55 protein-coding genes and 1 other annotated feature are annotated in these 41,835 nt (G+C 45.1%); of the genes, 53 read left to right on the forward strand and 2 right to left on the reverse strand.

The window, feature by feature from the left end; all coding sequences use genetic code 11:
* The first annotated feature begins 407 nt into the window (after positions 1–407).
* The 53 genes from rpmG (at position 408) to EV213_RS18640 (ending at position 40,135) form a co-directional block, all read left to right on the forward strand.
* Entirely contained in the window at positions 408–554 is a 147-nt protein-coding gene (gene rpmG / locus EV213_RS18380; protein WP_133582034.1) for a 50S ribosomal protein L33, read from the forward strand.
* A 70-nt stretch (positions 555–624) separates the two neighbouring features.
* Positions 625–810, forward strand: a complete 186-nt coding sequence (gene secE, locus EV213_RS18385) for a preprotein translocase subunit SecE (RefSeq protein WP_133582035.1) — start codon at positions 625–627, stop codon at positions 808–810.
* Between the two features lie 149 nt (positions 811–959).
* On the forward strand, positions 960–1,493 hold the full coding sequence (nusG, locus tag EV213_RS18390) for a transcription termination/antitermination protein NusG (RefSeq protein ID WP_133582036.1): 534 nt from the start codon (positions 960–962) through the stop codon (positions 1,491–1,493).
* A gap of 126 nt (positions 1,494–1,619) precedes the next feature.
* Entirely contained in the window at positions 1,620–2,045 is a 426-nt protein-coding gene (rplK, locus tag EV213_RS18395; protein ID WP_133582037.1) for a 50S ribosomal protein L11, read from the forward strand.
* A 97-nt stretch (positions 2,046–2,142) separates the two neighbouring features.
* On the forward strand, positions 2,143–2,838 hold the full coding sequence (rplA, locus tag EV213_RS18400; protein WP_133582038.1) for a 50S ribosomal protein L1: 696 nt from the start codon (positions 2,143–2,145) through the stop codon (positions 2,836–2,838).
* A 30-nt stretch (positions 2,839–2,868) separates the two neighbouring features.
* Positions 2,869–3,024, forward strand: a sequence feature (ribosomal protein L10 leader region).
* A 34-nt stretch (positions 3,025–3,058) separates the two neighbouring features.
* The gene (gene rplJ, locus EV213_RS18405) at positions 3,059–3,559 is read left to right on the forward strand and encodes a 50S ribosomal protein L10 (RefSeq protein WP_133582039.1); all 501 of its coding nucleotides are present in this window, start codon (positions 3,059–3,061) and stop codon (positions 3,557–3,559) included.
* A gap of 36 nt (positions 3,560–3,595) precedes the next feature.
* Positions 3,596–3,961, forward strand: a complete 366-nt coding sequence (gene rplL / locus EV213_RS18410; RefSeq protein ID WP_133582040.1) for a 50S ribosomal protein L7/L12 — start codon at positions 3,596–3,598, stop codon at positions 3,959–3,961.
* Positions 3,962–4,067: 106 nt separating this feature from the next.
* A complete protein-coding gene (locus EV213_RS18415) occupies positions 4,068–4,673 on the forward strand; it encodes a class I SAM-dependent methyltransferase (RefSeq protein ID WP_133582041.1) in 606 nt (201 codons plus the stop codon).
* 372 nt (positions 4,674–5,045) lie between these two features.
* Positions 5,046–8,582 (forward strand): DNA-directed RNA polymerase subunit beta, encoded by a 3,537-nt coding sequence (rpoB, locus tag EV213_RS18420; RefSeq protein ID WP_133582042.1) that lies wholly within the window; start codon positions 5,046–5,048, stop codon positions 8,580–8,582.
* A 39-nt stretch (positions 8,583–8,621) separates the two neighbouring features.
* Positions 8,622–12,245, forward strand: coding sequence for a DNA-directed RNA polymerase subunit beta' (gene rpoC / locus EV213_RS18425; protein ID WP_133582043.1), 3,624 nt, complete (start codon positions 8,622–8,624; stop codon positions 12,243–12,245).
* Positions 12,246–12,328: 83 nt separating this feature from the next.
* Positions 12,329–12,577 (forward strand): 50S ribosomal protein L7ae-like protein, encoded by a 249-nt coding sequence (locus tag EV213_RS18430; protein ID WP_133582044.1) that lies wholly within the window; start codon positions 12,329–12,331, stop codon positions 12,575–12,577.
* Between the two features lie 122 nt (positions 12,578–12,699).
* Positions 12,700–13,119, forward strand: a complete 420-nt coding sequence (gene rpsL / locus EV213_RS18435; protein WP_133582045.1) for a 30S ribosomal protein S12 — start codon at positions 12,700–12,702, stop codon at positions 13,117–13,119.
* Positions 13,120–13,171: 52 nt separating this feature from the next.
* Positions 13,172–13,642, forward strand: coding sequence for a 30S ribosomal protein S7 (gene rpsG / locus EV213_RS18440; protein WP_133582046.1), 471 nt, complete (start codon positions 13,172–13,174; stop codon positions 13,640–13,642).
* A gap of 42 nt (positions 13,643–13,684) precedes the next feature.
* The gene (fusA, locus tag EV213_RS18445) at positions 13,685–15,763 is read left to right on the forward strand and encodes an elongation factor G (RefSeq protein WP_133582047.1); all 2,079 of its coding nucleotides are present in this window, start codon (positions 13,685–13,687) and stop codon (positions 15,761–15,763) included.
* 124 nt (positions 15,764–15,887) lie between these two features.
* Positions 15,888–17,075, forward strand: a complete 1,188-nt coding sequence (tuf, locus tag EV213_RS18450; RefSeq protein WP_133582048.1) for an elongation factor Tu — start codon at positions 15,888–15,890, stop codon at positions 17,073–17,075.
* Between the two features lie 558 nt (positions 17,076–17,633).
* On the forward strand, positions 17,634–17,942 hold the full coding sequence (rpsJ, locus tag EV213_RS18455; RefSeq protein ID WP_133582049.1) for a 30S ribosomal protein S10: 309 nt from the start codon (positions 17,634–17,636) through the stop codon (positions 17,940–17,942).
* A gap of 32 nt (positions 17,943–17,974) precedes the next feature.
* Positions 17,975–18,604, forward strand: a complete 630-nt coding sequence (rplC, locus tag EV213_RS18460; protein ID WP_133582050.1) for a 50S ribosomal protein L3 — start codon at positions 17,975–17,977, stop codon at positions 18,602–18,604.
* A gap of 26 nt (positions 18,605–18,630) precedes the next feature.
* A complete protein-coding gene (rplD, locus tag EV213_RS18465) occupies positions 18,631–19,251 on the forward strand; it encodes a 50S ribosomal protein L4 (protein WP_133582051.1) in 621 nt (206 codons plus the stop codon).
* Entirely contained in the window at positions 19,251–19,538 is a 288-nt protein-coding gene (gene rplW / locus EV213_RS18470) for a 50S ribosomal protein L23 (protein ID WP_133582052.1), read from the forward strand. Before rplD ends, rplW begins: the two co-directional genes overlap by 1 nt.
* A 22-nt stretch (positions 19,539–19,560) precedes the next feature.
* On the forward strand, positions 19,561–20,391 hold the full coding sequence (gene rplB, locus EV213_RS18475; protein WP_133582053.1) for a 50S ribosomal protein L2: 831 nt from the start codon (positions 19,561–19,563) through the stop codon (positions 20,389–20,391).
* A 57-nt stretch (positions 20,392–20,448) separates the two neighbouring features.
* The gene (gene rpsS / locus EV213_RS18480; protein WP_133582054.1) at positions 20,449–20,730 is read left to right on the forward strand and encodes a 30S ribosomal protein S19; all 282 of its coding nucleotides are present in this window, start codon (positions 20,449–20,451) and stop codon (positions 20,728–20,730) included.
* 16 nt (positions 20,731–20,746) lie between these two features.
* The gene (gene rplV, locus EV213_RS18485; protein ID WP_133582055.1) at positions 20,747–21,088 is read left to right on the forward strand and encodes a 50S ribosomal protein L22; all 342 of its coding nucleotides are present in this window, start codon (positions 20,747–20,749) and stop codon (positions 21,086–21,088) included.
* A 3-nt stretch (positions 21,089–21,091) separates the two neighbouring features.
* Positions 21,092–21,739: a 30S ribosomal protein S3 gene (gene rpsC / locus EV213_RS18490; protein WP_133582056.1), complete on the forward strand. Its 648-nt coding sequence runs from the start codon at positions 21,092–21,094 to the stop codon at positions 21,737–21,739.
* Positions 21,740–21,742: 3 nt separating this feature from the next.
* Positions 21,743–22,177 (forward strand): 50S ribosomal protein L16, encoded by a 435-nt coding sequence (gene rplP, locus EV213_RS18495; protein WP_133582057.1) that lies wholly within the window; start codon positions 21,743–21,745, stop codon positions 22,175–22,177.
* Positions 22,167–22,370, forward strand: a complete 204-nt coding sequence (gene rpmC / locus EV213_RS18500) for a 50S ribosomal protein L29 (protein ID WP_133582058.1) — start codon at positions 22,167–22,169, stop codon at positions 22,368–22,370. Before rplP ends, rpmC begins: the two co-directional genes overlap by 11 nt.
* Before the next feature lie 23 nt (positions 22,371–22,393).
* Complete coding sequence (rpsQ, locus tag EV213_RS18505) at positions 22,394–22,657, forward strand: 30S ribosomal protein S17 (RefSeq protein ID WP_133582059.1); 264 nt, start codon at positions 22,394–22,396, stop codon at positions 22,655–22,657.
* 38 nt (positions 22,658–22,695) lie between these two features.
* Positions 22,696–23,064 carry a 50S ribosomal protein L14 gene (rplN, locus tag EV213_RS18510; RefSeq protein WP_133582060.1) on the forward strand — a complete coding sequence of 123 codons (369 nt, stop codon included), beginning with the start codon at positions 22,696–22,698 and terminating at the stop codon, positions 23,062–23,064.
* A 34-nt stretch (positions 23,065–23,098) separates the two neighbouring features.
* On the forward strand, positions 23,099–23,410 hold the full coding sequence (rplX, locus tag EV213_RS18515; protein ID WP_133582061.1) for a 50S ribosomal protein L24: 312 nt from the start codon (positions 23,099–23,101) through the stop codon (positions 23,408–23,410).
* Between the two features lie 22 nt (positions 23,411–23,432).
* A complete protein-coding gene (gene rplE / locus EV213_RS18520) occupies positions 23,433–23,972 on the forward strand; it encodes a 50S ribosomal protein L5 (RefSeq protein WP_133582062.1) in 540 nt (179 codons plus the stop codon).
* 18 nt (positions 23,973–23,990) lie between these two features.
* A complete protein-coding gene (locus EV213_RS18525; protein WP_133582063.1) occupies positions 23,991–24,176 on the forward strand; it encodes a type Z 30S ribosomal protein S14 in 186 nt (61 codons plus the stop codon).
* 32 nt (positions 24,177–24,208) lie between these two features.
* Positions 24,209–24,607 carry a 30S ribosomal protein S8 gene (gene rpsH / locus EV213_RS18530; RefSeq protein WP_133582064.1) on the forward strand — a complete coding sequence of 133 codons (399 nt, stop codon included), beginning with the start codon at positions 24,209–24,211 and terminating at the stop codon, positions 24,605–24,607.
* Between the two features lie 30 nt (positions 24,608–24,637).
* Positions 24,638–25,177, forward strand: coding sequence for a 50S ribosomal protein L6 (rplF, locus tag EV213_RS18535; protein WP_133582065.1), 540 nt, complete (start codon positions 24,638–24,640; stop codon positions 25,175–25,177).
* 30 nt (positions 25,178–25,207) lie between these two features.
* Positions 25,208–25,573, forward strand: coding sequence for a 50S ribosomal protein L18 (gene rplR / locus EV213_RS18540; RefSeq protein ID WP_133582066.1), 366 nt, complete (start codon positions 25,208–25,210; stop codon positions 25,571–25,573).
* 20 nt (positions 25,574–25,593) lie between these two features.
* Entirely contained in the window at positions 25,594–26,097 is a 504-nt protein-coding gene (rpsE, locus tag EV213_RS18545) for a 30S ribosomal protein S5 (RefSeq protein ID WP_133582067.1), read from the forward strand.
* A 14-nt stretch (positions 26,098–26,111) separates the two neighbouring features.
* Positions 26,112–26,294, forward strand: coding sequence for a 50S ribosomal protein L30 (gene rpmD / locus EV213_RS18550; RefSeq protein WP_133582068.1), 183 nt, complete (start codon positions 26,112–26,114; stop codon positions 26,292–26,294).
* Between the two features lie 31 nt (positions 26,295–26,325).
* On the forward strand, positions 26,326–26,766 hold the full coding sequence (gene rplO, locus EV213_RS18555; RefSeq protein ID WP_133582069.1) for a 50S ribosomal protein L15: 441 nt from the start codon (positions 26,326–26,328) through the stop codon (positions 26,764–26,766).
* Complete coding sequence (secY, locus tag EV213_RS18560; RefSeq protein WP_133582070.1) at positions 26,766–28,052, forward strand: preprotein translocase subunit SecY; 1,287 nt, start codon at positions 26,766–26,768, stop codon at positions 28,050–28,052. The genes rplO and secY overlap by 1 nt, the downstream gene beginning before the upstream one ends.
* 42 nt (positions 28,053–28,094) lie before the next feature.
* Positions 28,095–28,748: an adenylate kinase gene (locus EV213_RS18565; protein WP_133582071.1), complete on the forward strand. Its 654-nt coding sequence runs from the start codon at positions 28,095–28,097 to the stop codon at positions 28,746–28,748.
* Positions 28,745–29,491, forward strand: coding sequence for a type I methionyl aminopeptidase (gene map / locus EV213_RS18570; RefSeq protein ID WP_133582072.1), 747 nt, complete (start codon positions 28,745–28,747; stop codon positions 29,489–29,491). Before EV213_RS18565 ends, map begins: the two co-directional genes overlap by 4 nt.
* Positions 29,492–29,500: 9 nt before the next feature.
* Positions 29,501–29,800 (forward strand): KOW domain-containing RNA-binding protein, encoded by a 300-nt coding sequence (locus EV213_RS18575; RefSeq protein ID WP_341770359.1) that lies wholly within the window; start codon positions 29,501–29,503, stop codon positions 29,798–29,800.
* 18 nt (positions 29,801–29,818) lie between these two features.
* Positions 29,819–30,037 (forward strand): translation initiation factor IF-1, encoded by a 219-nt coding sequence (infA, locus tag EV213_RS18580; protein ID WP_133582073.1) that lies wholly within the window; start codon positions 29,819–29,821, stop codon positions 30,035–30,037.
* 28 nt (positions 30,038–30,065) lie between these two features.
* Positions 30,066–30,179 carry a 50S ribosomal protein L36 gene (gene rpmJ / locus EV213_RS18585; RefSeq protein WP_133582074.1) on the forward strand — a complete coding sequence of 38 codons (114 nt, stop codon included), beginning with the start codon at positions 30,066–30,068 and terminating at the stop codon, positions 30,177–30,179.
* A 21-nt stretch (positions 30,180–30,200) separates the two neighbouring features.
* Positions 30,201–30,566 (forward strand): 30S ribosomal protein S13, encoded by a 366-nt coding sequence (gene rpsM / locus EV213_RS18590; protein ID WP_133582075.1) that lies wholly within the window; start codon positions 30,201–30,203, stop codon positions 30,564–30,566.
* A gap of 16 nt (positions 30,567–30,582) precedes the next feature.
* The gene (rpsK, locus tag EV213_RS18595; RefSeq protein WP_133582076.1) at positions 30,583–30,972 is read left to right on the forward strand and encodes a 30S ribosomal protein S11; all 390 of its coding nucleotides are present in this window, start codon (positions 30,583–30,585) and stop codon (positions 30,970–30,972) included.
* A gap of 172 nt (positions 30,973–31,144) precedes the next feature.
* Complete coding sequence (locus EV213_RS18600; protein WP_133582077.1) at positions 31,145–32,089, forward strand: DNA-directed RNA polymerase subunit alpha; 945 nt, start codon at positions 31,145–31,147, stop codon at positions 32,087–32,089.
* A gap of 32 nt (positions 32,090–32,121) precedes the next feature.
* Positions 32,122–32,487, forward strand: a complete 366-nt coding sequence (rplQ, locus tag EV213_RS18605; RefSeq protein WP_133582078.1) for a 50S ribosomal protein L17 — start codon at positions 32,122–32,124, stop codon at positions 32,485–32,487.
* Between the two features lie 112 nt (positions 32,488–32,599).
* Positions 32,600–33,430: an ATP-binding cassette domain-containing protein gene (locus tag EV213_RS18610; protein ID WP_133582079.1), complete on the forward strand. Its 831-nt coding sequence runs from the start codon at positions 32,600–32,602 to the stop codon at positions 33,428–33,430.
* Positions 33,406–34,266 carry an ATP-binding cassette domain-containing protein gene (locus tag EV213_RS18615; RefSeq protein WP_133582080.1) on the forward strand — a complete coding sequence of 287 codons (861 nt, stop codon included), beginning with the start codon at positions 33,406–33,408 and terminating at the stop codon, positions 34,264–34,266. The genes EV213_RS18610 and EV213_RS18615 overlap by 25 nt, the downstream gene beginning before the upstream one ends.
* Positions 34,263–35,054 carry an energy-coupling factor transporter transmembrane component T family protein gene (locus EV213_RS18620; RefSeq protein WP_133582081.1) on the forward strand — a complete coding sequence of 264 codons (792 nt, stop codon included), beginning with the start codon at positions 34,263–34,265 and terminating at the stop codon, positions 35,052–35,054. Before EV213_RS18615 ends, EV213_RS18620 begins: the two co-directional genes overlap by 4 nt.
* 1 nt (position 35,055) lies before the next feature.
* Positions 35,056–35,805 carry a tRNA pseudouridine(38-40) synthase TruA gene (truA, locus tag EV213_RS18625; protein ID WP_133582082.1) on the forward strand — a complete coding sequence of 250 codons (750 nt, stop codon included), beginning with the start codon at positions 35,056–35,058 and terminating at the stop codon, positions 35,803–35,805.
* A 160-nt stretch (positions 35,806–35,965) separates the two neighbouring features.
* Positions 35,966–36,403 carry a 50S ribosomal protein L13 gene (rplM, locus tag EV213_RS18630; RefSeq protein WP_133582083.1) on the forward strand — a complete coding sequence of 146 codons (438 nt, stop codon included), beginning with the start codon at positions 35,966–35,968 and terminating at the stop codon, positions 36,401–36,403.
* 14 nt (positions 36,404–36,417) lie between these two features.
* Positions 36,418–36,810, forward strand: coding sequence for a 30S ribosomal protein S9 (gene rpsI, locus EV213_RS18635; RefSeq protein WP_133582084.1), 393 nt, complete (start codon positions 36,418–36,420; stop codon positions 36,808–36,810).
* A 628-nt stretch (positions 36,811–37,438) separates the two neighbouring features.
* On the forward strand, positions 37,439–40,135 hold the full coding sequence (locus EV213_RS18640; RefSeq protein ID WP_133582085.1) for an S-layer homology domain-containing protein: 2,697 nt from the start codon (positions 37,439–37,441) through the stop codon (positions 40,133–40,135).
* 72 nt (positions 40,136–40,207) lie between these two features.
* Here EV213_RS18640 and EV213_RS18645 read toward each other — a convergent pair whose 3' ends face one another.
* Both EV213_RS18645 and EV213_RS21005 read right to left on the reverse strand, forming a co-directional pair.
* Entirely contained in the window at positions 40,208–40,804 is a 597-nt protein-coding gene (locus tag EV213_RS18645) for a copper amine oxidase N-terminal domain-containing protein (RefSeq protein ID WP_243740267.1), read from the reverse strand.
* Positions 40,805–41,228: 424 nt separating this feature from the next.
* The coding region (locus tag EV213_RS21005; RefSeq protein ID WP_208112784.1) for a hypothetical protein at positions 41,229–41,835 on the reverse strand (607 nt) is incomplete at its 5' end.

Genomic DNA, 41,835 nt, shown 5'->3' on the forward strand with positions numbered 1-41,835 from the left:
AATGAGCACCGCTCAAGGCAAAGGAACAAAGAAAGCGAGCGTTTGCCAACAAATGTACTCAGGCTGAATGAAAACGTTTGTCTTATCTAAGCGCAAAAGCTTGAGAGGAGCGGAGTTGCCACAAGGGCAATGAGCACCGCTCAAGGCAAAGGAACAAAGAAAGCGAGCGTTTGCCAACAAATGTACTCAGGCTGAATGAAAACGTTTGTCTTATCTAAGCGCAAAGACTTGAGAGGAGCGGAGTTGCCATAAGGGCAATGAGCACCGCTCAAGGCGAAGCAACAAAGAAAGCAAGCGTTTGCCATCAGCCTGATCGTGTTGACATGCTTAACAAGCTTATGATACAGTTTTAACGTTGTGTAAAATGCTGGCACGCTTTATGTGCCAAGCAAGTGATGTGACGATATATGCGAAAAAAGGTTGTATTGGCCTGTGCGATTTGTCAGGCGCGAAACTATACAACGACGAAAAATACATTGAGCGGCGCGCGCCTGGAAATTCAAAAGTTTTGCAAGCGATGCAATGCGTATACAACTCACCGTGAAACCCTTTAGGGATCGGCTAAGGTTTTATATGCGCCTTCATTTCAGAACTCGTCGTCTTCAATTCGTTGGAGGTTTATGAATGGGAAAAATAACAAGCTTCTTGCGCGATGTTGTGAAAGAAATGAAAAAAGTGAGCTGGCCGAAAAAGAAAGAGCTTTTTCGATACACAGTGACTGTTTTAGCCACCGTCGCCTTTATGACTGTTTTCTTTGCAGTAGCTGATTATGGAATTAGCGCCGTTATTGATCTTATCATCGGTGAATAACCTAGTTCACCTGTGCAATAATGGTAGATATGAGGATACACTAAAAAACCCGAGCCTTCGGGTTTTTTACACTATATGGACAATGGAGTGAAGCCGAAATCGGCCCGACACTCATTAAGGGAGGGACAGACGGCTTAGGCCGCGCAAACATGGAGAAGAACTGGTATGTCGTTCACACCTATTCCGGTTATGAGAACAAAGTGAAAGCGAATTTAGAAAAACGCGTTGAATCAATGGGCATGCAGGACAAAATCTTCCGCGTTGTTGTCCCGGAAGAAGAAGAAACAGAGATTAAAAACGGGAAGCGGAAAGTATCAAAGAAGAAGGTCTTCCCAGGCTATGTTCTTGCTGAGATCGTTATGACAGATGATTCTTGGTACGTCGTTCGGAACACTCCGGGTGTGACGGGCTTCGTAGGATCAGCAGGTTCTGGCTCAAAGCCAACACCGTTGCTACCTGAAGAAGTTGAACAGATTCTTAAGCGAATGGGGATGGAGGAAGCGCGAACGGGTATTGATTTTGCTGTGAAAGAAACCGTGCGCGTCATGGAAGGACCATTCGCTGACTTTACAGGAACTGTTGAAGAAATTGACAATGATCGTCAAAAAATCAAAGTTCACGTGAATATGTTCGGACGAGAGACGCCGGTGGAGCTTGATTTTGAACAGATCGCTAAAGTTTGATTGAGGCTTTCTGGTAAAATGTCTTGCGTCTGCAAGATGAAAATGCTAATATATTAATGTTTGATTCATGAGTGGGAGGGCAAAACGCCCAATGACCACATCACGGAACTTAAGGAGGTGTGTCCCGTGGCTAAAAAATTGGCCAAAGTAGTGAAGTTGCAAATTCCAGCGGGGAAAGCAAACCCTGCACCACCAGTCGGACCAGCATTGGGTCAGGCAGGTGTAAACATCATGGGCTTCTGTAAAGAATTTAACGCAAGAACCCAGGATCAAGCAGGTTTGATCATTCCAGTTGAGATTAGCGTTTTTGAAGACCGTTCATTCACGTTTATTACTAAAACTCCGCCAGCAGCTGTTTTGTTGAAAAAGGCAGTTGGCATTGAGTCAGGCTCTGGTGAACCGAACCGCAACAAAGTCGGCACTGTTAAGCGTGCGCAAGTTCGCGAAATCGCTGAAACAAAGATGCCTGACCTAAATGCTGCTGATGTTGAATCGGCAATGCGTATGATCGAAGGCACTGCACGCAGCATGGGTCTCGTTGTCGAAGACTAAGCACAGGCACAAGAGGTTGCGAAATGCTTGAGCTTTCGCAACCTTTTTCAAGTGGGAGGTCCCAACCGCTACAACCACATGAAGGAGGATGAATAATATGCCGAAAAGAGGCAAGAAATTTCAGGAGGCTGCGAAACTTGTAAATTCACAAGAAGCGTATGCCCTCACAGACGCGATTGAGCTTTTGAAAAAAGCGTCGTTCGCAAAGTTTGATGAAACTGTAGAAGTGGCTTTCCGTCTCGGAATCGATGTAAAGAAAGCCGACCAACAAATCCGTGGCGCAACCGTTTTGCCACACGGTACAGGTAAAACTCAACGCGTATTGGTATTCGCGAAGGGTGAAAAAGCAAAAGAAGCAGAAGAAGCTGGCGCTGACTATGTTGGCGAAGGTGATTACATCAATAAAATCAACCAAGGTTGGTTCGATTTTGATGTTATCGTTGCAACACCTGACATGATGGGTGAAGTAGGGAAGCTCGGACGTGTACTTGGTCCAAAAGGCTTGATGCCAAACCCAAAAACAGGTACTGTATCATTTGATGTAACGAAAGCTGTTAAAGATATTAAAGCTGGGAAAGTTGAATACCGCGCTGATAAGACAGGCAATGTGCATGTTCCGATCGGTAAAGTATCCTTCGATTCTGTAAAGCTTCAAGAAAACCTAACGGCAATCGCTGATGTGTTGGTGAAAGCGAAGCCTGCAGCATCAAAAGGCACTTACATGAAGAATGCATCTGTTACATCATCAATGGGACCAGGAATTAAATTGGATGTTGCTTCAATCGTAAGTTGACCTCATTGCCCATCTAGGGTATAATGATCAAGGTTTACTAACTTATTGCCGTAGACAGCAGGGGCCCGTATAGGCTTAATCATCCTGCCGAGGTGGAATGCATATGAATTGATTCGTTTCTGAACTGAGACGATGAACGATATGCCCCCCGTGTGTCTTCGCGCCGGGGGCTTTTTTTATGGAGAGCCCTCACGGAAATGATTTTACAGGAGGTGTGCACATGAGCAAGGTGATCGAGCAGAAAAAACAAGTCGTTACTGATATTGCAGACAAACTTCGTGACAACAAAGCAACCGTGTTTGTTGATTACCGTGGTTTGAACGTTTCTCAAGTAACAGAGCTTCGTAAACAGCTTCGCGAAGCTGGCGTTGAGTTTAAAGTGTATAAAAACACGATGACTCGCCGTGCAGTCGAGCAGGCCGAAATCTCTGGTTTGGACGAAGAGCTTGTTGGACCAACCGCTGTTGCGTTTAGTGCTGAAGATGTCGTTGCTCCAGCAAAAGTTTTAAACAACTTTGCTAAAACGAACGAAGCGCTAAAAATCAAAATCGGTCTTATTGAAGGCAATGTCACGTCTGCGGATGATTTGAAGGCTTTGGCCGAACTCCCATCCCGCGATGGACTTCTTTCTATGTTGCTTAGTGTCCTACAAGCGCCAATGCGCAATATGGCTCTTGCGACAAAAGCTGTGGCTGAACAAAAAGAAGAACAGGGTGCGTAACGCAACCCACTATAATCCCTTAAGGAGGAACATTTCATGAGTAAAGAAACGATCATCGAGCAGATCAAAGAAATGACTGTTCTAGAATTAAACGACCTTGTTAAAGCTATCGAAGAAGAGTTTGGTGTAACTGCAGCAGCTCCAGTTGCTGCTGGTGGCGGTGCTGCTGGTGGCGCTGCTGAAGAAGAGCAAACTGAATTCGACCTTATCCTTACAGAAGCAGGCGCTTCTAAAATCAAAGTTATCAAAGTGGTTCGCGAAATCACTGGTCTTGGCTTGAAAGAAGCGAAAGAGCTTGTTGATAACGCTCCTAAAGCTTTGAAAGAAGGCATCGAGCAAGCAGAAGCAGATGAGCTTAAAGCGAAACTTGAAGAAGTAGGCGCAAAAGTAGAAGTTAAGTAATTGAAGATAGATAAGAAAACCCGCCGGAATCTGCGGGTTTTTCTTATCTAATCTGAAGAACATTAAGCCTAGAGCTTGGCAGCGTGTTTTGGAAGGGGACAAATCAATGAGTGATCATTACTATAGTCGCCGACCAACTGTACCAAGTGACCCAAAAAGCCTGAATGTCCACTTGAACGGAAGAGCCTACCAGTTTCAATCTGATCGCGGCGTGTTCTCAAAGCAAGGCATTGATTTTGGCACGCGGTTGTTAATTGAGACATTTGTGATGCCAGACGTGCAAGGGGCAGTTGCGGATATTGGCTGTGGGTATGGTCCGATTGGGACGGTTGTTGCCGCTGAACATCCGGAGCGAAACGTTTGGATGACCGATGTGAATGAACGCGCTGTAGAGCTTGCGGTGAAAAATGCCGGGGCACATCAAGTTGAAAATGTGACGGTCGTTCAAGGGAACCTTTTGGAAGCGATCCAGCAGCCTTGCGCAGCTATCCTTTCTAATCCACCCATTCGAGCTGGGAAAAAGGTAGTCCATACGCTGTTTGAACAAGCGTACGAATCGCTGGTCGCTGGTGGCGAACTTTGGATCGTTATGCAAAAGAAGCAAGGGGCTCCTTCAGCACAAGACAAACTTGCCTCTCTTTATCAAGATGTGCAAGTCGTAGCGCAAGACAAAGGCTACAAAATTATCGTAGCTAAAAAAATTGACTGCTAAAGATGCTTGTGGTAGTATTATATAATGCCAATCAGTCTTTTTATGTCTTGTTTTAAAAAAAGAATGCATTCTATTTTTTAGCGAGTATAAAAGAATACGATTCTGGAAAGACTGCAAAAATTAGATACGTGAATGAATAGGGGAGGTTTTCTTTTGAAACCCTTTTTCTTTTTGTTTGCACTTCGCATCATATTTGGTGCGATGGTCGTTTTGTAGGAGTGAAAAGGGCACGAGATAATTGAGTCTTTTGTTTGCCTTAGTGTAGCACGTCTTTCTGGTTGCAATGCAACAAAAAAAGGTCAGTCGATTTTTGCTGGATGAACGTTTGCCTGCAAAGATCAATCAAATAGCATGTTCTGAGGGGTGAATTAGTTGACAGGTCAAACAGTGCAGTTTGGACGCCACCGCCAACGCAGAAGCTATGCGCGCATCAGCGAAGTGCTGGATCTGCCGAATCTCATTGAAATTCAAACAGCATCCTATCAATGGTTTCTTGATGAGGGTCTCAAAGAAATGTTTAAAGACATTTCGCCGATCGAGGATTTCACCGGCAATCTATCCCTTGAGTTCATAGACTACAGTCTTGGCGAACCGAAATATCCTGTGGAAGAATCAAAAGAACGAGATGTCACCTATTGTGCGCCTTTGCGCGTGAAAGTTCGCCTGTTAAATAAGGAAACAGGTGAGGTCAAGGAACAAGATGTGTTCATGGGAGATTTCCCACTAATGACCGACACAGGGACATTTGTCATTAATGGAGCAGAGCGAGTTATCGTTTCGCAGCTTGTTCGTTCGCCGAGTGTCTATTATAACAAGAAGATTGACAAGAACGGCAAGCAGGGGTACACAGCTACTGTGATACCAAACCGAGGAGCATGGCTCGAGTATGAGACGGATGCCAAAGATGTCATCTATGTCCGTATTGACCGTACACGTAAATTGCCGGTAACCGTGCTGTTACGTGCGTTAGGGTTTGGGTCTGATCAAGAAATCATCGACTTGCTTGGAGATAATGAGTATATCCGCAATACGCTTGAAAAGGACAATACTGAAACCGCAGAGAAGGCATTGCTAGAGATTTATGAGCGCCTTCGTCCTGGCGAACCGCCAACGGTCGAGAATGCGAAGAACCTATTGCAAACAAGATTTTTTGATCCGAAACGTTACGACCTTGCTAGTGTAGGGCGTTATAAAATTAACAAAAAGCTTCACATTAAAAACCGCCTGTTTAACCAACGGCTTGCAGAAACACTTGCAGACCCGGAGACAGGAGAAGTAATCGCAGAAAAAGGTGATCTTCTCGATCGTCGACTTCTCGATAAAATCACACCATACATTGAATCAAATGTAGGCTTTAGAAAGTTCCATCCATCTGGCGGTGTGCTAAATAATGACATTACGATTCAATCAATTAAAATATATGCCCCTCAGGATGGAGACGAGGAGCAGATTTTAAATGTGCTTGGCAATGGATCAATTGAAGAGCATGTAAAAAACATTATGCCTTCGGACATTATTGCATCGATCAGTCATTTCTTTAACCTACTGTTTAATGTAGGTGGCACAGATGATATTGATCATCTAGGAAATCGTCGTTTGCGTTCTGTTGGTGAGCTTTTGCAAAACCAATTCCGCATCGGTTTATCACGTATGGAGCGTGTCGTTCGTGAACGGATGTCTATTCAAGACACCAATGCGATCACACCACAGGCGTTGATTAATATCCGCCCAGTTATTGCGTCAATTAAAGAGTTTTTCGGAAGCTCGCAGTTGTCTCAATTTATGGATCAGACGAATCCGTTGGCAGAGCTTACACACAAACGCCGACTATCTGCCCTAGGACCAGGTGGTTTGACACGTGATCGTGCGGGTGTAGAGGTTCGTGACGTTCACTACTCTCACTATGGGCGTATGTGTCCAATCGAAACCCCAGAGGGACCGAACATTGGGTTGATTAACTCGTTGTCCAGTTTCGCCAAGGTGAACAAATTCGGTTTCATTGAGACACCATACCGACGTGTCGATCCGGAAACGGGCAAGGTGACCTCGCGAATTGATTATCTAACTGCTGACGAAGAGGACAACTACGTCGTTGCACAGGCAAATGCACGTCTGAATGACGATGGCTCGTTTGTCGATGACAATATTGTTTGTCGTTTCCGAGGGGAAAACAATCTTGTTAGTCGAGACCGTGTTGACTATATGGACGTTTCTCCTAAACAAGTTGTTTCGGCGGCTACAGCATGTATCCCATTTTTGGAGAACGATGACTCAAACCGTGCCCTCATGGGAGCAAACATGCAACGTCAGGCCGTTCCATTGTTAACACCTGATGCCCCAGTTGTTGGTACAGGTATGGAGTATGTGTCCGGGAAAGACTCCGGTGCAGCGGTCATTTCTCGTTACGATGGTATTGTTGAAAAGGTTGAAGCCAAACAAGTTTGGGTTCGACGCACGGAAGACGTGAATGGTCAGCTCGTTAAAGGCGACCTTGATAAATACCGTTTGGCTAAATTCATTCGTTCCAACCAAGGAACATGTTATAACCAGCGTCCGATCGTCGCGGAAGGCGATCATGTGACAAAAGGAGAAATTCTCGCAGATGGTCCGTCAATGGACTTTGGAGAGCTAGCCCTTGGTCAAAACATCCTCGTTGCCTTTATGACATGGGATGGGTACAACTATGAGGATGCCATTATAATGAGTGAGCGTCTCGTAAAAGATGATGTGTATACATCGATTCACATTGAGGAGTACGAATCAGAAGCGCGGGATACAAAGCTTGGCCCTGAAGAGATTACGAGGGACATCCCGAATGTTGGTGAGGACGCACTCCGTAACCTTGATGATCGAGGTATCATTCGTATAGGTGCAGAAGTGCACGACAATGATTTGCTTGTTGGTAAGGTCACGCCTAAAGGTGTAACGGAGTTAACTGCTGAAGAGCGCTTACTTCATGCCATCTTTGGTGAAAAAGCACGTGAGGTTCGAGATACGTCATTACGTGTGCCACATGGCGCAGGCGGAATCGTGCTTGATGTGAAGATCTTTAATCGTGAAGACGGCGACGAACTGCCTCCAGGTGTAAATCAGCTTGTCCGCGCGTATATCGTTCAGAAGAGAAAGATCTCAGAAGGCGATAAAATGGCCGGACGTCACGGAAACAAAGGTGTCATTTCAAAGATCCTTCCAGAGGAAGATATGCCATTCTTGCCTGACGGTACTCCTGTCGACATTATGTTAAACCCACTCGGCGTACCATCGCGTATGAACATCGGTCAGGTTCTTGAGATGCATCTTGGAATGGCAGCTAGACAGCTTGGCATACGCATTGCATCACCAGTCTTTGACGGAGCACGCGAGGAAGATGTGTGGGAGACTTTAGAAGAAGCAGGCATGCCGCGTGATGCAAAATCTGTACTGTACGATGGCCGTACCGGTGATCCGTTTGATAACCGTGTGTCTGTAGGTATTATGTACATGATCAAACTTGCACACATGGTTGATGATAAGTTGCACGCCCGTTCGACAGGCCCTTACTCTCTCGTTACACAACAGCCGCTCGGAGGAAAAGCACAATTCGGCGGACAGCGTTTTGGAGAGATGGAAGTATGGGCATTGGAAGCCTATGGTGCTGCCTACATGCTTCAGGAGATTCTAACCGTGAAATCAGATGACGTGGTTGGACGTGTAAGAACCTATGAAGCTATTGTAAAAGGTGAGAATGTGCCTGAACCGGGCATCCCTGAATCTTTCAAAGTATTAATTAAAGAACTTCAAAGCCTTGGCATGGACGTAAAGATGCTTTCTGCTGATGAACAAGAAATTAATTTGCAGGATGTTGAAGATGACGAGGATGGCTCAGCTGACAAGTTAAACTTAGATACGGAACCAAGCCAGGAAGTATAAATGGTAAAAAGTTGAAGATCACAGAGGGAGGTAGGCCCCTTGTTAGATGTCAATAACTTCGAATTTATGAAAATCGGATTGGCCTCACCCGATAAAATTCGCTCTTGGTCCCACGGAGAAGTTAAAAAGCCAGAAACAATTAACTATAGAACGTTAAAACCAGAAAAAGACGGCTTGTTTTGTGAACGTATATTTGGCCCGCAAAAGGATTACGAGTGTCATTGCGGCAAATATAAACGTATCCGTTACAAAGGGGTTGTTTGTGACCGCTGTGGAGTAAAGGTCACAAAGGCTAAAGTCCGTAGAGAACGTATGGGGCACATAGAGCTTGCTGCCCCTGTTTCTCACATCTGGTATTTCAAAGGCATTCCGAGCCGTATGGGTCTTGTGCTTGACATGTCACCACGTGCACTAGAAGAAGTCATTTATTTTGCTTCTTATGTGGTGACGGACACAGGCGATTCACCGCTTGAAAAGAAACAACTCCTTTCAGAGAAGGAATACCGTAACTATCGCGAGAAATACGGAAAAGGATTCCATGCGCAAATGGGTGCGGAAGCCATTAAAAAGATCCTTCAAGACATTGATTTGGATAAAGATGTAGCTGGGTTGAAGGAAGAGCTAAAAACCGCTCAAGGACAACGTCGTACACGTGCGATCAAACGTCTGGAAGTACTTGAAGCTTTCCGTCATTCTGGCAATAAGCCCGCTTGGATGATTCTAGATGTTCTTCCGGTCATTCCACCAGAGCTACGCCCAATGGTACAGCTTGACGGTGGTCGATTTGCTACATCAGATTTGAATGATTTGTACCGTCGTGTGATTAACAGAAACAATCGCTTGAAGCGACTTCTAGACCTTGGTGCACCAAGCATTATTGTTCAGAATGAAAAACGTATGCTTCAAGAGGCTGTGGATGCATTAATTGATAACGGACGTCGAGGGCGCCCAGTAACAGGTCCAGGGAACCGTCCATTGAAGTCACTTTCACACATGTTAAAAGGGAAGCAAGGTCGCTTCCGTCAAAACTTGCTCGGAAAACGTGTTGATTACTCTGGTCGTTCGGTAATCGTCGTAGGTCCGAACTTGAAAATGTATCAATGTGGTCTTCCAAAGGAAATGGCGCTTGAGCTCTTCAAGCCATTTGTGATGAGAGAGCTTGTTGAACGAGGACTTGCACATAACATTAAAAGTGCGAAGCGAAAAATAGAGCGTGTACAACCAGAGGTTTGGGATGTGCTTGAAGAAGTCATTCGTGAGCATCCAGTGCTCTTGAACAGAGCGCCAACACTTCACAGACTAGGCATTCAAGCGTTTGAACCAATGCTTGTGGAAGGGCGCGCGATCCGGTTGCATCCTCTCGTATGTACGGCATACAACGCCGATTTTGACGGGGACCAAATGGCGGTTCACGTACCGTTATCAGCTGAAGCACAGGCAGAAGCGAGAATTCTAATGCTTGCGGCACAAAACATCTTGAATCCAAAGGATGGAAAGCCTGTTGTTACACCGTCTCAGGATATGGTTCTTGGGAACTACTATCTCACCCTTGAAAGAAAAGGGGCGATTGGTGAAGGCATGTGCTTTAAAAATTCTGATGAGGCGTTGGTTGCATACCAAAACGGTTATGTTCACCTTCACACACGTGTGGCTGTTGCTGCTTCATCGCTACAGAAAGCCAGCTTTACTGATGAACAAAATGAAATGTACTTGGTCACGACTCCTGGGAAATTGATTTTTAATGAAATTCTCCCGGACTCCTTTCCGTACATCAATGAACCAACGCATTACAATCTTGAGAAAGAAACACCAGCAAAGTATTTCATTTCTCAAGGAACTGATTTGAAAACGGAAATTGCCAATAGAGAGTTGATTAAGCCATTCAGCAAAGGCATTCTAGGTGATGTGATCGCAGAAGTCTTCAAACGCTTCAAAATCACTGAAACCTCTAAAATGCTTGACCGGATGAAAGACCTTGGTTTCCGCTATTCAACAAAAGCAGGAATCACTGTTGGGATTGCGGACATTGTTGTACTTCCAGAGAAGCAGGAAATTCTGAAAGCTTCTGAGTTGAAGATCGACAATGTGATTAAGCAGTTCAGACGTGGTTTAATAACGGAAGAAGAACGTTATGATCGTGTCATCTCCATTTGGGGAGCGGCAAAAGATCAAATCCAAAATAAGCTGATGGCGTCACTTGACCGACGTAACCCGATCTTTATGATGAGCGATTCAGGTGCCCGTGGTAACGCATCAAACTTCACACAGCTTGCAGGGATGCGTGGATTAATGGCCAACCCGGCTGGTCGTATTATTGAGTTGCCGATTCGCTCAAGCTTCCGTGAAGGTCTTACCGTTCTCGAGTACTTTATCTCCACACACGGTGCGCGTAAAGGACTTGCGGATACAGCTTTGAAAACGGCCGATTCAGGGTATTTGACAAGACGACTTGTTGACGTTGCACAGGATGTTATCATTCGTGAAGACGACTGTAATACGGATAAAGGTCTCTTGGTTGCTGCCCTTAAGGATGGCAACGAACTGATTGAACCGTTGATTGAGCGTTTGATTGGTCGCGTAGCCTTCAAGACGATCCGTCACCCGGAAACGAATGACATCATCATCGGGCGCAATGAATTGATTACTGAAGAAATCGGTAAACAAATTGTTGAATCTGGTATCGAAGAAGTGACGATTCGTTCCGCATTCACATGTGATACGCGACACGGCGTATGTAAAAAATGTTACGGTCGAAACTTGGCAACAGGCTCTGATGTAGAGGTAGGCGAAGCAGTTGGTATCATTGCTGCCCAATCTATCGGGGAGCCAGGAACTCAGCTTACGATGCGTACATTCCACACAGGTGGGGTTGCAGGAGACGATATCACACAAGGTTTACCGAGGATTCAAGAGCTTTTCGAAGCGCGTAATCCGAAAGGTCAGGCCGTGATTTCAGAGATCCATGGTAAGGTTACTGCTATTAGTGAAGTGAAAGATAAGCAGGAAATTACCGTTCAAGGTGATGCAGAAGCACGGAATTACACATCTCCTTATGGCGCCCGCCTTAAAGTCGCAGAAGGTGACGAGATTTATGCGGGTCAAGAGTTAACAGAAGGGTCCATCGATCCGAAGGAACTCTTGAAAGTCAAAGGTGTCGAAGGTGTGCAAGCCTATCTGCTACGTGAAGTTCAAAAGGTATATCGTATGCAGGGTGTTGAAATTGGCGATAAGCACGTTGAAGTAATGGTTCGTCAGATGATGCGTAAGGTTTGGGTCATCGACGGCGGTCATACAGAACTGTTGCCAGGATCATTGCTCGACATTCACCAGTTCCGAGATGCAAACAGAGATGTACTTTTGCGTAAGGAACAGCCAGCGATTGCTAGACCATTGTTGCTAGGGATTACGAAAGCGTCACTTGAAACAGATTCCTTCCTTTCTGCTGCCTCCTTCCAGGAGACAACGAGAGTGCTTACCGACGCAGCGATTAAAGGAAAGCGCGATGAACTTCTCGGCCTGAAAGAGAATGTCATCATCGGGAAGCTTGTTCCTGCCGGTACAGGGATGACGCGTTACAGACGTTCCGTTCCAAAAACAACGGTTGAAGCGATGGCAAAAGAAGAAGAAAACAAGATTCAAGAGACCGTTACACAAGAATCCTAAATCACTGTTGACATTGTGATTCTTTGGGTGATATGATAGGCAAGGTGCTTCAATAACCTGTGCGCTTTGGAGGATGTTTTTGAATGTCTTATGAAAAAGTAAAGCAGGCCAAGCGAACGTCGATTGGAACGAAGCAGACTTTGAAAGCAATACAAAACGGCGACGCTTTGGAAGTCGTCATCGCTGATGATGCAGATCCTTATGTGGTCGAACCCATCCGGCGATTGGCAATTGAAAAACAGCTCTCCGTCTGCACAGTAGATTCAATGAAACGACTCGGTAAAGTGTGCGGCATTGATGTCGGCGCTACTGCCGTGGCGATAAAAAGGTGAACCATTTGCGTTTTTGCAGGAGATTGCAAAACATCTCCTGCAAAGGCGTTGTTTTTCGCTCATAATGAATCACCTGGCTGTGTGGGTTTGAAAATACGAATTATGGAAAGGGGGATACCGTCGTGCCAACGATTAACCAATTAGTACGTAAAGGGCGCTACAGCAAGTCGAAAACATCTGACTCTCCAGCATTGAACAGAGGTTTGAACAGCTTGAAAAAGGTTCAAACCAACTATTCAGCTCCTCAAAAAAGAGGCGTATGCACAAGAGTAGGGACAATGACTCCGAAAAAGCCAAACTCAGCACTTCGTAAATACGCTCGTGTACGTTTGTCTAACGGGAATGAGGTTACAGCTTACATTCCTGGTGTTGGTCATAACCTTCAAGAGCATAGTGTTGTTTTGATTCGCGGCGGACGTGTGAAAGACTTACCAGGTGTACGTTATCACATCGTTCGTGGTGCGCTTGATACAGCTGGTGTAGATGGACGCCGTCAAGGACGTTCTAAATACGGAGCTAAAAGACCTAAGCAAGCTAATTAATACAAGCATTAAAAAGAGTTTAAAATGACATGAATGGAAGGAGGTTTGCATTATGCCTCGTAAAGGTCCAGTGCAACGTCGCGATGTCGCGGCAGACCCAATTTATAATTCAAAGCTTGTAACACGTTTGATCAACAAAGTAATGGTCGACGGTAAAAAAGGGAAAGCGCAAACCATTCTTTATGGTGCGTTTGATCTTGTAAAAGAGAAAACAGGCAACGAACCAATGGAAGTGTTTGAAGAAGCGTTGAAAAACATCCAACCAGTGCTTGAAGTAAAAGCACGTCGTGTGGGTGGTTCGAACTACCAAGTACCAGTTGAAGTACGTCCTGAGCGTCGTACGACTCTTGGTTTGCGTTGGTTGGTAAACTATTCTCGTCTTCGTGGTGAGAAAACAATGGAAGAGCGTCTTGCTTATGAAATTATGGACGCAGCCAACAACACTGGTGCAGCTGTTAAAAAGCGTGAAGATACGCATAAAATGGCTGAATCGAACAAAGCGTTTGCTCATTACCGCTGGTAGAATCAATCAAAAAAACCTCCTACAAGGAAGGAGAAGAATGTTATGGCCAGAGAGTTCTCTCTACAGAAAACTCGTAATATCGGCATCATGGCACACATCGATGCTGGAAAGACGACGACCACTGAACGCATTCTTTTCTACACAGGTCGCATTCATAAGATTGGCGAAACACACGAAGGCGCTTCTCAAATGGACTGGATGGAGCAGGAGCAAGAACGTGGGATTACGATCACTTCTGCTGCAACAACAGCTGCTTGGAAAGAGCACCGTGTAAACATCATCGATACGCCGGGACACGTAGACTTCACAGTTGAAGTTGAACGTTCATTGCGTGTACTTGATGGTGCGGTTGCCGTTCTAGATGCACAATCCGGTGTAGAACCACAAACGGAAACAGTATGGCGTCAAGCGACAACATACGGTGTTCCACGTATCGTGTTCATCAACAAAATGGACAAAATTGGTGCAGATTTCTTGTACTCTACAGGTACACTTCATGAGCGTCTCCAAGCAAATGCTCATCCAATTCAGTTGCCAATCGGCTCTGAGGATGCATTTGAAGGAATCATCGACCTAGTTGAGATGAAATCTTACATCTATGAAGATGATCTCGGGACACGTTCTGATGCGAAAGACATCCCTGATGAGTACAAAGAACAAGCAGAAGAATATCGTAGCAAGCTTGTTGAAGCGGTAGCTGAACTTGATGAAGCTATGATGGAGCGCTATCTTGAAGGGGAAGAAATTTCTATTCCTGAATTGAAAGCGGCTATCCGTAAAGCGACAATCAATGTTGAGTTTTACCCAGTTGTCTGTGGTTCTGCCTTTAAAAACAAAGGTGTTCAGTTGGTACTCGATGCGGTAATCGATTATCTTCCAGCTCCAATGGATGTTCCTCCTATTAAAGGCTTCATTCCAGGATCTGAAGAAGAGGTTACTCGTTCACCTGACGATAATGGTCCTTTCTCTGCACTTGCTTTTAAAGTGGCGACAGACCCTTACGTTGGTAAATTGACGTTCTTCCGTGTGTACTCTGGAACACTTGAGTCTGGAACATACATCAAGAACTCAACAAAAGACAAAAGAGAACGTGTTGGTCGTATTCTACAAATGCACGCGAACTCTCGTGAAGAGATCTCAACGGTTTATTCCGGAGACATCGCAGCGGCTGTTGGTCTAAAAGACACAACGACAGGCGATACGCTTTGTGGAGAAAAAGACCTCGTCATCTTAGAGTCAATGCAGTTCCCAGAACCTGTTATTGATGTAGCGATCGAGCCGAAATCAAAAGCAGACCAAGACAAAATGTCTATCGCGCTTCAGAAATTGGCTGAAGAAGATCCTACCTTCAGAACAGAAACAAACACAGAAACTGGCCAAACGATCATCTCTGGTATGGGTGAGCTTCACCTTGATATCATCGTTGACCGTATGCGTCGTGAGTTCAAAGTAGAGGCGACTGTTGGTGCTCCACAAGTATCTTACAGAGAAACCTTCCGTGCGGCTGCCGAAGTCGAAGGAAAGTTTGTCCGTCAGTCTGGTGGGCGCGGTCAGTACGGTCACGTTTGGATTCGTTTCGAACCGCTTGAAGAAGGCGGCGGGTTTGAGTTTGAAAACAAAGTTGTTGGTGGTACAGTTCCACGTGAATACATCCCTGCGGTTCAAGCTGGGTTGGAAAGCTCGTTGGATAATGGACCGCTTGCAGGCTACCCAATGGTAGACTTGAAGGCAACATTGTATGATGGCTCTTATCATGATGTGGATTCCAATGAGATGGCGTTTAAAATTGCTGCATCAATGGCATTGAAAAACGCGAAATCAAAATGTAGTCCAGTTCTTCTTGAACCATTGATGAAAGTAGAAATCATCGTACCTGAGGAATACCTTGGGGACATTATGGGTGATGTAACTGCTCGTCGCGGTCGCGTAGACGGTATGGCAGCAAGAGGAAATGCACAAGTGATCCGTGCGTTTGTACCACTCGCTGAGATGTTCGGTTATGCAACTGCCTTGCGTTCAAATACACAAGGTCGTGGCGTATACACAATGCACTTTGATCATTACGAAGAAGTGCCAAAATCTATCGCAGAAGAAATCATCAAAAAAAATAGCGGTGAGTAATTGATTTTCACGCCGTCATCCAGTATAACTGTATTGACAGCTTAATGGGATCAGGGGTCGTCTTACAGACGAAACCTCTGACCACATAATAAAACTCTCTTAGTTGAATAAGGAGGAAATTCGAATGGGTAAAGAAAAATTCGACCGTTCCAAACAGCATTGTAACATTGGAACAATCGGTCACGTTGACCATGGTAAAACAACACTTACAGCAGCAATTACATTCTGCCTTCACAAAAGATCTGGTAAAGGTACTGCAATGGCCTATGACCAAATTGACGGTGCTCCAGAAGAGCGCGAGCGTGGAATCACAATTTCTACAGCTCACGTAGAGTATGAAACTGAATCGCGCCACTATGCGCACGTTGATTGCCCAGGACACGCTGACTATGTGAAGAACATGATCACTGGTGCAGCACAAATGGACGGCGGTATCCTTGTGGTATCTGCAGCTGATGGCCCAATGCCACAAACGCGTGAGCACATCTTGCTCTCTCGTAACGTAGGTGTACCTGCACTTGTTGTCTTCTTGAACAAATGCGACATGGTAGACGATGAAGAACTTCTTGAGCTTGTTGAAATGGAAGTTCGCGATCTGCTTTCTGAGTATGACTTCCCTGGTGACGATGTACCTGTTATCAAAGGTTCTGCTCTACGTGCTCTTGAAGGAGATGCACAATGGGAAGAACGCATCTTCGAATTGATGGATGCTGTTGATGAGTACATCCCAACTCCAGAGCGTGACACTGACAAGCCTTTCATGATGCCTGTTGAGGACGTGTTCTCGATCACTGGTCGTGGAACTGTTGCTACAGGTCGTGTAGAACGTGGTGAAGTACGCGTTGGTGACGAAATTGAAGTTCTAGGTATTAAAGACGCACGAAAAACAACTGTTACAGGCGTAGAAATGTTCCGTAAGCTTCTTGACTATGCAGAAGCTGGCGACAACATTGGCGCACTTCTTCGTGGTGTAGCACGTGAAGACATCGAGCGTGGTCAAGTACTTGCTAAACCAGGTACAATCACTCCACATACAAACTTCAAAGCTGAAGTGTATGTTCTTTCAAAAGAAGAGGGTGGCCGTCATACGCCATTCTTCACAAATTATCGTCCTCAGTTCTACTTCCGTACAACGGACGTAACTGGTGTCGTTGACCTTCCTGAAGGCGTAGAGATGGTTATGCCTGGGGACAACATCGAAATGACTGTTGAATTGATCTCTCCAATCGCGATTGAAGACGGTACTCGTTTCTCAATCCGTGAGGGTGGACGTACTGTAGGATCCGGCGTTGTTTCTTCTATCACGAAATAAGGTACAGCATCGGTTTAAAAAAGAAGTGGCCCTTTGGGTCGCTTCTTTTTTGCATGTAGAGACGGTGCACTAGGGAAGTGGCTAAAAGAGCACTAAAGAGTTCGTCATTGTATGGATCACAGCCGCACTCCTCATTTAAAATCGCGAGTCTATATGTCCATCACGCCTTTTTCTTCCTATAGAGGCATGTAGCCATAGTGTTAAAAAGGCATGATGGCTGTTACAATGAAATTTCACGTGTTGTTTCAACTGCTGCCACCCAAAATCGATCATTTTTACGTGCATTCACATGAGGACTTTTCATTCTACGATGTACATTATATCCGCTACTCAAAATATCTTATGAAATTATGGATTTGCGCTTGAAATTAGGCGGGGACATCTGTATAATAGAACAAGTGTGCATCCCCCTTGCTTTGGGCAAGGTTCGGAACACACGGATACGTTGCGATGATGCGAAAGGTTGCTGTTCCATCAAGCCCCTTTGCCATGGCGAGGTGGAGGAAATTTTCGCGGAGAACTGTCTATAACCAATATGGGCGTAAAGGAGGGAATAAAATGGCAAAAGAAAAAATTCGCATTCGACTAAAGGCTTACGATCACAGGATCCTCGATCAATCTGCTGAGAAAATCGTAGAAACTGCGAAACGTTCAGGAGCTAATGTGTCAGGTCCAATTCCGTTGCCAACGGAGAAATCTATTTACACAATCTTGCGTGCTGTGCACAAATACAAAGATTCTCGTGAGCAATTTGAAATGCGTACGCATAAACGTTTGATCGATATCATCAGCCCGACACCACAAACGGTTGATTCGCTCATGCGTTTGGATCTGCCATCTGGCGTCGATATCGAAATCAAACTCTAATACACATTTTACAAAAACAGGAGGTGTAAATCATGTCAAAAGGAATCTTGGGTAAAAAAGTCGGAATGACTCAGATCTTTGCTGAGAATGGAGACCTTATCCCAGTCACTGTGATTGAGGCGTCAGGAAACGTCGTTCTTCAAAAGAAAACTGAAGAAAGTGATGGATACACTGCTCTACAGATTGGCTTTGCTGACAAAAAACCAGTGCGCCAAAACAAGCCTTCAAAAGGTCATGCAGAAAAAGCCAACACAGTACCTAAGCGTTTTGTACGTGAATTTAAAAACATTGATGCTGAAAATGTTGAGCTAGGTCAAGAAATCTCTGTGGATTCTTTTGAAGCAGGAGAGCTAGTGGACGTTACAGGTACATCTAAAGGGAAAGGTTTCGCAGGTTCTATTAAGCGTCATAACCAATCTCGCGGACCAATGTCTCACGGTTCACGTTACCATCGTCGTCCTGGTTCAATGGGTCCTATTGATCCAATGCACGTTTTGAAAGGGAAAAACCTTCCTGGACAAATGGGTGGAGAAACGGTAACCGTTCAAAACCTTGAAATCATTCGTGTAGACAAAGAGCGTAACTTGTTATTGGTTAAAGGGAATGTACCTGGTGCAAGAAAAGGGTACGTCAAAATTACAAGCGCGGTTAAATCGAACTAAAGCCCGACGGAAAGGAGGAAACTTTCATGCCGAAAGTAGAGCTATATAAACAAGACGGTTCTAAAGCTGGAGATTTCGATCTTCCAGAAGCGATTTTTGGAATTGAACCGAATCAACATGTATTACATGACACAGTTGTTATGCAACAAGCGTCTCGTCGTCAAGGAACCCATTCGGTTAAGAACCGTTCAGCGGTTAGAGGCGGCGGAAGAAAACCATGGCGTCAAAAAGGCACAGGTCGTGCGCGTCAAGGATCAATTCGTTCTCCACAATGGGTAGGAGGCGGTGTGGTTTTTGGCCCAACACCAAGAAGCTACAGCTTCAAAATGCCTAAAAAAGTACGTCGTTTAGCAATTCGTTCAGCTTTGTCTGCGCGCGTTCTAGACAATGACACAATTGTCCTTGAATCCCTCGTGATGGATTCACCGAAAACAAAAGAAATGGCTGCTGTTTTAACTGGTCTATCAGCTGTAAATGCGCTTATTGTTACTGCCGATGTGGATGATGCAGTTTTCTTGTCTGCACGTAATCTTCAAGGCGTATCTGTATGCAAAGCATCTCAGCTAAGCGTTCTGGATGTTCTTCACCATCACAAAATCGTATTTACAAAAGATGCGGTGGCCAAGGTAGAGGAGGTGCTCGGATAATGAATGCAAGGGATGTCATTAAACGCCCGGTAATCACCGAGCAGTCAACGGACTTGCTAGCGGATAAGAAATACACGTTTGATGTCGATGTTAGAGCAAACAAAACAGAAATCAAACAAGCGGTTGAAACGATCTTTTCTGTAAAGGTTGACAAAGTGAACACGTTAAACCGTAAAGGAAAGTTTAAGCGTATGGGCCGTCATGGCGGATATACTGCTAGAAAGAAAAGAGCCATTGTAACGTTGACTTCTGAAAGCAAAGAAATCGACTTTTTCGACGGAGAATAAACAAGCAAAGGAGGGACCCTAAATGGCAATTAAAAAGTATAAGCCAACATCAAACGGCCGACGTCACATGTCTGGTAGTGATTTCGCGGAAATCACAACAAACAAACCGGAAAGAAGCCTTGTTGAGGCACTTCCGAGAAAAGCCGGCCGTAACAACCAGGGACGCATTACTGTTCGTCACCAAGGTGGCGGACACAAAAGAAAATATCGTATCATCGATTTCAAACGGAACAAAGATGGTATACCAGGGCGCGTTGCTACTATCGAATACGACCCGAATCGTACTGCGAACATCGCATTGATTCACTATGCGGATGGGGAAAAACGTTACATCTTGGCGCCTAAAGGAATTAAAGTAGGCACAGAGATCACGTCTGGACCTGATGCGGATATCAAAGTAGGAAATACTCTTCCACTAACGAACATTCCAGTTGGTACAGTGATTCATAACATTGAGCTAAAGCCTGGTCATGGCGGCCAATTGGTTCGCGCAGCGGGTGCTGAAGCACAATTGTTAGGAAAAGAAGGCAAATACGTACTTGTGCGTTTGCGTTCTGGAGAAACTCGTATGATTTTGGCAACATGCCGTGCAACGGTTGGCCAAGTTGGTAACCTTGAACATGAGCTTATCAACATTGGTAAAGCCGGACGTTCTCGCTGGCTTGGTAAGCGCCCAACGGTTCGTGGTTCTGTTATGAACCCGAATGATCACCCACACGGTGGTGGTGAAGGACGCGCGCCAATCGGTCGTAAATCGCCAATGTCTCCATGGGGCAAACCAACCCTTGGTTACAAAACGCGTAAAAAGAACAACCCAACGGATAAATATATCGTACGTCGACGCAAGAAATAAGTGGTCGGACTTTCCGGCCTCCTACATTTTTCCTAAAGGAAGGGAGGTTGCGCAGCTATGGGACGCAGCTTGAAAAAAGGACCTTTTGCAGACGATCATTTGTTAAAGAAAATCGAAGCAGCTGGTGACGGAGAAAGCAACAAGAAGTTAATTAAAACTTGGTCACGTCGCTCTACAATTTTTCCACAGTTTATTGGACACACAATTGCCGTGTATGACGGACGCAAACACGTGCCAGTCTATGTGACCGAAGATATGGTTGGCCACAAACTTGGAGAATTCGCTCCAACACGCACATATCGTGGCCACGATAATGACGACAAAAAAACACGCCGTTAAGAGAGGAGGCCCTTGAATGGAAGCAAAAGCTATTGCGAAAACCATTCGCATTGCACCGCGCAAAGTTCGCCTCGTGGTTGACTTAATTCGCGGCAAAAGCGCTGGTGAAGCCGTGGCGATTTTACGCCACACAAATAAAGCAGCATCCCCTGTTGTTGAGAAACTGTTAAATTCAGCAGTTGCTAACGCAGAGCACAATTATGAAATGGATACAGAAAGCCTATTCATTTCAAAGATTTTTGTCGATGAAGGACCAACAATGAAACGTTTTCGTCCACGTGCACAAGGTCGTGCAAGTGCGATTCTCAAACGTACGAGTCATATCACTTTGATTCTATCAGAAAAGAAGGAGGGATAATTCGTGGGTCAAAAAGTTAATCCTATCGGTTTGCGAATCGGCGTCATCCGTGACTGGGAATCCAAATGGTTCGCAGGCAAAGACTATGCAGATTTTTTGCATGAAGACATTAAAATTCGTGATTACATCGAGAAGCGCTTAAAAGATTCTTCAGTCGCTCAGATTGAAATCGAACGCGCAGCAAACCGAATCAATATCACAATTCATACAGCAAAACCAGGAATGGTTATCGGGCGTGGCGGTTCTGAAGTAGAAGCTCTTCGTAAAGCATTGAATAGCTTGACTGGCAAGCGTGTGCACATCAACATCATGGAGATTAAAAAGCCTGATTTGAACGCACAACTTGTTGCTGAAAACATTGCACGTCAGCTTGAAGCTCGAATTTCTTTCCGTCGTGCTCAAAAACAGACGCTCCAACGTTCTATGCGTGCTGGTGCACAAGGGATTAAAACAGAAACATCTGGCCGTCTTGGCGGTGCAGATATTGCTCGTTCTGAGTCATATAGCGAAGGAACTGTTCCACTTCACACACTTCGTGCAGATATCGACTATGGTACTGCTGAAGCAAACACAACATACGGAAAAATCGGTGTGAAAGTTTGGATCTATCGTGGAGAGGTTCTTCCTACGAAAAAGAAAGGAGGGAAATAAGCCATGTTGATGCCTAAACGTGTTAAATATCGTCGTGTACATCGTGGGAAAATGCGCGGTCGTGCAAAAGGCGGTACAGAAATTAATTTCGGTGAGTATGGCTTGCAGGCAGTTGAAGCCTCTTGGATTACAAACCGTCAGATCGAAGCTGCTCGTATCGCGATGACGCGTTACATGAAGCGTGGCGGTAAAGTATGGATTAAAATTTTCCCTTCAAAGCCATTCACAGCTAAACCACTTGAAGTACGGATGGGTTCCGGTAAAGGGGCACCTGAAGGCTGGGTGGCAGTTGTTAAGCCTGGTAAAATCATGTTTGAAATTGCTGGAGTACCTGAAGAGGTTGCACGTGAAGCATTACGTCTTGCATCTCACAAACTCCCAATTAAAACAAAGATCGTAAAACGCGAAGAAATTGGTGGTGAATCCAATGAAGGCTAATGAAATCAGAGAATTGACCACTTCAGAGATTGAACAAAAGGTACAATCATTGAAAGAAGAGCTTTTTAACCTTCGTTTTCAGCTGGCAACAGGCCAATTGGAGAACACCGCCAGAGTTCGTGAAGTGAAGAAGGGCATTGCTCGTTTGAAAACTGTGGTTCGTGAAAGAGAAATCGGGATCGCAAACCGATAAACGATAAGGAGGTTTAAGGCTCCATGAGTGAACGCAATCAACGCAAAGTGTACACTGGCCGCGTCGTGTCTGATAAAATGGACAAAACGATCACGGTCGTCATTGAAACGTATAAAAACGACAAACTTTACGGCAAGCGTGTGAAATACTCTAAGAAGTTAAAAACGCATGATGAAAACAATCAAGCGAAACTTGGCGATATCGTAAGAGTGATGGAAACTCGTCCTTTGTCGGCAACAAAACGTTTTCGTCTTCTAGAAGTAGTCGAAGAATCTATTATTATTTAACCCATTTGATTGAAGGCACGAAGGGAGGTTAACAAACGATGATCCAACAGGAAACCCGTTTAAGAGTGGCTGATAACTCTGGTGCTCGTGAAGTATTGACGATTAAAGTCCTTGGCGGCTCCGGAAGAAAAGTAGCGAATATTGGTGATGTAATTGTTTGCACTGTGAAACAAGCAACACCAGGAGGCGTTGTTAAAAAAGGCGATGTTGTTCGTGCAGTAATCGTACGCACAAAGAGTGGTATGCGTCGTACTGACGGTTCTTACATTCGTTTTGATGAAAATGCAGCGGTGATTATCCGTGATGATAAAAGCCCGCGCGGGACTCGTATTTTCGGACCCGTTGCACGTGAATTACGTGACAACAACTTCATGAAAATCGTATCCCTTGCTCCAGAAGTTTTATAATTGAAACCTAGTTGCAAAGGAGGTGCGTATCGAAATGCACATCAAAAAGGGCGATAAAGTTCAAGTGATCACTGGAAAAGACAAAGGAAAGCAAGGTACGGTTCTTGTTGCTCATCCTAAGAAAAATCGAGTGGTTGTAGAAGGCGTGAACATCGTTAAAAAACATGCAAAGCCTTCACAAGGTAATCCGCAAGGCGGTATTTTAGAGCTAGAAGCTTCCGTTCATGTATCAAATGTGATGGTTATCGATCCTAAGGATGGAGTACCGACACGTGTTGGTTATGAATTAAAAGACGGAAAAAAAGTGCGAGTTGCTAAAAAAAGCGGCGAAACATTAGATAAATAGGTTTTAGAAAGGAGGTCCTATCGTGAATCAGCTTAAAACGCAATATAAGGATGAAATCGTGCCAAGCTTAATCGAGAAGTTCAGTTATTCTTCTATTATGCAGGCGCCAAAAGTTGAAAAAATTATTATCAACATGGGTGTTGGTGAAGCAGTGCAAAACGCAAAGGTTCTTGACAATGCAGTCGAAGAGCTAACAGCAATTGCCGGTCAAAAGCCAATCGTTACTCGTGCGAAAAAGTCTATCGCTGCGTTCCGCTTGCGTGAGGGTATGCCAATCGGTGCTAAGGTTACACTCCGCGGAGACCGTATGTATGACTTTCTTCAAAAATTGATCAACGTTTCTTTGCCTCGTGTACGTGACTTTAGAGGTGTCTCCAAAAAATCATTTGATGGTCGTGGAAACTATACCCTCGGCGTAAAAGAGCAATTGATTTTCCCAGAGATCAACTATGATCAAGTGACAAAAGTCCGCGGTATGGACATTGTCATTGTCACAACGGCGAATTCAGACGAAGAAGCGCGTGAGCTTCTTTCTCAAATGGGAATGCCGTTCCAAAAATAATGAATAGGAGGGAATTCCTTGGCTAAAAAATCAATGATTGCCAAGCAAAAGCGTGAGCAAAAATTTGCAGTGCGTGAGTACACACGTTGCGAACGTTGCGGCCGTCCTCATTCCGTGTTGCGCAAGTTTAAACTTTGCCGTATTTGTTTCCGGGAACTCGCCTATAAAGGCCAAATCCCCGGCGTTAAAAAAGCCAGCTGGTAATTACCCTATAGTAGGGAAGGAGGTAACAGATTATGGTCTTGTCAGATCCTATCGCGGATATGCTAACACGCATCCGTAACGCCAACCTTGTTCGTCATGATAAGTTGGAGCTGCCTGCATCCAATCTGAAAAAAGAGATCGCAGAAATTCTCAAACGTGAGGGCTTTGTGCGTGATGTAGAGTACGTGGAAGACAACAAACAAGGTACGATTCGCATTTTCTTGAAATACGGTCCAAATAACGAGCGTGTTATTACGGGTCTTAAGCGCATCAGCAAGCCTGGATTGCGTGTATATGCAAAAACAAACGAAGTACCAAGAGTATTGAACGGACTTGGGATTGCCCTTGTTTCAACATCTCAAGGCGTATTTACAGACAAAGAAGCCCGTCAGCAAAACACAGGCGGAGAAGTACTTGCGTACGTTTGGTAAATCAGAGTTGAACGATTAGGAGGTGTTATCATGTCACGTGTTGGCAAAAAGATTCTAGAAATTCCTGAAGGTGTAACGATTGATATCTCAGCGAACAACAACGTTACCATTAAAGGCCCAAAAGGCGAATTGGCGCGTAAGTTCAATGAGTCAATGAAGATTGTCATTAACGACAATATTCTTACTGTCGAAAGACCATCAGAAAGCAAGGAACACAAATCGCTTCATGGCACGACACGCAGCCATATCGGAAATATGGTTGAAGGTGTTACAAAAGGCTATGAGCGCACACTTCAGCTTGTCGGTGTCGGTTATCGTGCAAGCAAAAGTGGAAGCAAGCTTGTCTTGAACGTTGGGTACTCTCACCCAGTCGAAATCGAGCCTGAAAACGGAGTAGACGTTGAAGTTCCTGAGAATACACGCTTGATTGTAAAAGGGATTGACAAAGAACGTGTTGGAGCACTGGCTTCAAACATCCGTGCTGTACGTCCGCCTGAGCCTTATAAAGGTAAAGGAATTCGTTATCAAGATGAACAAGTTCGTCGCAAAGAAGGTAAAACAGCGAAATAATGCACTAAGGTAAGAAAGGGGTGACCTTAATTGATCACAAAAGTGGATAAGAATAAATCACGTAAAAAGCGTCATGCCCGTGTGCGCTCAAAGTTGACAGGTACGGCTGAACGTCCTCGCCTAAACGTATTTCGTTCAAACCAGCACATCTATGCACAAGTCATTGATGATGTAAATGCAACTACACTTGCTAGTGCTTCTACATTGGATAAAGACTTTGAAGAGAGTGCAAAAGGCAAAAACGTAACAGCTGCACAAAAGGTTGGCGAATTGTTAGCCACACGTGCGAAAGCACAAGGCGTAGAAGATGTAGTTTTTGACCGTGGAGGATACTTGTATCATGGTCGTGTAAAAGCTTTGGCGGATGCAGCGCGCGAAGCTGGACTTAAATTTTAATTGCAAAAGGAGGGAATAGATTGAGTCACATTGATGCAAACAAACTAGGCGAATTGACTGAACGTGTTGTTACAGTCAATCGTGTAGCCAAAGTTGTTAAAGGTGGTCGTCGTTTTCGTTTTGCTGCTCTCGTCGTTATTGGCGATAAAAATGGGCACGTTGGATTCGGTACTGGGAAAGCCCAGGAAGTTCCAGAAGCGATTCGTAAAGCTATCGAAGATGCAAAGAAAAACTTGATTAAAGTGCCAATGACAGGCACTACACTACCTCACTTAATCACTGGTGAGTTCGGTGCAGGACGCGTCCTATTGAAACCTGCATCTGAAGGTACTGGTGTTATTGCAGGTGGTCCTGTCCGTGCTGTATTGGAATTGGCAGGTGTTGGTGACATCCTTTCGAAATCATTGGGGTCTAACACACCAATTAACATGATCCGCGCAACAATTAACGGTCTATCCCGTTTGAAGAAAGCCGATGAAGTGGCTAAACTTCGCGGTAAAACTGTTAAAGAGCTGTTAGGATAAGGAGGGCTTGACCTATGGCAAAGCAATTAGAAATCACCCTCACTCGCAGCGTAATCGGGCGTCCTGAAAAGCAAAAGTTGACGGTCCAAACGCTTGGTTTAAGAAAGTTGCACCAAACAGTGGTGCGCGAAGATACTGTTGCGGTTAGAGGCATGATTAATCGTGTGTCTCACTTAGTGAAAGTGAACGAAAAATAAATTATACTTTTTCTGATAGGAGGTGCACAGCATGAAACTTCATGAGCTTCATCCTGCGGAAGGATCTCGTAAAGTGCGCAAGCGCAAAGGCCGTGGTATTGGTACGGGTAACGGTAAAACTGCCGGTAAAGGTCACAAAGGTCAAAATGCACGTTCAGGCGGCGGTGTTCGTCCTGGTTTCGAGGGTGGTCAAAACCCACTTTTCAGACGTCTTCCTAAACGTGGATTTACGAATATTAATCGTAAAGACTATGCAGTCGTCAATCTTAGCACGTTGAATCAGTTCGATGACGGAGCAGAAGTAACACCTGAGACTTTGGTCGCTAACGGCGTTGTAAAAAACCAAAAGAGTGGCATTAAAATTCTTGGTGAAGGCCAGATTGAAAAGAAATTGACAGTCAAGGCTCATAAATTCTCTGCTTCCGCTCAAGAAGCAATTAAAGCGGCAGGCGGTCAAACTGAGGTGATCTGATGTTCCGTACAATCTCGAATTTCATGCGAGTAAGCGACATTCGGAATAAGATCATCTTTACCTTGTTGATGTTGTTAGTGTTTCGTTTAGGAACGTTTATCCCTGTTCCAGGCGTTGATCGAGACGTTATCAACATCGGGTCCAACAGTGTGTTTGGGATCCTAAATACCTTCGGAGGCGGTGCCCTGCAGAATTTCTCTATTTTTGCGATGGGCATCATGCCTTACATCACAGCGTCCATCATTGTGCAGCTTTTGCAAATGGACGTCGTGCCAAAGTTTACCGAATGGTCAAAGCAAGGGGATGTCGGTCGTAAGAAGCTTACACAGTTCACTCGATATGGAACGATTGGTCTCGGATTTATCCAGGCTCTAGGCATGTCCTACGGCTTTAATACAATGTTTGAAGGACTTATTCCAAACCCATCTTTTACTACGTATCTAATCATTGCACTCGTGCTTACAGCTGGAACAGCCTTCCTGATGTGGCTCGGTGAGCAGATTACGACCAAAGGTGTTGGAAATGGGATATCCATTATTATCTTTGCCGGGATAGCAGCAGCAATTCCGAACCAGATAAATCAGATCTATGCTCAACAAATTGAAGGGGCTGGCGATCAGCTGTTCCTTCGCATCATCGTTGTCTTGATTTTGCTTCTTGTTGTGATTGCGATTGTCGTTGGTGTTATATTCATTCAACAGGCACTACGTAAAATTCCAATTCAGTATGCAAAACGAGTCAGCAACAACAAACCTGTTGGCGGTCAGTCGACACATCTTCCATTAAAGGTGAATGCTGCCGGAGTTATCCCAGTCATTTTCGCGATTTCGTTCATTGTGACACCACAAACGATCGCATCCTTTTTCCCGGATAATAATGTGGCCGCACAGATTCGAAACATTTTCGACTACACTCAACCAATCGGTATGACGTTCTATGTCATTTTGATTGTTGCGTTCACGTATTTTTATACCTTTGTTCAAGTGAATCCTGAACAAATGGCGGATAACCTAAAGAAACAAGGTGGGTATATCCCTGGAATCCGACCTGGGTTAAGCACTCAGAAGTATGTGACGAAGATCCTTTATCGTCTAACGCTCGTTGGCGCTACCTTCTTAAGTGTGATTTCAATCCTACCGATCTTCTTTATCAATATCGCCAATCTTCCACAGTCTGTCCAAATTGGCGGAACGAGCCTTCTCATCGTAGTAGGTGTCGCTCTGGAGACGATGAAGCAATTGGAAAGCCAGCTTGTCAAGAGACACTACAAAGGATTTATTAAGTAGTATGAATCAAACTGTTAAAACGTCATGTATAGGGTTGATACCATGGAATTGATACTCATGGGCCTTCCGGGGGCTGGAAAAGGCACTCAGGCCGACAAGATCAAAAAGAAATATGGCATTCCTCATATTTCGACCGGAGACATGTTTCGTGCAGCAATTAAGGAACAAACCCCTTTAGGCAGGGAAGCGAAAGCTTACATGGATAAAGGAGATCTTGTTCCCGATGAAGTCACGGTCGGTATTGTCGGAGAACGTCTTTCAAAGGAAGACTGCAACAACGGCTTCTTACTAGATGGTTTTCCGAGAACGCTGGCTCAGGCTGAAGCCCTTGAACATATTATGTCCCAATTAGGCAAATCTCTTGATCATGTGCTTCATATTAACGTTGATGAAAACAAATTGATGGATCGCTTAACAGGCCGTCGAATATGCCCTGAATGCGGAGCAACCTACCATGTTCTCTTTAATCCTCCTAAACAAGAGGGGATTTGTGACCTGGATGGTGCCGAGTTAATTCAGCGTGATGACGACACAACTGAAAAAGTGAAAAATCGTTTAAAGGTTAATATGAAGGAAATGGCGCCGTTGCTTGATTTTTATGGGCAAAAAGGGTATCTTGTGACAGTAGATGGCGATCGAGAAATTGAGAGCGTCTTTGCTGACATTGATCAAAAGCTTGGAGGCATTGGTGCATGATTATCTGCAAAACACCTCGGGAAATCTCAATTATGAGAGAAGCGGGACGTATTGTAGCGCTAACGCATCAAGAACTGAAACAGCATATTCAGCCAGGCGTTACGACCAAAGAGCTGGATCGCATTGCTGAAGAGTTTATTCGCAAACATGATGCAACGCCTTCGTTTAAGGATTACCAGGGCTTCACAGGAAATGTTTGTGCGTCTGTGAACGAGGAGCTTGTACATGGGATTCCAAGTGAACGAAAGCTTAAAGACGGTGATGTGATTAGTCTTGATATCGGTGCCTTCTACAACGGTTATCACGGAGATTCGGCGTGGACGTATGGCGTAGGAACGATTGATGAGGCCTCTCAGCAGCTGCTGGATGTCACTGAAACGTCGTTGTATAAAGGGTTGGAGCAAGCGAAGCCAGGTGACCGCTTATCGAATATTTCTCATGCGATACAAATGTACGCAGAAAGCCAAGGGTTTTCCATTGTGAGAGAGTATGTTGGTCATGGGGTTGGGCAAAACTTGCATGAAGATCCGCAAATTCCTCATTACGGACCACCAAACAAAGGTCCTCGCTTGAAACCAGGCATGGTTCTTGCGATTGAACCAATGGTGAATGCAGGCGAGCGCTACGTCAAAACGCTTGGTGATGATTGGACAGTCGTAACCGTTGACGGGAAACGATGTGCTCATTTCGAGCATACCATTGCGATCACTGAGACGGGGTATGACATCTTAACCACACTGTAAAGGTGGAGGATGCACCTGAACAAAGAGGACACACAACCGCAAATCGGACAATACGTGAAGATTTGTAAGGGGCGTGACAGAGGCTTTATCGCCATCATTGTGAGCATCGTAGACGAGTCGCAATTGCTACTCGCTGATGGAAAGAAGCGTACCTTTGATCGAGCCAAGTTGAAAAACCTGGCTCATGTAGAATTGCTGGCTACTGTATCGCCTGAGGTCAAACGTAGCCTGGCGGAAACAGGGCGTGTCACCAACGCAAAATTGCGTCATGCCATCGCAACAATGCAACGTGCGATAAGGGATGAGTAAAGAAGGGAGCACAACTTGATGGCGAAAGAGGATGTAATTGAAGTCGAAGGAACCATTATGGAAACTTTGCCGAATGCAATGTTTAAAGTGGAACTTGAAAATGGGCATACAGTGTTGGCCCATGTATCCGGAAAAATCCGTATGCATTTCATCCGTATTCTACCGGGAGATAAAGTAACAGTTGAGCTGTCTCCATATGACTTAACACGCGGGCGAATTACGTACCGGTACAAATAACACTCCGATTATAAAGGAGGCTGCAAACATGAAAGTCAGACCTTCAGTTAAACCTATGTGCGAAAACTGCAAAGTTATTCGTCGAAGAGGTCGGGTCATGGTCATTTGCTCGAATCCAAAGCACAAACAAAAACAAGGCTAAATCAAAAGGAGGTGCATTTCATTGGCACGTATTGCTGGAATTGATGTCCCGCGCGACAAGCGTATTGTGATCTCGCTCACTTACGTTTTCGGCGTAGGCAAAACAACCGCACAAAAAATCCTTGCTGAAGCGAACGTATCTGAGGATACTCGCGTTCGTGACCTTACTGAGGAAGAGCTTGGACGTATACGTGATGTCGTGAACACGATCAAAGTCGAAGGTGATCTTCGTCGTGAAGTGTCTCTTAACATCAAACGTTTGATTGAAATTGGTTCATATCGTGGTATTCGCCACCGCCGTGGTCTTCCTGTTCGAGGCCAGAACTCTAAAAACAACTCTCGTACGCGTAAAGGTCCTCGTCGTACAGTAGCGAATAAGAAGAAGTAAGAAAGGAGGCTAAATGATGGCTCGTAAACCCGTATCACGTAAAAAACGTGTCAAAAAGAATATTGAGAGCGGCGTTGCACATATCCGCTCTACATTCAATAACACGATCGTCACGATTACAGACACTCATGGCAATGCTCTTGCATGGTCTTCTGCAGGTTCACTTGGGTTCAAAGGCTCCCGTAAGTCTACGCCATTCGCAGCACAAATGGCTGCTGAAACAGCTGCAAAAGGATCCATTGAAAACGGCATGAAAACACTTGAAGTGAACGTGAAAGGTCCAGGTGCAGGTCGTGAAGCTGCGATTCGTGCATTGCAGGCTGCTGGTTTAGAAGTAACGGCGATCAATGATATGACGCCAGTTCCTCACAATGGATGTCGTCCACCAAAACGTCGTCGTGTCTAAGTAAATACCCGTATAAAACTCATATCCTTGTCTATAATGGTTATGATAATAGATTTACGGTTTATTAGTGCTTAATCGACTTGTGAAGTATCGTGAGAACGGTCAACAGAAATTTTCGGTTGGGCTTCAAGAGTCTGACCGGAGTTTCGACGTTTTGAAGGAGGGTTAATGAATGATTGAAATCGAGAAGCCACGTATTGAGACTGTAGAACTCAACGAGGATGGCAAGTTCGGTAAGTTTGTTGTGGAACCTTTAGAACGCGGATATGGAACCACACTCGGAAACTCTTTGCGTCGTATTCTGCTGTCCTCTCTTCCAGGAGCTGCAATCACCTCTGTGCAATTTGAGGGCGTAATGCATGAATTTTCAACGATTCCAGGTGTGCGTGAGGATGTCACTGCGATTATTCTCAACTTAAAGCGCTTGGCAATGAAAATTTATTCTGATGAAGAAAAAACAATAGAAATTGACGTCCAGGGTGAAGGAACTGTAACGGCTGCCGACATCACGCATGATAGTGACGTGGAAATCCTCAACCCAGACCTGCATATTGCAACGCTGTCTAAAGACGGTGTTCTTCGTATGCGTCTTACGGCTGTTCGCGGGCGCGGTTATATCGCTGCTGATCTAAACAAGCATGAGGATCAACCAATTGGCGTTGTTCCAATTGATTCGATCTTTACCCCGGTAGCACGTGTGACGTATCAAGTAGAGAACACTCGTGTAGGCCAAGTCACCAATTATGATAAACTAACCCTCGATGTAACAACAGATGGCAGTATTCGACCTGAAGAAGCAGTGTCTCTCGGTGCCAAGATTATGAATGAGCATTTGAATATTTTCATAGGCTTGACCGATGAAGCACAAAATGCGGAGATCATGGTTGAAAAAGAAGAGGACCAAAAAGAAAAAGTGCTTGAGATGACGATCGAAGAGCTCGATCTTTCTGTCCGCTCTTACAACTGCTTAAAACGCGCTGGCATCAATACGGTTCAAGAACTTGCACATAAAACCGAAGAAGACATGATGAAGGTACGAAACCTTGGACGCAAATCGTTGGAAGAGGTTCGTAACAAGCTTCATGAACTTGGTCTTGGTCTACGCAAGGACGAATAGTACCCGAATAACGAACAAAGGAGGTCAAGAACATGGCATATGGAAAACTAGGACGCTCAAGCGCCCACCGCAAAGGATTGCTTCGTGATCTAACAACCGATCTCATCATCAACGAGCGGATTGAAACGACACAAGCAAGAGCGAAAGAAGTACGCTCCGTTGCAGAAAAAATGGTGACTCTTGGGAAACGTGGAGACCTTCACGCACGTCGTCAAGCAGCTGCTTTTATTCGTAGAGAAGCTGCGAACGATGAAGGGCAAAACGCTGTTCAAAAACTATTTTCTGATCTAGCACCACGCTACGAAGACCGTCAAGGAGGATACACTCGTATTCTTAAAGTAGGTCCTCGTCGTGGAGATGGCGCTCCAATGGTCATCTTGGAGTTCGTTCAAGACTAATTGATAATGTTTGAGGCAAAAGGGCGGAGAAGATCTCTATCTGGAGAGGTTGGCATCTAAGCCCTTTTTTGTCGTGAATTTTTATGTGAGGGGCGCTAAGGGGGACGTTGATATGAATGCATTGGAATTTGAGGATGTCACTTTTGCCTATCCTGGGGCAATGCCGGCATTGGTCAACGTCGCCTTTGTCGTTAAGAGAGGGACGTGGGTGGCTGTAGCGGGTCGAAATGGCTCGGGTAAGTCCACAATGGCACGACTCACGAACGGTCTACTACTGCCGTCCTCTGGGCGTGTGATTGTCGGTGGGTCCCTTTGCACAACCCAGCCTGATGAAGGACATGCCGTTCGTAAAAAACTTGGTTTATTGTTTCAAAATCCAGATCACCATTTTGTGGCAACTACACTGGAAGAGGATATAGCGTTTGGCTTGGAAAATGATGCTATGCCTCAACACGCCATGCAACGTAAAATCGAAAAGGCACTGAGCGACGTTGGTCTAAGCGAGGCACGTAGACGGGACCCCCGTCATTTGTCTGGTGGGCAAAAGCAACGGGCTGCACTGGCGGGACTCATTGCAAGGGAACCGGACATTTATGTAATGGACGAGTCCTTTAGCATGATAGACCCTGTAGGACGTCAGGACCTTCTTAACGTGGTAAGGCAATTGCTGACGCCAGAGAAAACACTTTTAACGGTAACCCATTCGTTAGAGGAAATGCTGCAGGCGGATCGCTTGCTTTGGTTAGAAGAGGGTCGGTTGACAATGGACGGCAATCCGGCTGACGTGATTTTGTCCATTCTTCAGCAATCCCCTGCCAGTGAATGGCCGTCATTCGTTTACGAGGTAAGCAAGCAATTGGTTGAGGAGGAGTGGCTAAAATCCCCTCTAGTCAAAGAAGAGGAGCTGGTGGAGCACATATGGAGGTTGTATTCAAACAGGTAAGTGATGCCTATATAGAGCAGGCTGCCGTGCTCCCCGCGCTAACTTCTATAGATGCCGCATTTGCTTCAGGACAATGGCACTGCTTGATCGGCGCAGCGGGGTCAGGGAAAAGTACATTGCTGCAGCTTGCCGCGGGTCTCAGGCTTCCGCGGCAAGGACAGATTCAGGCAGGGACAGTAACACTTGAGCCAACATCGAAAAAAGCTCTGCGTCGTGAAGCGATAAAGCAAAGTGGTCTCGTCTACCAATTCGCGGAGCAGCAATTTTTTGAAGAGAGCGTAGAACGAGAGCTTTTATTCGGCTTGCTCAACCAAGGGATGAATGAGATCACGGCGAAAGAAAGAGCATCACAGATGGCCATGACGGTTGGCCTGAAGGAGGAGCTACTACAGCGCTCTCCCTTTTCATTAAGTGGAGGAGAACAAAGAAAGGTCGCCTTGGCCAGTATTCTTGCCATGCGCCCCTCATTGCTTCTGCTAGACGAGCCAACAGCTGGGCTTGACCCTGTCGCGGCAGAGCAGATTCTTGAAGTGCTCCGACAGTACCAGGCCACAACACAATGCACGGTGCTCCATAGCAGCCACGATATGGGTGATGTGTACCACTGTGCGGATCACGTCGTCTGGCTTGAGGCAGGAAAAGTGCAAGCCAGCGGGACCGCAAATGAGATCTTTGTTCATCATATGGGGGGAATGGACAATGCCTTGCTGCCTCCCCCGTTGTCTATCGCTCGCCAAATTGGCGTCAAGTTGACAGCCGATATGCCTAAAGTAACGATGCATACGTTGCTACAGTCTGTTCGCGAACGGCAGCTAGAGGTCGGTGAGCGTCATTGATTGGGGCCTATGTCGCACGCGACTCTCCAATTCATCGCATGGACCCGAGGGGCAAGATTGCAAGTGTTCTTATGTTAAGCAGCCTGGCATTCGCCCTTGATAGCCTTGTTAGTTATGCCCTGTATGCTTTTTTACTCGTTGCGCTTTATTCTGTATCACGATTGCCACTTCGGCTCGTGTGGGCAAACCTGAGGCCTGTGGCATGGTTTGCTAGTGCTGCCTTTCTTCTTCACGTCTTAGCGACGAGGGAAGGTGACGTGTTGTGGGCATGGCAGTGGATACAAATAAGTGATGCGGGTCTTTGGCAAGGAAGCAAAATTATGCTACGGCTTTTTTTCATTTGCGCAGCGGGCTTTTTGTTGCCCATGACTACCTCCCCTAGTGAGCTTATCGCAGCACTGTCTTTTTACCTTACGCCATTAAAGGCCATTGGTCTTTCGCCATCTGATGCCGCGCTGGCAATGACGATTGCGATGCGCTATTTGCCCATGCTGGCAGAGGAGGCAAAACGGACGAGCCAAGCGCAGCTAGCAAGGGGCGCAGGGCGCGATTTGTCTTGGCGCAGACCAAAAAAGGCCATCCATCATTTGCAGGCGTTTGTGATCCCACTAATGATTGGGACCATTCGCAATGCGCATGCCTTGGCTGAAGCCATTGATTCCAGAGGCTATGATGGCACAAAGCCGAGAACCTCCTTTCGTCCACTTCGCTGGACGTGGACGGATAGCATGAAATTCACTGGGCTCGTCCTGATTGCTGCTTTGACGATATTTGTAAGGGGAGATTAGTATGCCACGCTGGAAAGCAATACTTCAATATGACGGCACAGCCTTTTGCGGCTTTCAGCGGCAATCCAATGATCGTACGGTGCAAGGGGTAGTAGAACGTGTGCTTGGGCGGATGCATAAAACGAAAACGCATCCGGTGTTTGCCTCGGGACGAACCGATGCCGGGGTGCACGCCATCGGTCAGGTGATTCATTTTGATTCCCCGATTGATCTGCCAGAGGAACGCTGGAAGCGCGCAGTGAATGGATGGCTTCCAGGCGATGTGGTTCTGCATTCGATAGAGCGAACGTCGGATACGTTTCATGCACGTTACGATGCGATAGGGAAGGCGTATCAATACCTTGTGATGAATGGACGAACCGCTGATGTGTTTCGTCGGCGGTACGTGCATCACGAGCCAAGACCTTTAGATGAGGAAACGATGCAACACGCTCTTGCTCTGTTTCTAGGTACCCATGAATTTACCGCCTTCTGTTCCGCACAATCGACGGTCTCATCGTACACCCGTACCATTACGACAGCAACATTGGTAAGAGAGGACCAGGATTTTCGCTTTTATATCGAAGGCAATGGTTTTTTGCATCACATGGTGCGCATGATTGTAGGGACTGTCATAAAAACGGGCTACGGTGCTATGACCGTTGAGCAATTGAACACATGCCTGACAAGTGGGGAGAAGGGGCATTGGGTGAAAACCGCCCCAGCAGAAGGCCTCTATTTAATGAAGGTAAACTACCCTACACAAGCATAAAAAAGTAAAACAACGATGCCTCGTGTACAAAAACCCTTGACACAAGGAATTGGCTTCGGTATTATGTACATTAGTGTTCATTTTAAATCCACGATAAAGCCCCGGAAACCTTTCATCGTGATTGAATAAAACTAAACGGAATAATCAGGAGGGACAAAACATGCGTCAAACCTATACTGCGAAGCCGCTTGAGCAAAAACGCAAATGGTTGGTTATCGATGCAGAAGGCCAAACTCTTGGTCGTCTTGCAAGTGAAGTAGCTTCAATTCTTCGCGGCAAACATAAGCCAACTTTTACACCGAACGTAGACACTGGAGACCACGTCGTTATCATCAATGCAGGGAAAATTCACCTTACAGGAAACAAACTGCAGGACAAGAAATACTACCGTCACTCGCAGCATCCAGGTGGATTGAAAGAAACGAACGCACTTGACATGAGAACAAACCATCCAGACCGTATGATCCAGCTTGCTGTTAAAGGCATGCTTCCAAAAGGACCACTTGGTCGTGCAATGGCTAAAAAATTGAACGTATACGGTGGCAGTGAGCATCCTCATGCAGCACAGTCTCCAGAAGTATACGAACTTAGAGGTTAAGGAGGGAAACGATTATGCCAACACTTCAATATTACGGCACAGGCCGTCGTAAATCAGCTGTTGCTCGTGTTCGTCTTGTTCCAGGCAACGGACGTGTAGTGATCAACAATCGTGAATTCGAAGACTTTTTCCCAGTGCCTTCTGTACGTGAAATCGTTCAGCGCCCATTAAAGGTTGCTGAAGTAGAAGGTAACTATGACGTGATTGTCAGTGTAAACGGAGGAGGCATTTCTGGTCAGGCAGGCGCAGTTCGCCACGGCATTGCACGTGCATTGCTTAAAGCAGACCCAGAATACCGCCCAGCGTTGAAATCACAAGGTCTTCTTACTCGTGATGCACGTATGAAAGAACGTAAAAAATACGGACTTAAAGGCGCACGCCGTGCACCTCAGTTCTCAAAACGTTAATATATCTACGTTTCTGGCTCCGAACCCCTCAATGGTTCGGAGCTTTTTTAATGCCAAAATTGGGTTTTGACTGCATTTTGACCACTTTTTTCGGTTTTTGTTCTTATGGAAACCAGCTCGTCACTGGGTTAGACGAGTTGAAGGACGCGCTGTTCTTTCGAAAATGCCATCCGCCCCTCTTCATTATTGTATAAAATCACCAAGTGGATAGAGTACCTCTCGTTCAGGTTTTCCTTTTTTCTCTGGCCACAAGAATTAAAGACACTGAATTTATCGATAAAATTCACGCAACATTAGTGATAATTTACATAATCTTTACGCTATCCTTATATTTATCTAGCGTTAGTTTTATATATTTATACTTTAGTGGTGCAAATTACTGCAGGAGAAGCTAGGATTTCAAAAGAATCCTCAACTTAGAGAGTGGCGGTAGGGGTTCTATCAACTGTTACAGCATTCAATTCTAGTTGAAGAAGAAAGTAATCAGGAAAAAACATATCAATGTAGAGTTAGGGAGGTTAAACTGTAATCTTTCCTTACACTGTCACTTCCCGCAATAGAAAAAAAGCCACTTCTTAAAAAATGATATTCGTAACAATTGATTTGTGAAAGGGGAACGAACACAACCATGAAATTTACAAACAAAAAATTTATTAGTTCAGTAACACTTGCAGGAGTGCTGGCATTAGGCGTTTCTGTGAACCCTGCTCAGGCTGCAAACAACCTTTCTGATATCAAAGGGAGCTTTGCACAAGAACAGATTCAAACATGGATGGATAATGGCTTAATTACAGGATATCCTGACGGTTCCTTCAAACCAAATAACTTTATGAATAGAGCCGAATTTATGAGTCTTGTGAATAGATCATTTGGATTTACCGAAGATGCTGAAATAAGTTATGAAGATGTTGCTAAGGATGCTTGGTATTACAAAGATGTAGCCAAAGCCATTGAAGCAGGATATGTGCATGGTTATCCAGATGGTACCATCAAACCTCAAGATTCTATTACTCGTCAAGAAGCGGCTAAAATAATTGCCGAAATTATAAATTTAAATGAGGATGAAGATGCTGTTGCTTCATTTACAGATGCTGCTTCTATTTCAAACTGGAGCAAAGATGCTGTAGGCAGTGTTTTCGCTGAAGATATTATGGTTGGCTATCCAGATGGAAGTTTCAAACCTCTCAATCATATTACACGGGCAGAAGCCGTTGTTTCATTAGATAATGCTTTAGAAACAGAAGAGACGGCCAAACCTTCTAAACCACAGGGGTCTGATAACGAACTGAAAGTACCTCTTCCTGAGGTAGAGGGCCCATTGCCTGCTGTAGACCATGGCGAAAATGCTGCAGATCCTGAGTTAAAGAATATCGCTGCGACGAATCCTTTTATAAAAATATTAGACGGTTTTGATACGATATGGTCAATGAACCAGCCTGACTGGAGAGACGGCACAGCGTTAACAGAACCTGGTGCCAATGGAGAAACGGCAAACTATGGTGATGGACCGACTGTCTATTTTGATGGATATAAAAATGATGAGTCAAAAGTAGTGGCAGATAAGAAAACATATGCGAACGCAGAAATTAGAAATCCAGAGACTTGGGAAGCGAACATTAAATATGTGGAAGACGTTACGCAAAACAGGACCGATGAAGAAGCTTTAGCTGCATACTTAGATGATCAAAGAGATAAGGTCTATAGTATGATGGGGGCTTTTGGACCGTTAGCGAATGACTATGCAGAAATCGTTCATCCAGTAACAAGTGTTGTTCGATCAGAAGAGGACATGAATAAAGTATTGGAAGAGACGACTGTTGAAGACCAGGCTCAAGGAATGGGAGACTGGGAGGAGTCTGAACTTGCCGATGCGATGGATTTAGTTAGTCTCATTCGATTTGAAAATCCGTCATCGTCAAATCCGTCTAAATACTTCTTCTCCTCACCTAGACCTTATAGAATGAATTCAAACGGAGAAGTTATTGAAGTCGTTGATGAAAATGGATTACCTGTATGGGATACGATTGGCAGTGGTGAAACCTTAGAAGAAGCCTTACCTTCAGGCGGGAAAAAAGCAACTGGAGAAAGACATTATCAACAATATGAAACGAATGTTGAGATCATCCCGGCATTAGAATATGTAAAACGAATAGCACAAGACGGCAGAGGAAAAGATGGAGCATTTCCGAGCGGGCATACGAGTGCATCTTATTTATCAACATTCGGATTTGCACATGCGACGCCGGAAAGATATGCTGAGTTTTTAACTAGAGCTGCTCAAATGGGAGAAAATAGAATCGTAACAGGTATGCACTCACCACTTGATGTCATTGGTGGCAGAATCCAATCTACAGCAATGACTGCTTATGCATTCAATAAGGAAGAAAACAGAGAAGTCATCGAGAAGGCTTATGAAAATGCTGGAGAAGTATTTGGCGAATTAGCTGAAGAAAATAACATGAGCTTATATGAATATGCACATACAGTGACAGAGGATTATACGTTTGAAAGTGCATATGATGAACAAAGATGGGAAGATCATGAAGCAAACAAAGCGTTCTACAGAGAAAAAATGACGTACGGATTACCTCAAACAGGAACTAAAGGCTTAGAGCCTGTCGTACCAAAAGGGGCAGAAGTCTTATTAGAAACTCGTCAGCCCTATTTGACAGATCAACAACGCCGCGAAGTCCTATATACGACAGAAATTGATTCAGGGTACCCTTTAATTGACGCATCAAACGGTTGGGGAAGAATTGATTTAGTTACAGCAGCTGATGGATATGGTGCGTTCTTAGACAATGTAACAGTATATATGGATGCTTCAAAAGGAAGATTTAATGCTCATGACTGGTGGAGAAATGACATTAACGGCAGTGGGATGCTTACGAAGCAAGGAACAGGAACACTTACATTAACTGGAGACAATAGCTACACTGGAGGAACATTGCTGCAAGGAGGAACGTTAGAAGCTGCTTCTGCGACTGCTTTTGGTACTGGTGATCTTTATGTAGAAGATGGAACAGTTGTAGTTAACTCAGATGAAGCTTTACAAGTAGATGGCAACTTCACTATGGATGCTGGAACGTTAACGATTTCAATGGATGATAGCAACAGTCAGCTAAACGTTGATGGATTGGTATACATTGAAGGCGGAGACCTTCATTTAGACTTAGCAAATGATGAAGTGAAAGGTGCCAAAGACATTACGCTTATTTCTGCCAGCAATGTGAAAGGTCAATTTGATAATGTAACAGCTGATGGATACAATGTAACTGTTACGTATGAAGATCAGCGTGTTATTGCACATATCGAAGCAAAATAGAATGTATAATTGCAGATTCAACAAGAGAAAACCTCCGTGGTCCTTTACTGGACACGGAGGTTTTTTGCATGCTTAGTTTGAAATTTTGACTTGTCCATCAAACTGAACGGTGGCACCCATGGCTTCACTAACAAAACGTAGAGGAACCATTGTGTTACCTTTGATCACCTGTGCTTTTGCATCTAAAGTGATGGTCGTACCATTTACTTTTGCGTAGGCAGAGCCCACCGTCAGCGTTACCGTGCGATCCTCTTTTACTGCTGTAATGATCCTAGTTTCGGCATCGTATTGAACAGTAGCGCCTAAAGCCTCGAAAATCGGACGAAGTGGTACCAACGTTCGGCCGGATTGCACAATTGCAGGCTGTGAATAGGATTGCAGGGCGCCGTTTAAATAGACTTTCACAGTTTTCACTGCTGGTGTTGTAGGTTTTGGCACAGGCTTTACGGTAGGAATTGGCGTTGATTGTGCTGGTTTTGATGAGGACGATGTGCTTTTGCCATTATGATAATGATACTCTCCGTATTCCAAACCCCATTTTTCACAGTTTGTCCAGCAATGATGACCGCCGTTTGCGTCTGTTCTGCCAGGGTGTGCCTCAGCAATGGTTGGTGTTGCGGAAAGCATAAGACCCGCCGACAGGATTAACAATGCTCGTTTCATTTTCATGGTTTTCCTCCATTTAGAAGTAATATTTGTGCTGCCTAAAATAATTTGTATCTTGCTTGAACTGAGCAACGTAAGGAGATACACCATGTCTGTGCGATGTGTATGGAACGCCTCTGGTTCGTTCGACACCCCTTTTTTGGATAATAAGGATGATTAAGGATGAGGCACCTTTTTCATTGAACAACAATTTGTGTATTTTTGTCAATATTTTCTTTTTTAGATGCTTATTGTATCGCTCTGGTGTGGCGAACGTTTTTGGGGGCAAGTGTCTTCTTTTCACGTGGTCCGGCTTTATATATTTTTCGCATTAACAGTGCGTACTCGCCTGCGCTTTTCGTTGTCTAGCTGCGCGCCGTAGAAGCTGCGAGGTAGAAATCCCGGTGCGAGAGAAATGTGAAGAACCATTTCTTCACCCCGTGATGTTCTACTCTTCGCTTCTGTACGTACGGCGCTCCGCCTTTCGTTGTCCAGCTACGGCTCGCTGAAGCTCCGAGATAGAAACCCCAAGGCGAGAGAAATGAGAGAACCATTTCTTCGCCTTGTGATGTTCTACTCTGCACTTCAAAACGCACTCACCTGCGCTTTTCGTGTCTAGCTGCGCGCCGTAGAAGCTGCGGCGCAGAAATCCTCGGTCTAGTGAAATGTGGAGAAGCATTTCCCAGCCCAATGATGTTCTGACCTGTGCTTCTGTACGTACGGCGCTCCGCTTTTCGTTGTCCAGCTCCGGCTCGCTGAAGCTCCGAGATAGAAATCCCAATGCGAGAGAAATGTGGAGAACCATTTCTTCGCCTTGTGATGTTCTACTCTGCGCTTCAAAACGCACTCGCCTTCGCTTTTCGTGTCTAGCTGCGCGCCGTAGAAGCTGCGGCGCAGAAATCCTCGGTCTAGTGAAATGTGGAGAACCATTTCCCAGCCCAATGATGTTCTGACCTGCGCTTCTGTACGTACGGCGCTCCGCTTTTCGTTGTCCAGCTCCGGCTCGCTGAAGCTCCGAGATAGAAATCCCAATGCGAGAGAAATGTGGAGAACAA

This window comes from Aureibacillus halotolerans (genome assembly GCF_004363045.1).
GTDB classification, from domain to species: domain Bacteria; phylum Bacillota; class Bacilli; order Bacillales; family DSM-28697; genus Aureibacillus; species Aureibacillus halotolerans.

Coding starts and splice junctions, on each gene's coding strand:
- rpmG (WP_133582034.1), top strand. CDS start 408: ATGCGAAAAAAGGTTGTATTGGCCTGTGCGATTTGTCAGGCGCGAAAC.
- secE (WP_133582035.1), top strand. CDS start 625: ATGGGAAAAATAACAAGCTTCTTGCGCGATGTTGTGAAAGAAATGAAA.
- nusG (WP_133582036.1), top strand. CDS start 960: ATGGAGAAGAACTGGTATGTCGTTCACACCTATTCCGGTTATGAGAAC.
- rplA (WP_133582038.1), top strand. CDS start 2,143: ATGCCGAAAAGAGGCAAGAAATTTCAGGAGGCTGCGAAACTTGTAAAT.
- rplJ (WP_133582039.1), top strand. CDS start 3,059: ATGAGCAAGGTGATCGAGCAGAAAAAACAAGTCGTTACTGATATTGCA.
- rplL (WP_133582040.1), top strand. CDS start 3,596: ATGAGTAAAGAAACGATCATCGAGCAGATCAAAGAAATGACTGTTCTA.
- EV213_RS18415 (WP_133582041.1), top strand. CDS start 4,068: ATGAGTGATCATTACTATAGTCGCCGACCAACTGTACCAAGTGACCCA.
- EV213_RS18430 (WP_133582044.1), top strand. CDS start 12,329: ATGTCTTATGAAAAAGTAAAGCAGGCCAAGCGAACGTCGATTGGAACG.
- rpsG (WP_133582046.1), top strand. CDS start 13,172: ATGCCTCGTAAAGGTCCAGTGCAACGTCGCGATGTCGCGGCAGACCCA.
- fusA (WP_133582047.1), top strand. CDS start 13,685: ATGGCCAGAGAGTTCTCTCTACAGAAAACTCGTAATATCGGCATCATG.
- tuf (WP_133582048.1), top strand. CDS start 15,888: ATGGGTAAAGAAAAATTCGACCGTTCCAAACAGCATTGTAACATTGGA.
- rpsJ (WP_133582049.1), top strand. CDS start 17,634: ATGGCAAAAGAAAAAATTCGCATTCGACTAAAGGCTTACGATCACAGG.
- rplC (WP_133582050.1), top strand. CDS start 17,975: ATGTCAAAAGGAATCTTGGGTAAAAAAGTCGGAATGACTCAGATCTTT.
- rplD (WP_133582051.1), top strand. CDS start 18,631: ATGCCGAAAGTAGAGCTATATAAACAAGACGGTTCTAAAGCTGGAGAT.
- rplW (WP_133582052.1), top strand. CDS start 19,251: ATGAATGCAAGGGATGTCATTAAACGCCCGGTAATCACCGAGCAGTCA.
- rplB (WP_133582053.1), top strand. CDS start 19,561: ATGGCAATTAAAAAGTATAAGCCAACATCAAACGGCCGACGTCACATG.
- rpsS (WP_133582054.1), top strand. CDS start 20,449: ATGGGACGCAGCTTGAAAAAAGGACCTTTTGCAGACGATCATTTGTTA.
- rplV (WP_133582055.1), top strand. CDS start 20,747: ATGGAAGCAAAAGCTATTGCGAAAACCATTCGCATTGCACCGCGCAAA.
- rplP (WP_133582057.1), top strand. CDS start 21,743: ATGTTGATGCCTAAACGTGTTAAATATCGTCGTGTACATCGTGGGAAA.
- rpmC (WP_133582058.1), top strand. CDS start 22,167: ATGAAGGCTAATGAAATCAGAGAATTGACCACTTCAGAGATTGAACAA.
- rpsQ (WP_133582059.1), top strand. CDS start 22,394: ATGAGTGAACGCAATCAACGCAAAGTGTACACTGGCCGCGTCGTGTCT.
- rplN (WP_133582060.1), top strand. CDS start 22,696: ATGATCCAACAGGAAACCCGTTTAAGAGTGGCTGATAACTCTGGTGCT.
- rplX (WP_133582061.1), top strand. CDS start 23,099: ATGCACATCAAAAAGGGCGATAAAGTTCAAGTGATCACTGGAAAAGAC.
- rpsH (WP_133582064.1), top strand. CDS start 24,209: ATGGTCTTGTCAGATCCTATCGCGGATATGCTAACACGCATCCGTAAC.
- rplF (WP_133582065.1), top strand. CDS start 24,638: ATGTCACGTGTTGGCAAAAAGATTCTAGAAATTCCTGAAGGTGTAACG.
- rpmD (WP_133582068.1), top strand. CDS start 26,112: ATGGCAAAGCAATTAGAAATCACCCTCACTCGCAGCGTAATCGGGCGT.
- rplO (WP_133582069.1), top strand. CDS start 26,326: ATGAAACTTCATGAGCTTCATCCTGCGGAAGGATCTCGTAAAGTGCGC.
- secY (WP_133582070.1), top strand. CDS start 26,766: ATGTTCCGTACAATCTCGAATTTCATGCGAGTAAGCGACATTCGGAAT.
- EV213_RS18565 (WP_133582071.1), top strand. CDS start 28,095: ATGGAATTGATACTCATGGGCCTTCCGGGGGCTGGAAAAGGCACTCAG.
- map (WP_133582072.1), top strand. CDS start 28,745: ATGATTATCTGCAAAACACCTCGGGAAATCTCAATTATGAGAGAAGCG.
- EV213_RS18575 (WP_341770359.1), top strand. CDS start 29,501: ATGCACCTGAACAAAGAGGACACACAACCGCAAATCGGACAATACGTG.
- infA (WP_133582073.1), top strand. CDS start 29,819: ATGGCGAAAGAGGATGTAATTGAAGTCGAAGGAACCATTATGGAAACT.
- rpmJ (WP_133582074.1), top strand. CDS start 30,066: ATGAAAGTCAGACCTTCAGTTAAACCTATGTGCGAAAACTGCAAAGTT.
- rpsK (WP_133582076.1), top strand. CDS start 30,583: ATGGCTCGTAAACCCGTATCACGTAAAAAACGTGTCAAAAAGAATATT.
- EV213_RS18600 (WP_133582077.1), top strand. CDS start 31,145: ATGATTGAAATCGAGAAGCCACGTATTGAGACTGTAGAACTCAACGAG.
- rplQ (WP_133582078.1), top strand. CDS start 32,122: ATGGCATATGGAAAACTAGGACGCTCAAGCGCCCACCGCAAAGGATTG.
- EV213_RS18610 (WP_133582079.1), top strand. CDS start 32,600: ATGAATGCATTGGAATTTGAGGATGTCACTTTTGCCTATCCTGGGGCA.
- EV213_RS18615 (WP_133582080.1), top strand. CDS start 33,406: ATGGAGGTTGTATTCAAACAGGTAAGTGATGCCTATATAGAGCAGGCT.
- truA (WP_133582082.1), top strand. CDS start 35,056: ATGCCACGCTGGAAAGCAATACTTCAATATGACGGCACAGCCTTTTGC.
- rplM (WP_133582083.1), top strand. CDS start 35,966: ATGCGTCAAACCTATACTGCGAAGCCGCTTGAGCAAAAACGCAAATGG.
- rpsI (WP_133582084.1), top strand. CDS start 36,418: ATGCCAACACTTCAATATTACGGCACAGGCCGTCGTAAATCAGCTGTT.
- EV213_RS18640 (WP_133582085.1), top strand. CDS start 37,439: ATGAAATTTACAAACAAAAAATTTATTAGTTCAGTAACACTTGCAGGA.
- EV213_RS18645 (WP_243740267.1), bottom strand. CDS start 40,804: ATGAAAATGAAACGAGCATTGTTAATCCTGTCGGCGGGTCTTATGCTT.